Origin of the sequence: Streptomyces sp. WG5, assembly GCF_049974565.1 — a bacterium.
Lineage (GTDB): Bacteria > Actinomycetota > Actinomycetes > Streptomycetales > Streptomycetaceae > Streptomyces.
The window spans coordinates 1-54,839 of record NZ_JBNGGC010000014.1; the positions used below are offsets into that span (position 1 = coordinate 1).

General features: G+C 73.0%; 53 protein-coding genes and 2 pseudogenes (1 of these 55 running past the window's edge). 23 read left to right on the top strand and 32 right to left on the bottom strand.

The annotated features are described in order from the left end of the window. The coding region (locus ACP4IX_RS16725) for a hypothetical protein (RefSeq protein WP_426555968.1) at positions 1-304 on the bottom strand (304 nt) is incomplete at its 3' end. Positions 305-688: 384 nt separating this feature from the next. On the opposite strand from ACP4IX_RS16725, the gene ACP4IX_RS16730 reads away from it, so the two are divergent. Further along, positions 689-889: a hypothetical protein gene (locus ACP4IX_RS16730; protein WP_426555969.1), complete on the top strand. Its 201-nt coding sequence runs from the start codon at positions 689-691 to the stop codon at positions 887-889. Between the two features lie 459 nt (positions 890-1,348). Here ACP4IX_RS16730 and ACP4IX_RS16735 read toward each other — a convergent pair. Further along, positions 1,349-1,471: pseudogene (locus ACP4IX_RS16735) on the bottom strand (IS5 family transposase); the annotation flags it as partial. 191 nt (positions 1,472-1,662) lie between these two features. Then, the gene (locus tag ACP4IX_RS16740) at positions 1,663-2,628 is read right to left on the bottom strand and encodes a pirin family protein (RefSeq protein WP_426555970.1); all 966 of its coding nucleotides are present in this window, start codon (positions 2,626-2,628) and stop codon (positions 1,663-1,665) included. A gap of 148 nt (positions 2,629-2,776) precedes the next feature. On the opposite strand from ACP4IX_RS16740, the gene ACP4IX_RS16745 reads away from it, so the two are divergent. Continuing rightward, positions 2,777-3,124 carry a tetratricopeptide repeat protein gene (locus tag ACP4IX_RS16745; RefSeq protein WP_426523260.1) on the top strand — a complete coding sequence of 116 codons (348 nt, stop codon included), beginning with the start codon at positions 2,777-2,779 and terminating at the stop codon, positions 3,122-3,124. A 103-nt stretch (positions 3,125-3,227) separates the two neighbouring features. Here ACP4IX_RS16745 and ACP4IX_RS16750 read toward each other — a convergent pair whose 3' ends face one another. Continuing rightward, a complete protein-coding gene (locus ACP4IX_RS16750) occupies positions 3,228-4,658 on the bottom strand; it encodes a PepSY-associated TM helix domain-containing protein (RefSeq protein ID WP_426555971.1) in 1,431 nt (476 codons plus the stop codon). Positions 4,659-4,799: 141 nt separating this feature from the next. Here ACP4IX_RS16750 and ACP4IX_RS16755 point away from each other — a divergent pair, with 141 nt between their 5' ends. Further along, the gene (locus tag ACP4IX_RS16755) at positions 4,800-5,456 is read left to right on the top strand and encodes a peptide deformylase (RefSeq protein ID WP_426523262.1); all 657 of its coding nucleotides are present in this window, start codon (positions 4,800-4,802) and stop codon (positions 5,454-5,456) included. 174 nt (positions 5,457-5,630) lie between these two features. Here ACP4IX_RS16755 and ACP4IX_RS16760 read toward each other — a convergent pair whose 3' ends face one another. Then, entirely contained in the window at positions 5,631-7,067 is a 1,437-nt protein-coding gene (locus ACP4IX_RS16760) for a dihydrolipoyl dehydrogenase family protein (protein ID WP_426555972.1), read from the bottom strand. 36 nt (positions 7,068-7,103) lie between these two features. On the opposite strand from ACP4IX_RS16760, the gene trxA reads away from it, so the two are divergent. Beyond that, positions 7,104-7,586, top strand: coding sequence for a thioredoxin (trxA, locus tag ACP4IX_RS16765; protein WP_426523264.1), 483 nt, complete (start codon positions 7,104-7,106; stop codon positions 7,584-7,586). Between the two features lie 65 nt (positions 7,587-7,651). Here the strand turns inward: trxA and ACP4IX_RS16770 are convergent, their stop codons facing one another. Together ACP4IX_RS16770 and ACP4IX_RS16775 are read right to left on the bottom strand one after the other, a co-directional pair. Continuing rightward, on the bottom strand, positions 7,652-8,686 hold the full coding sequence (locus ACP4IX_RS16770; protein ID WP_426555973.1) for a LacI family DNA-binding transcriptional regulator: 1,035 nt from the start codon (positions 8,684-8,686) through the stop codon (positions 7,652-7,654). Between the two features lie 82 nt (positions 8,687-8,768). Then, on the bottom strand, positions 8,769-9,464 hold the full coding sequence (locus ACP4IX_RS16775; RefSeq protein WP_426523266.1) for a TetR/AcrR family transcriptional regulator: 696 nt from the start codon (positions 9,462-9,464) through the stop codon (positions 8,769-8,771). 146 nt (positions 9,465-9,610) lie between these two features. On the opposite strand from ACP4IX_RS16775, the gene ACP4IX_RS16780 reads away from it, so the two are divergent. Together ACP4IX_RS16780 and ACP4IX_RS16785 are read left to right on the top strand one after the other, a co-directional pair. Further along, a complete protein-coding gene (locus ACP4IX_RS16780; RefSeq protein WP_426523267.1) occupies positions 9,611-10,174 on the top strand; it encodes an NAD(P)H-dependent oxidoreductase in 564 nt (187 codons plus the stop codon). Between the two features lie 347 nt (positions 10,175-10,521). Next, entirely contained in the window at positions 10,522-10,899 is a 378-nt protein-coding gene (locus tag ACP4IX_RS16785; RefSeq protein WP_426555974.1) for a hypothetical protein, read from the top strand. 7 nt (positions 10,900-10,906) lie between these two features. Here the strand turns inward: ACP4IX_RS16785 and ACP4IX_RS16790 are convergent, their stop codons facing one another. Further along, positions 10,907-11,884, bottom strand: a complete 978-nt coding sequence (locus ACP4IX_RS16790) for a TerC family protein (RefSeq protein WP_426523269.1) — start codon at positions 11,882-11,884, stop codon at positions 10,907-10,909. Between the two features lie 151 nt (positions 11,885-12,035). On the opposite strand from ACP4IX_RS16790, the gene ACP4IX_RS16795 reads away from it, so the two are divergent. Next, positions 12,036-13,277 (top strand): polysaccharide pyruvyl transferase family protein, encoded by a 1,242-nt coding sequence (locus tag ACP4IX_RS16795; protein ID WP_426523270.1) that lies wholly within the window; start codon positions 12,036-12,038, stop codon positions 13,275-13,277. A 29-nt stretch (positions 13,278-13,306) separates the two neighbouring features. Then, a complete protein-coding gene (locus tag ACP4IX_RS16800; RefSeq protein WP_426523271.1) occupies positions 13,307-14,755 on the top strand; it encodes an FAD-dependent oxidoreductase in 1,449 nt (482 codons plus the stop codon). Between the two features lie 165 nt (positions 14,756-14,920). Here the strand turns inward: ACP4IX_RS16800 and ACP4IX_RS16805 are convergent, their stop codons facing one another. The 5 genes from ACP4IX_RS16805 to ACP4IX_RS16825 all read right to left on the bottom strand — a co-directional run bounded on the left by ACP4IX_RS16805 (position 14,921) and on the right by ACP4IX_RS16825 (position 19,500). Then, entirely contained in the window at positions 14,921-15,940 is a 1,020-nt protein-coding gene (locus ACP4IX_RS16805) for a sigma-70 family RNA polymerase sigma factor (protein WP_426523272.1), read from the bottom strand. Positions 15,941-15,976: 36 nt separating this feature from the next. Further along, a complete protein-coding gene (locus ACP4IX_RS16810; protein ID WP_426555975.1) occupies positions 15,977-16,321 on the bottom strand; it encodes a DUF6343 family protein in 345 nt (114 codons plus the stop codon). Positions 16,322-16,349: 28 nt separating this feature from the next. Further along, a complete protein-coding gene (locus ACP4IX_RS16815; RefSeq protein ID WP_426555976.1) occupies positions 16,350-16,775 on the bottom strand; it encodes a CBS domain-containing protein in 426 nt (141 codons plus the stop codon). An 86-nt stretch (positions 16,776-16,861) separates the two neighbouring features. After that, positions 16,862-17,296 carry a PPC domain-containing DNA-binding protein gene (locus ACP4IX_RS16820; protein ID WP_426523275.1) on the bottom strand — a complete coding sequence of 145 codons (435 nt, stop codon included), beginning with the start codon at positions 17,294-17,296 and terminating at the stop codon, positions 16,862-16,864. A gap of 233 nt (positions 17,297-17,529) precedes the next feature. Beyond that, positions 17,530-19,500, bottom strand: a complete 1,971-nt coding sequence (locus ACP4IX_RS16825) for a BTAD domain-containing putative transcriptional regulator (RefSeq protein WP_426555977.1) — start codon at positions 19,498-19,500, stop codon at positions 17,530-17,532. Between the two features lie 205 nt (positions 19,501-19,705). Between ACP4IX_RS16825 and ACP4IX_RS16830 the strand changes: the two genes are divergently transcribed. Next, entirely contained in the window at positions 19,706-20,584 is an 879-nt protein-coding gene (locus ACP4IX_RS16830) for an alpha/beta fold hydrolase (protein ID WP_426555978.1), read from the top strand. Positions 20,585-20,728: 144 nt separating this feature from the next. On the opposite strand, the gene ACP4IX_RS16835 is transcribed toward ACP4IX_RS16830, so the two are convergent. The 5 genes from ACP4IX_RS16835 to ACP4IX_RS16855 all read right to left on the bottom strand — a co-directional run bounded on the left by ACP4IX_RS16835 (position 20,729) and on the right by ACP4IX_RS16855 (position 25,058). Beyond that, positions 20,729-21,871, bottom strand: a complete 1,143-nt coding sequence (locus tag ACP4IX_RS16835) for a hypothetical protein (RefSeq protein ID WP_426555979.1) — start codon at positions 21,869-21,871, stop codon at positions 20,729-20,731. A gap of 61 nt (positions 21,872-21,932) precedes the next feature. After that, positions 21,933-22,361, bottom strand: coding sequence for a VOC family protein (locus ACP4IX_RS16840; RefSeq protein ID WP_426523279.1), 429 nt, complete (start codon positions 22,359-22,361; stop codon positions 21,933-21,935). A gap of 296 nt (positions 22,362-22,657) precedes the next feature. Continuing rightward, positions 22,658-23,083, bottom strand: a complete 426-nt coding sequence (locus ACP4IX_RS16845; RefSeq protein WP_426555980.1) for a PPOX class F420-dependent oxidoreductase — start codon at positions 23,081-23,083, stop codon at positions 22,658-22,660. A gap of 78 nt (positions 23,084-23,161) precedes the next feature. Next, entirely contained in the window at positions 23,162-24,052 is an 891-nt protein-coding gene (locus tag ACP4IX_RS16850; protein ID WP_426555981.1) for an NAD(P)-dependent oxidoreductase, read from the bottom strand. A 166-nt stretch (positions 24,053-24,218) separates the two neighbouring features. Continuing rightward, a complete protein-coding gene (locus ACP4IX_RS16855; RefSeq protein WP_426555982.1) occupies positions 24,219-25,058 on the bottom strand; it encodes a TIGR02452 family protein in 840 nt (279 codons plus the stop codon). Positions 25,059-25,345: 287 nt separating this feature from the next. On the opposite strand from ACP4IX_RS16855, the gene egtA reads away from it, so the two are divergent. From egtA to egtD, 4 genes are read left to right on the top strand one after another with little or no spacing between them, the layout of a single operon-like run. Further along, positions 25,346-26,647, top strand: a complete 1,302-nt coding sequence (gene egtA, locus ACP4IX_RS16860) for an ergothioneine biosynthesis glutamate--cysteine ligase EgtA (protein WP_426555983.1) — start codon at positions 25,346-25,348, stop codon at positions 26,645-26,647. 11 nt (positions 26,648-26,658) lie between these two features. Continuing rightward, complete coding sequence (egtB, locus tag ACP4IX_RS16865) at positions 26,659-28,011, top strand: ergothioneine biosynthesis protein EgtB (protein WP_426556043.1); 1,353 nt, start codon at positions 26,659-26,661, stop codon at positions 28,009-28,011. After that, positions 28,011-28,811: an ergothioneine biosynthesis protein EgtC gene (gene egtC / locus ACP4IX_RS16870; protein WP_426523285.1), complete on the top strand. Its 801-nt coding sequence runs from the start codon at positions 28,011-28,013 to the stop codon at positions 28,809-28,811. Before egtB ends, egtC begins: the two co-directional genes overlap by 1 nt. Further along, the gene (gene egtD, locus ACP4IX_RS16875; RefSeq protein WP_426555984.1) at positions 28,808-29,770 is read left to right on the top strand and encodes an L-histidine N(alpha)-methyltransferase; all 963 of its coding nucleotides are present in this window, start codon (positions 28,808-28,810) and stop codon (positions 29,768-29,770) included. The genes egtC and egtD overlap by 4 nt, the downstream gene beginning before the upstream one ends. Before the next feature lie 71 nt (positions 29,771-29,841). On the opposite strand, the gene ACP4IX_RS16880 is transcribed toward egtD, so the two are convergent. Then, positions 29,842-31,104, bottom strand: a complete 1,263-nt coding sequence (locus ACP4IX_RS16880) for an extracellular solute-binding protein (RefSeq protein WP_426523287.1) — start codon at positions 31,102-31,104, stop codon at positions 29,842-29,844. 270 nt (positions 31,105-31,374) lie between these two features. On the opposite strand from ACP4IX_RS16880, the gene ACP4IX_RS16885 reads away from it, so the two are divergent. Then, positions 31,375-31,590: a dodecin gene (locus tag ACP4IX_RS16885; RefSeq protein ID WP_426555985.1), complete on the top strand. Its 216-nt coding sequence runs from the start codon at positions 31,375-31,377 to the stop codon at positions 31,588-31,590. 59 nt (positions 31,591-31,649) lie between these two features. On the opposite strand, the gene ACP4IX_RS16890 is transcribed toward ACP4IX_RS16885, so the two are convergent. Further along, a complete protein-coding gene (locus ACP4IX_RS16890) occupies positions 31,650-32,141 on the bottom strand; it encodes an LNS2 domain-containing protein (RefSeq protein WP_426523289.1) in 492 nt (163 codons plus the stop codon). 59 nt (positions 32,142-32,200) lie between these two features. Here ACP4IX_RS16890 and ACP4IX_RS16895 point away from each other — a divergent pair, with 59 nt between their 5' ends. Next, a complete protein-coding gene (locus ACP4IX_RS16895; RefSeq protein ID WP_426523290.1) occupies positions 32,201-33,220 on the top strand; it encodes an LLM class flavin-dependent oxidoreductase in 1,020 nt (339 codons plus the stop codon). A 120-nt stretch (positions 33,221-33,340) separates the two neighbouring features. Next, complete coding sequence (locus tag ACP4IX_RS16900) at positions 33,341-35,686, top strand: ATP-binding cassette domain-containing protein (protein ID WP_426555986.1); 2,346 nt, start codon at positions 33,341-33,343, stop codon at positions 35,684-35,686. 50 nt (positions 35,687-35,736) lie between these two features. Here ACP4IX_RS16900 and ACP4IX_RS16905 read toward each other — a convergent pair whose 3' ends face one another. From ACP4IX_RS16905 to ACP4IX_RS16930, 6 genes are all read right to left on the bottom strand, one after another. Continuing rightward, on the bottom strand, positions 35,737-36,579 hold the full coding sequence (locus ACP4IX_RS16905; RefSeq protein WP_426555987.1) for a DUF2382 domain-containing protein: 843 nt from the start codon (positions 36,577-36,579) through the stop codon (positions 35,737-35,739). Positions 36,580-36,651: 72 nt separating this feature from the next. Then, complete coding sequence (locus ACP4IX_RS16910; protein WP_426523293.1) at positions 36,652-37,473, bottom strand: lysophospholipid acyltransferase family protein; 822 nt, start codon at positions 37,471-37,473, stop codon at positions 36,652-36,654. Next, positions 37,473-38,243, bottom strand: a complete 771-nt coding sequence (locus ACP4IX_RS16915; protein ID WP_426523294.1) for a GNAT family N-acetyltransferase — start codon at positions 38,241-38,243, stop codon at positions 37,473-37,475. The genes ACP4IX_RS16910 and ACP4IX_RS16915 overlap by 1 nt, the downstream gene beginning before the upstream one ends. A gap of 321 nt (positions 38,244-38,564) precedes the next feature. Further along, positions 38,565-39,317, bottom strand: coding sequence for a succinate dehydrogenase/fumarate reductase iron-sulfur subunit (locus tag ACP4IX_RS16920; RefSeq protein WP_426523295.1), 753 nt, complete (start codon positions 39,315-39,317; stop codon positions 38,565-38,567). Then, complete coding sequence (locus ACP4IX_RS16925) at positions 39,314-41,263, bottom strand: fumarate reductase/succinate dehydrogenase flavoprotein subunit (protein WP_426555988.1); 1,950 nt, start codon at positions 41,261-41,263, stop codon at positions 39,314-39,316. Before ACP4IX_RS16925 ends, ACP4IX_RS16920 begins: the two co-directional genes overlap by 4 nt. Before the next feature lies 1 nt (position 41,264). Next, a complete protein-coding gene (locus ACP4IX_RS16930) occupies positions 41,265-41,936 on the bottom strand; it encodes a succinate dehydrogenase (protein ID WP_426523329.1) in 672 nt (223 codons plus the stop codon). Between the two features lie 131 nt (positions 41,937-42,067). On the opposite strand from ACP4IX_RS16930, the gene ACP4IX_RS16935 reads away from it, so the two are divergent. Then, positions 42,068-42,952 carry a LysR family transcriptional regulator gene (locus tag ACP4IX_RS16935; protein WP_426523297.1) on the top strand — a complete coding sequence of 295 codons (885 nt, stop codon included), beginning with the start codon at positions 42,068-42,070 and terminating at the stop codon, positions 42,950-42,952. A 213-nt stretch (positions 42,953-43,165) separates the two neighbouring features. Here ACP4IX_RS16935 and rmdA read toward each other — a convergent pair whose 3' ends face one another. From rmdA to ACP4IX_RS16950, 3 genes and pseudogenes are all read right to left on the bottom strand, one after another. Continuing rightward, a complete protein-coding gene (rmdA, locus tag ACP4IX_RS16940) occupies positions 43,166-45,310 on the bottom strand; it encodes a cyclic Di-GMP phosphodiesterase RmdA (protein ID WP_426523298.1) in 2,145 nt (714 codons plus the stop codon). Beyond that, positions 45,307-46,119 carry an SAM-dependent methyltransferase gene (locus tag ACP4IX_RS16945; RefSeq protein WP_426523299.1) on the bottom strand — a complete coding sequence of 271 codons (813 nt, stop codon included), beginning with the start codon at positions 46,117-46,119 and terminating at the stop codon, positions 45,307-45,309. Before ACP4IX_RS16945 ends, rmdA begins: the two co-directional genes overlap by 4 nt. A 266-nt stretch (positions 46,120-46,385) precedes the next feature. Next, positions 46,386-47,332, bottom strand: a pseudogene (locus ACP4IX_RS16950) (SCO0930 family lipoprotein). Positions 47,333-48,094: 762 nt separating this feature from the next. On the opposite strand from ACP4IX_RS16950, the gene ACP4IX_RS16955 reads away from it, so the two are divergent. From ACP4IX_RS16955 to ACP4IX_RS16965, 3 genes are all read left to right on the top strand, one after another. Further along, entirely contained in the window at positions 48,095-48,226 is a 132-nt protein-coding gene (locus tag ACP4IX_RS16955) for a hypothetical protein (RefSeq protein ID WP_345590120.1), read from the top strand. Positions 48,227-48,241: 15 nt separating this feature from the next. Next, positions 48,242-49,006: a DUF4239 domain-containing protein gene (locus ACP4IX_RS16960; protein WP_426523300.1), complete on the top strand. Its 765-nt coding sequence runs from the start codon at positions 48,242-48,244 to the stop codon at positions 49,004-49,006. Between the two features lie 234 nt (positions 49,007-49,240). Next, on the top strand, positions 49,241-49,765 hold the full coding sequence (locus ACP4IX_RS16965; protein WP_426523301.1) for a hypothetical protein: 525 nt from the start codon (positions 49,241-49,243) through the stop codon (positions 49,763-49,765). A gap of 191 nt (positions 49,766-49,956) precedes the next feature. Here ACP4IX_RS16965 and ACP4IX_RS16970 read toward each other — a convergent pair whose 3' ends face one another. Further along, complete coding sequence (locus ACP4IX_RS16970) at positions 49,957-50,451, bottom strand: hypothetical protein (protein ID WP_426523302.1); 495 nt, start codon at positions 50,449-50,451, stop codon at positions 49,957-49,959. A gap of 331 nt (positions 50,452-50,782) precedes the next feature. Between ACP4IX_RS16970 and ACP4IX_RS16975 the strand changes: the two genes are divergently transcribed. Then, complete coding sequence (locus tag ACP4IX_RS16975; RefSeq protein WP_426523303.1) at positions 50,783-51,448, top strand: class F sortase; 666 nt, start codon at positions 50,783-50,785, stop codon at positions 51,446-51,448. Between the two features lie 31 nt (positions 51,449-51,479). On the opposite strand, the gene ACP4IX_RS16980 is transcribed toward ACP4IX_RS16975, so the two are convergent. Continuing rightward, positions 51,480-52,316, bottom strand: coding sequence for a polysaccharide deacetylase family protein (locus ACP4IX_RS16980; protein WP_426555989.1), 837 nt, complete (start codon positions 52,314-52,316; stop codon positions 51,480-51,482). A gap of 109 nt (positions 52,317-52,425) precedes the next feature. Here ACP4IX_RS16980 and ACP4IX_RS16985 point away from each other — a divergent pair, with 109 nt between their 5' ends. Together ACP4IX_RS16985 and ACP4IX_RS16990 are read left to right on the top strand one after the other, a co-directional pair. Next, a complete protein-coding gene (locus ACP4IX_RS16985; RefSeq protein ID WP_426523305.1) occupies positions 52,426-52,887 on the top strand; it encodes a universal stress protein in 462 nt (153 codons plus the stop codon). 101 nt (positions 52,888-52,988) lie between these two features. Continuing rightward, positions 52,989-54,401, top strand: coding sequence for an amino acid permease (locus ACP4IX_RS16990; RefSeq protein ID WP_426523306.1), 1,413 nt, complete (start codon positions 52,989-52,991; stop codon positions 54,399-54,401). Here ACP4IX_RS16990 and ACP4IX_RS16995 read toward each other — a convergent pair. Further along, a protein-coding gene (locus ACP4IX_RS16995) for an alpha/beta fold hydrolase (protein ID WP_426555990.1) crosses the window boundary here: on the bottom strand, positions 54,398-54,839 show its 3' portion. The gene runs 374 nt beyond the window's last position; the window shows 442 of its 816 coding nt (coding positions 375-816); its start codon lies beyond the right edge, outside the window; it ends in the stop codon at positions 54,398-54,400. The genes ACP4IX_RS16990 and ACP4IX_RS16995 overlap by 4 nt on opposite strands.

Here is a 54,839-nt window from a genome sequence, read left to right on the forward strand (position 1 = left end):
GCATCGTCGCACCAGCACTGAAGATGCAGTCCGCCGGGGCACCTTCACTTCGATCCACCAAACGAGATGATCCCTTACTGGCGGCCGAGACCTCGCCGCTGGCGATCTTGGTCATCTCGGTCCGCTCGGCAGCCGAAAGGCTGACCGCGAACGGGCTCGCCAGCAGGGCGCGCGCAGCTTGCTGGGCCTCGGCCTGCTGCGTGACCGACACAGCCTGAGGTGCGGCCGCCGGTGCCTGGGATGCTTGCGCCAGGCTGGCAGCCCCGCCAAGGGCTATGGCAGTGGCGTCCGAAACGGCTGCCATGCGCAGAGTATTACGGTTCATTCGCGTTACCCCTCACGTTGCCGCAAGGGGGAGCAAGCCCACAGGAAGACCCGAACGGGCGTGGAACCGAAAGCCCCCTGGCTTCTTTCCCCCAATTACATGAAGCTTGTCGATCCCACTGGTCAAAGAAGGAACCAACGTGTTGACGTCTCAACTTTCGAGCACCCAACAACATGCACGCTATCCCCCTGTCGATCACTCGACCATGGCGTAGTTGGCCAGTGAGTGGCGAATATCAGTCACATTCCTCTATGACCTGCGTCTTTATAGGTCGAAGTGCGCCGACTTGGCTTGAACCTACATCTTCGCTGTCGCACCGGAAGTCTTTTCTCCCCTCTTCCTGCGGGGAGCCGTAGGGGGTGCATGAGCGGTAACCAGCTCACGATCAAGCTGGCGAGTGACGAGGCACTGGTTCTGTCGCACTGGCTGGAGAATCTCCAGATGACGGACCTCAGCCGTGTTGTGGACGATCCGGCGGTCTGCGCGCCGATCCATCGGATCGCCGGAACGCCGGACAAGGCGCTTCCTGAAAGAGCGTTTTATCCCGTCCGGGGTGTTTGGTGAGTCGCCCAAAGTCAGCGGATTGGGGTCGCGTCCGGAGGCGTGTGAGGGATCCGCTTGTGGAGTGCGATGTGTGTGGACGGGTGATGTGGCGGTGGCCGACGCTGCCGACTGTGCGGGACGAGGAGATCTGGTCCTGTTCTTGGTGCCACGCTTCCACCCATGCGGGTGGCGATTGGTTCGAGGTCGCGCGGCCGCCGTATTTGCCCGTGGAGATGCGCCGGGAGAGGGCCGTCGCGAATGCACTGCCCCTCGATGTCTCCCACTTCGGCATTTTCGACAGGACGCTGTGCGGAATCCAGCAAGCCGGCATGTCGCCATCCGAATACGGGCGAATACGGGTGGGTGCCGCAGCGAGGGAACGCCTGTGCGGCTTGCCAGAAAGCGGCCGGTGTCATCGATGACCGGTGGCCGCAGGCCTTGAGGGGCGAGGACGTGCGGGTCAGTGTGGCCCGGAGGCCATGAGTCCTTCCAGTTCGGAGTCGACTCCTGCGTGAGCCTGCGGCTCATCAGGTCGATCATCGCGATGCTGAACGCCATCGCGGTAGACGTATGCATCGAGCTTCGCCATAACCTGATGACGCGTCAGTAGAGTTAGCAAAGGGGCAAGTGTCCTGCCACAGCCACCCACAGATGGACACATCCTCGCCGGGCACGGCACAGCACTTCGAGCTTGCCGCACACCCAGCCACACTGCACCCGCGAGAACCCCTTCAGGGAGGACATAGGACGGCCGCCCGGCTGGCCGTCACCAGCCTGTCAGCCGTTCTCGCAGGTCAACGTGCCCTTCCGCGAGGCTTCAGCGGGACCGCCGGCAGCTTGGGGGCTGGCAACGGGGCGCCGTCGTAGCCCTGGACCTCACCGAACCGGGACCCTTCCATCCAGTCCCGGCGAGCCTGTGCGATCTCCTCCTGCGACCGTCCGATCCAGTTCCAGAACATGATCAGCTCCTCCTCGAACGGCTCGCCGCCCAGGAGCATCAGACTCGCGTCGGTGCCGGCGCGCAAGGGGAGTTCGTCGCGGCCGCAGCCGAGGTAGAGCATCGAACCCGGCACCAGCGGCACGCCGTCGACGTGGGCCTCGCCGGCCATGGACAGGACGGCGTACTCGAAGTCCCGTTCCAGCGGGAGGCGTACGTCCGTGCCGCCCGTGAGAGTCAGATCCGCGCCGACGAGGGGGGTGTACGTCGTGCCCGGTGAGGTGGTGCCGTCGAGGGTGCCGAGGAGCAGGGTGGCCGTCAGGCCGGGGGCCGTGACGAGGGGCAGGTCGGCGTGGAACTCGAAGTGCGGGTCGGTGTGGCGGTGGGCGTCCGGGAGGGCCACCCACAGTTGCGCGCCGTGCAGATGACGGGCGTGCGAGCGCGGGCTCTCCTCGGAGTGGCTGATCGCCCGGCCGGAGGTCATCAGGCCCAGCTGGCGCGGGCGGATGGTCTGCAGGCTGCCGGTGGAGTCGCGGTGCAGTACCTCGCCCTCGTGCAGCCAGCTGACCGTCTGCAGGCCCATGTGCGGATGCGGCGGCACCTGCATGCCGGGCTCGTCGGCGATGTCGTCGGGACCGTAGTGATCGACGAAACACCAGGCTCCGACCATGCGCCGGCCCAGGTTGGGCAGCAGCCGGCGGACCTCGGTGGACTCGCCGAGCCTGACGTGGCGAGGGCTGAGGAGTTCCCGCACGGGCTCCGCCACCACGAAGCCGCGGCCGCCGCACAGGCTGGGAACCGCCTCACGATCAAGATTGCTCATGCTGTCCAACCTAGCCCCGGACGGCCCCGCCGCGTCAGACCGTCCTCCGGCCGTCACCGTGGCCGGACCGCACGCCGTCGTCCAGGTTACGCGCGGTTGTGGAATGCTCCACCCTGTCGCGCGGTTGAGTACGCCGAAGGAGGTCCCAGTGGACACGACGTACTACGACCACGGATCACCGACGGAGCGCTGGGAGCGCGCGCGGCTGTTCTTCGACGCCAAGGACTACGCGGCCGCGGCACGTGTCCTGAGCGGGCTGGTCGGGGAGGTGCCCGAGCAGACCGGACCCCGGCTGCTGCTGGCGCGCGCCTACTACCACTCGGCCCAACTGCGGCGTGCGGAGGCGGAGCTGCGGGTCGTCGTCGAGCGCGATCCCGTCGAGCAGTACGCCCGGCTGATGCTGGGACGCACGCTCGAACGGCAGGGGCGGCAGGAGGAGGCCGACGCGCAGCTGCGGATCGCCGCTGCCCTGGCGGGGGACTTCGCCGGCCGCTGAGCGGCGGTGCCCACGGCGGAGCGGTGAGTGCGGTGCCGTACTCACCGCTCCGCCGTCAGGGCTCACCGCTGCGCCGTTACGACTCGGCACTCGGCGCAGCCGCTCACCGTTTCGGCGTCGCACCGCTCGCGTACGTCCGACGGCCCCGGCGGTGAGCGATCTCGCCGAGCATGACGTCGAGCGCGACGAACGCGGCCAGCGGTATGCCCAGCAGTGGCACGAAGTAGCCGAGGACGGCGACCGCCGCCAGCAGGGGGACGAGGAGCAGGGGCGGCACCTGCTGCCACGCGCCGCGCGGGATCGGGCGGCCGAACGCGGAACCCCTGCCTCGCTGCCACCACATGCGGTAGCCCCAGAGGATGAGCAGGATCAGTGAGGCCGCCAGCAGCATCAGGGCGATCTGGTTGGGCAGGCCGAACAGGCTGCCGGTGTGCAGGTCGATGCCCCAGCGGCTGAGCTTGGCGAGCACCGGGTAGTCGGCGAAGCGGAGCACGTCGGTCACTTCTCCCGTCGCCGGGTCCACGGCGACCGAGTCCTGCTTCTCGGGCCAGCTCCGCTGCACCTGCTTGACGACGTAGGCGGAGGACGCGTCCGCGGGCGGGACGATCTCCACGGGGTCGCCCAGGCCCTCGGCGCGCGCGGCGGCCAGGACCTTGTCGAGGCCGACCCCGTGACCGGCGTCCCCGCCGGCGCCCGCCGCCGCGCCGTGGCCCGCGTGCTCGCCGCCCGACGCGCCCGACGCCGAGGCCGAGACGGACGGGGTGGTCTGGCCGAGCGAGACACGCAGGTCCTCGATGTTCGCTCCGGCGTACGTCGACCAGGTCAGGCCGGTGGCCGAGAGGAACACGAACCCGGCCGCGGCCCAGGCACCGACCGTGCCGTGCAGGCCCAGGGTGCGGCGCCGGCCGCTGGTGCCGCGCAGTTTGCGCCTCGCCCTGCGGCGGGAGAACCACAGCACCAGGCCGCCGCCCGCGATCACCCACAGCCAGCTGGCGGCGAACTCGCTGTACAGGCGGCCCGGTTCGCCGAGGTGCAGGTCGCGGTGGAACTCGTCGATCCAGGTGCGCAGCGGCAGCGCGCCGGTCGAGCCGTACTGTTCGAGGGCGCCGCGCACCTTCGCGGTGTACGGGTCGACGAAGACCGCCAGGGTGTGGTCCGCGTCGACGCCCTCGACACCGGACAGCAGCACCCTGGTGGTGGCGTCCGCCTCGGGCGAGGGGCGTACGGCCGACACCGTCCCCTCGGGGTGGGCCTGCCGGGCGGCGGCGACCTGCTCGGAGACCGGCAGCTTGCTCTCGCCCACGTCGGGGACGGTCAGTTCGTGCGCGTAGACCATCTTCTCGGCCTGGAAGGAGGCGGCGTAGAGGAAGCCGGTGGCCGCCGCGATCAGCAGGAAGGGGGCCACGAACAGCCCGGCGTAGAAGTGCAGGCGCAGGACGAGCGGGCGCAGCGTGGACCATCTGCCGGGTGGGGGCGGTGGCGGGGCCGCCGGTCCTGGGGGCTCGTGCGTGGGGGTCGCGGAGGTGGTGGTCATCGGTGGGCGCTCCGGGGACGTCGTGGGGGCGGGGTGCTCCCAGTGGTCGGGGCCGGAACGCCCCGGGTTCCCCGACCTTTTGGTGGCGTACGTCACATCGGAGGTCTCGGTGGTCGCCGTACGCCGTGGCATCCTGGCGCGATGGGAACTCCGAGTGATCGTGCGTCCTGTGCCGAGCGGGTCGGGGAACTGCTCGCCGTCGGCGGCCCGTTGCCGATCGTCGCGGCCGGCGATCCGGTGCTGCGGCGCGTGGCCGAGCCCTTCGACGGGCAGTTGGAGCCGTCGCTGCTGGCACGGTTCGTCGAGGCGCTGCGCCTCACCATGCACGCGGCGCCGGGCGTCGGCCTGGCCGCGCCGCAGGTGGGTGTCGGGCTCCGGATCGCGGTCATCGAGGACCCGGCGCCGGTACCTGACGAGGTACGGGTGGTCCGGGGACGGGTGCCGCAGCCGTTCCGGGTGCTGGTGAATCCGTCGTACGAGCCCGTCGGCGCCGCGCGCGCCGCGTTCTTCGAGGGCTGTCTGAGCGTGCCGGGCTGGCAGGCGGTGGTGGCTCGGCACGCCGAGGTGCGGCTGCTGGCGCGGGACGAGCACGGGCGTGCGGTGGACGAGGTGTTCTCGGGCTGGCCGGCCCGGATCGTGCAGCACGAGACGGATCATCTCGACGGCACGCTGTATCTGGACCGGGCCGAGCCGCGGTCGCTGTCGTCGGACCGGGCGATGGCCGAGCGGTGGGGGCAGGCGACGCCGGAACGGGCGGCGGCGGAGTTGGGGTTCGGGCTGCCCGGCCCGGCGGTCTGACCGGCCGCCGGTGCGGCACGGGCGGGCGGTGCGCACCCGCGGTCGCGGGGTGCCGCTGCACCCGCCCGTGCCGCACCGGGAGTGCCTGCCGGGGGTGTGCGGGCACCGAGGGGCGAGACACGACTGCCCCTCGGCCGGCGCGCCGGGGCGGCTGCCCTCAGCCGTGCGAGGGGGTCACTGGTCCCGGTACGCCTCCAGCAGCCGCAGCCACACCTCGCTGATCGTCGGGTAGGACGGGACCGCGTGCCACAGGCGGCTGAGCGGAACCCGGCCGACGACGGCGACGGTCGCGGAGTGGATCATCTCGCCGACGCCGGGGCCGACGAAGGTGACGCCGCGGAGGATCTCGTCCTCCAGGTCGACGACCATGCGGGCGCGCCCCTTGTAGCCGTCGCCGTACAGGCTCGCGCCGGCCACCGTGGCGAGGTCCACGTCGACGGCGCGGACGCGGTGGCCCGCCTGCTCGGCCTCGGCAAGGGTCAGGCCGACGGACGCCGCCTCGGGGTCGGTGAACACCACCTGGGGGACGGCGTCGTGGTCGGCGGTCGCGGCGTGCGCGCCCCACGGGCCGCAGTCCAGGTCCGCTGCGCCGAAGACGCGGGCGGCGATGGCGGCGCCCGCGATGCGGGCCTGGTACTTCCCCTGGTGGGTGAGCAGGGCGCGGTGGTTGACGTCGCCGACGGCGTAGAGCCAGTCGTGGCCCGCCACCCGGAGGCTGTCGTCGACCCGGAGCCAGGAGCCCGGCTCCAGTCCCACGGTCTCCAGACCGATGTCGTCGGTGCGCGGGACGCGGCCGGTGGCGAAGAGGATCTCGTCGGCCTCGACGCGGTCGCCGGTGTCGGTGACCACGACGACGGTGCCGCCCTCCCGGGTGACGGACTCGACGGACGTGCCGGTGCGGATGTCGGCGCCGGCCTCGGTGAGCGCCTCGGCGACCAGTTCGCCGGCGAACGGCTCCATGCGGGCGAGGAGGCCGCCGTCGCCGCGCACCAGGAGCGTCACCCGGGAGCCGAGGGCCTGCCAGGCGGTGGCCATCTCCACGGCGACGACTCCGCCGCCGACCACGATCAGCCGGCCGGGCACACTCTCGGCGCTGGTGGCCTCGCGGCTGGTCCAGGGGCGTACCTCGGCGAGCCCGGGCAGGGCGGGCAGGGCGGCGGCGCTGCCGGTGCAGACGGCGACGGCGTGCCGGGCGGTCAGTACCCGGCGCGTGCCGTCGGGGGCGGTCACCTCGACCGTGCGCGGACCGGCGAGGCGTCCCTGTCCGCGGTGGAGGTCGGCGCCGATGCCCTTCACCCACTGGACCTGGCCGTCGTCCTTCCAGTGGGAGGTGTACTCGTCCCGGCGGGCGAGGACCGCCGCCGCGTCGAGGGGGTCCCGCACCGACCGGCTCAGGCCCGGCAGGCGGCGGGCGTCCGCGCGGGCGAGGACCGGGCGCAGCAGGGCCTTGCTGGGCATGCACGCCCAGTAGGAGCATTCGCCGCCGACCAGTTCGCTCTCCACGATCGCGGTGGACAGCCCGGCCGCGCGGGTACGGTCGGCGACGTTCTCCCCCACGGGGCCCGCGCCGATCACGACGACGTCGTACGCGATGGAATCCGTTTGCGTCATGGGGCCAGTCTGGTGGGTGGTGTGCGGCGTGGCCACATGGGTACGTGCGCGGAATACGCAGCAGGTCGGCAGTGTTGTGCCGACGGCTCACGCCCCCGAACCCAGGAAGAGGGATCACGCATGACCAGCACCGTGGAGCTCACCAAGGAGAACTTCGACCAGACGGTCACGGACAACGAGTTCGTCCTGATCGATTTCTGGGCGTCGTGGTGCGGTCCGTGCCGTCAGTTCGCCCCGGTCTACGAGAAGGCGGCCGAGGCCAACCCCGACCTCGTGTTCGGCAAGGTGGACACCGAGGCGCAGCCCGAGCTGGCCCAGGCCTTCGGCATCCAGTCGATTCCGACGCTGATGATCGTCCGGGACCAGGTGGCCGTGTTCGCGCAGCCGGGCGCGCTGCCCGAGGAGGCGCTGACGGACGTCATCGGGCAGGCCCGGAGGCTGGACATGGACGAGGTTCGCAAGTCGGTCGCCGAGCAGCAGGCGCAGGCCGGGGGCCAGGCTGCGCAGGACGGCCAGTAGGCACCGCGCAGGACGGCCAGTAGGCGGTGGCCAGTAGGCGGTCCTGCCTCCGGCCGACCCGACCGTCAGCTCGACTCCCGGTGCACCACCGCCGCGCCCAGCACCTTGTGCCGCTCGGGCGCGGCGCCGGGGTCGCGGACCGCTCGGTCGACCAGGGCGGCCAGGTCGCGGCCGGCGGGCAGTTCCAGGTGGACGGTGCTGAGCCGGGGCCGCAGCAGGCGTCCCAGCATCAGGTCGTCGGCGCCGATCACCGCGGCGTCGCCGGGGATGCCGAGACCCTCGTCCTGCAGCGCCCGCATCAGCAGCATCGCGTACTCGTCGTTGTACGCGTACACGGCGTCGAGACCGAGGGCTTCCCAGCGGGCGGCCAGCCGGGCGGCGTCCTGCTCCTGGTAGGCGAGGCGGAGTTCGGTGACGGTGGCGTCGGTGTCGCGCACGGCGCGGCGGGCGCCGGTCAGACGCGGCGCGGAGAAGACCTCGAGCCCGTCCTCCGCGGGCACGACGACGCCGATACCGCGGCGTCCGCGTTCGTAGAGGTGACGGACCGCGCGGTGACCGACGATCTCGTGGTCCATGAGCAGTGCGTGCGCTCCCTCGACGGCCTCGGGGCCGAGGGTGACGACCGCCCGGGCGCCCGAACGCTTGAGGACCTCCACGCCACGCGGGCCGAGACCCGGTCCGGGAACGAGGACGGCGACCGGGCGTAACTCGGCCCAGGCGCGGGCGGCCTCGTCGTCGTACGGGCCGACGGTGCCGTACTGGACGACGGTGTAGTCGAGGCGGCCGAGGGCCTGCTGGAGTTCGTCGAGGAACCGGCGGTAGAGCGGGCCGGCGGGGAAGGACGGCGCGGGCATCAGGACCGTACGGCTGTGCCCGGCGCGCAGGGAGCGGGCCGCCGCGTGCGGGACGTATCCGAGCTCCCTGGCGGCCTCGTGGACACGGCGGCGGGTGGGCTCGCTGATCCGGACGGCACTGGTGTTGTTGAGGACGTAGGAGACGGTCGCGCGCGAGACGCCGGCCAGGCGGGCCACATCGGCGCTCGTGGGAACGGAGCGCGGTGCGAGGGACTCGGGGGCGGGCGGTTTCGGTATCTGCACCATGACGTACGGCATCCTGGCAGAAGGCCGGCGGGGGGCGGCGGGCGGGGGAACGTCGTCCGGACCGGACGAGAACGACGAGAACTCAGCCCGTGGGCACGGTGGTCGCGGGCTCGGCCGGGGTGTCGGTGCGGGTCACCCGTGCGACCAGGTCCAGCCAGCCCGCCTGGAGCCGCGCCGGGGGCACTCCGCACTGTTCGGTGAGGTGGTGGACCAGGGCGGCGTCGAGATACGCCAGCAGCGTGTGGGAGAGGAGTTCGCTGTCACCGTCCGGGACCGCCTGCCGCAGCAGCAGGGCGACGTGGCCGCGCAGGAAGCGGCGCGGCGCGGAGGTGTACCGGCGTTCCGCGCTCGGTTCGGCGGCCAGTTGCAGCTCCAGTTCGTCGATGGAGCGGCGCAGCATCGCGCAGCCGAAGGCGCGCAGCCGCTCGACGGGCGGCGCCCCCGGGCCCAGGGGCGGCGGGCCGCCGAGGAGCGCGGCCTGGAACTTCTTCTCGGAGTGGTCGAGGAGCGCCATGAGCAGGCCGGTGCGGTCGCCGAAGCGGCGGAAGACCGTGCCCTTGCCCACCGAGGCCGCCGCGGCCACCGCCTCCATCGTGACGCCGGCCGCGCCGTGCTCGGCGACCAGCCGGGCGGCGGCCTCCAGCAGCCGGGCCCGGTTGCGCGCGGCGTCGGCGCGCAGGCACGGCTCGTCCTCCTCGGTCCCCGTGCCGAGCTGCAGCAGTTCGGCTGGACCGGCGGTCTCCTGGGGCTTCGGGAAGGGGGGCAGGGCGGCGGACATGAAGCCAGCGTAAGGCATCGGGAAGAAAACTGGACCGCGGTCCGTTTGGGATGTTAGAAATTAAACGGACCTCGGTCCGGATCCTTTACGGCAGTGTTTCAGCAGCGTCTGTCCCGTCAGCGTCTGCTCCGTCCTTGGGAGTACTCATGTCTGTCCGCATCCTTGCGCTCGTCGGCAGCCTTCGCGCCGGTTCGCACAACCGCCAGCTGGCCGAGGCCGCCGCCAAGTACGCGCCGGAGGGCGCCGAGGTGCAGCTGTTCGAAGGGCTGGCCGAGATTCCCTTCTACAACGAGGACATCGACGTCGAGGGCAGCGTCCCGGCCGCCGCCGTGAAGCTGCGCGAGGCCGCGCAGGCCTCCGACGCCTTCCTGTTCTTCTCGCCGGAGTACAACGGCACCATGCCGGCCGTCCTCAAGAACGCCATCGACTGGCTGTCCCGTCCGTTCGGCGCGGGCGCCTTCGCCGGCAAGCCGGCCGCCGTGGTGGGCACCGCCTTCGGCCAGTACGGCGGCGTGTGGGCGCAGGACGACACCCGCAAGGCCGTCGGCATCGCCGGCGGCAAGGTGATCGAGGACCTCAAGCTGTCCATCCCCGGTTCGGTGACTCGTTTCGCCGAGACCCACCCGGCCGACGACGCCGAGGTCGCCGCCCAGCTGACCGAGGTCGTCGCCCGGCTGCACGGCCACGCCGACGAGGCCGTCGCCGCCTGACGCCCGCCTGCGCCGCGTACGGGACCGGAGCTCCGCCGAGCTCCGGTCCCGTACGTGTGTCGCTGCACGCGGCCGGCGTGAGCCGGGGCCCGCGGTCCCGCGGCTCAGAGGCTGTGCGGCTCCGCGGCTCTGAGGGCAGGCCGTCGGAGGGACGGCGGGTCGCCGGAGGGGCGCCGGGCCCGCCGCCTCGAGACGGCACCCCCCGGGCGCCGGCGCCCGGGTCTCGCGGTGCCGTGCGGACCTCGACGCCCCCGGACAGACCCTCACACCTGTGAGGTTCACGGGGGAGCCGTCGTGCCCTTGACTGGTCGCGCAACCGGAAGACGCACGACCTCACGGGGGTACGTATGAAGCGCGGGAAGAACGTCGTCATGGCCGGGATGGCCGCCACGGTCTCGGTGCTGGCCCTCACGGCGGCCGGCTCCGCCGTTCCGGCGCAGGCCACGCCGCCCGGCACGGCCGCCGCCACGGCAGCGACAGTGGCAGCGGCAGCCGGTGTCGACTGCGAGGGCTGGGTGCACAACAACAACCCGGACCACGGCATCGTCGGCTGCAGCAACCACACCGACCGCACCGTCACCTTCCGCGCCGAGATCGTCTGCGGCCGGGCACCCGACGTCTCGGGCCAGTGGGTGACGCTGGCCCCCGGGCGGTACGGCGAGTCCTCGGGCGTCTGCGCGATCTACAGCTCGGGGGTCGGCAGCGTGGGCTGGACCATCCAGTAGGCCTCCGTCAGGCGTCGCGATCCCGCTCCTCCTCCTGTTCCCGCTCCGGTCTCCTCGCGGCCCACAGGCTCGTCGCCGTGGTGACCGCGAGGACGAGCACGATGAAGCCGAGCGAGAAGGGGATACCGATCTCGGGGACGTGGACCCCGGACTCGTGCAGGGCGTGCAGGATCAGTTTGACGCCGATGAAGCCCAGGATGACCGACAGGCCGTAGGAGAGGTGCACCAGCTTCTTCAGCAGGCCACCGATGAGGAAGTACAGCTGGCGCAGACCCATCAGGGCGAACGCGTTGGCCGTGAACACGATGTACGGGTCCTGGGTCAGGCCGTAGATGGCCGGGATGGAGTCGAGGGCGAACAGGACGTCGGTGGAGCCGATCGCGAGCATCACGACCAGCATCGGCGTCATGACCCGCTTGCCGTTCTCCTCGATCCACAACGTCGTGCCGTGGTAGCGGTCGGCCACCCCGAAGCGGCGTTCGACCGTCCTCAGCAGCTTGTTCTCCTCGTACTCCTCGTCGTGCCCGCCCTTGCGGGCGTCCTGGATGAGCTTCCAGGCGGTCCAGATCAAGAAGGCGCCGAAGAGGTAGAACACCCAGGAGAAGGCGGAGATGATCGCCGCGCCGGCCGCGATGAACGCGGCGCGCAGCACCAGGGCCACGATGACGCCGACCATCAGTACCCGCTGCTGGTACTGCGAGGGCACCGCGAACTTCGCCATGATCAGGACGAACACGAACAGGTTGTCGACGCTCAGCGACTTCTCGGTGATGTAGCCGGCGAAGAACTCGCCGGCGGGCCCGCCCCCGGCGAACACCGCCAGCCCCACACCGAACAAGCAGGCCAGAACCACCCAGACGGCCGTCCAGATCCCGGCTTCCCTGATCGACACGTCGTGCGGCTTCCGGCCGATGAAGAAGTCGGCGGCCACGAGGACGCACAGGCCCGCGACGGACAGCAGCCAGACCGTGAGTGAGACGTCCACTGGTGCTCCTGATACGGGTGAGGGGGCGGCCCGCGTACGGGTTTCCCGGCCAGCGTGTTTCCGTAATGCGGTGCAGGCAACCCGGCACCGTGCGCGGTCTGCGCACCGAGGCCGGCGGGCCGGCCGACCCCGACGTGACGGGAGCCCCTGCATGACCACTGCCCCCTTGCTTCCGCCCCCCGCCCGGCCGCGCCCGCGCATCGGCGTGCTCGGTTCCTACGGCGGCTTCAACATCGGCGACGAGGCGATCCTGACCTGCGTCCTGAGCTGTCTGCGCGCCCAGCGGCCCGACGCGCACCTGATCGTCCTGAGCCGGAACGCGGAGCACACCCGCACCCATCACCCCGACGCCGACGAAGTGGTGCCCTGGGAGGGCGTCAGCCGCAACCACGTCCTCGACGTACTGCCCGGCCTGGACCTCCTGGTGCTGGGCGGCGGCGGCATCCTCTACGACGGTGAGGCGCGGCGCTATCTGCGACTGGTGCGCGCCGCGCAGACCCGCGACGTGCCGACCTTCGCCTACGCCGTCGGTGCGGGGCCGCTGACGGACGCCGAGGACCGGGACGCGGTGCGCACCGTGCTGGCGGACATGGACGACGTCGTGGTGCGGGACGAGGAGTCCCGGCTGGTCCTGGAGGAGGTCGGTCTGGAACGCGAGGTCGCGGTCACCGCCGACCCGGCCCTGCTGCTGGGACCCGAGCCCTTCACCGAGGCCATGATGCGCGACGAGGGCATCCCCTCCGGTGCCCGGCTGGTGGGCATGTCGGTGCGCGAACCGGGCCGGGCCGCCGAGAAACTCGACGAGGGCGACTACCACGCGCTGCTCGCCGACGTCGCGGACTTCCTCGTGCGGCGGCTGGACGCGCACGTGGTGTTCCTGCCGATGGAGCGGCACGACGTACGGCACGCGCACGCCGTGCTGTCCCACATGACCGCGCCGGACAAGGGCCGGATCCTGCACGGCGACTACAGCCCGGGGCAGGTCCTCGGCTTCATGCGCCATCTGGACGTGGCCGTCGGCATGCGACTGCACTTCGTGATCTTCGCGGCGCTCACCGGCGTGCCGGTGCTGCCGCTGCCCTACTCCGGCAAGGTCTTCGACTTCGCCCGCCGGCTGGGCGCCCCGGCCCTGGTGGGCGTGGCACGGGAGCAGGCCGGCCTGCTGCTGGCGGAGGTCGACCGGATGTGGGACGAGTACCCGCGGCGCCGGGAGGACCTCCGGTCCCGGATGCGGGAGCTGTCCGCCGCGGCCCGGGAGACCTGCGTGCGCTGCGGCTCGCTGCTCGACGCGATCGGCGAGGTGAACGCGGCCGGCGAGGCGGGCGACGGGGCGCAGGCGGCGGGGCCGGGCCCGGAGCCGTGCGTCTCCGAGCCCCGCCCGTTGCACGCGTGACGGCCGACGCCTGACCTCCGAGGAGAGCGATGCCGATCCTGGAAGAACCCCGCGAACCCCGCACGGTCACCCTGCCCCCGCGGCCCGCCCGGCACGGGGGCCGGTGCGACGTGCTGGTGGTGGGCGGCGGTCCCGCCGGGTTCGCCGCCGCCGTGGGCGCGGCCGACGCCGGGGCCGACGTCGTCCTGGTGGAGCGGTACGGATTCCTCGGTGGCAACGCGACCGTGGCGCTGGTGATGCCGCTGATGTCGTTCCACAACGAGCACAAGCAGGCCGCGTTCACCGAGTCCGGGGACACCTCGCGGCTGCTGCCCACCGACCACGGCGAGGGCGAGCCGGTGGTCGCGGGCGTGCTCTGGCAGCTGCTCGACCGGCTCATGGGGCGCGGCGGCTGTCTGCCGCCCTCCCCGAAGACCGGGTACACGGTCCCCTTCGACCCGGAGCTGTTCAAGCTCTCCCTGCTCGAGATGATGGACGAGTCGGGGGTGCGGATGCTGTTCCACTCCTTCGCCTCCGGCGCGCTGCCCCTCGACGACGGCTCCGGGTGGCGGGTGGTGTTCGAGACGAAGTCGGGACCCGTGGTCATCGACGCCGGGGTGGTCGTGGACGGCACGGGCGACGGCGACGTGGCGACGTCCTGCGGGGCACCGTACGAGATCGGCCGGCCCGAGGACGGGCTGGTGCAGCCCATGACGCTGATGTTCCGCGTCGCGGACTTCGCGCGGCCGGACTTCGCCGACTACGTACGCGCGCACCCCGACCAGTGGCGTGGCGTACACGGGCTGTGGGACCTCATCGAGGAGGCCAGGGCGAACGGCGAGCTCCGGCTGCCGCGCGAGGACATCCTCTTCTTCGCGACCCCGCACCCGCGCGAGATCGCCGTCAACAGCACCCGGGTCAACCGCGTGCTCGGCACCAGCGTGTGGGACCTGACCCGCGCCGAGTACACGGCCCGCCGCCAGCTCTCCCAGATCGACCGCTTCCTGCGCACCCGCGTGCCCGGTTTCGAGGAGTCGTACGTCGTGCAGAGCGGCACGCACATCGGCGTACGGGAGAGCCGGCGCGTACTCGGCGACTACCAGCTGACCGGCCACGACATCCTGGCCGCACGCACCTTCCCGGACGTGGTCGCGCACGGCGCCTACCCGGTCGACATCCACAACCCGCGCGGCTCCGGCACCGTCCTCAAACGGGTGCCGCGGGGCAGCTTCTACGACATCCCGCTGCGCTGCCTGGTGCCACGGGGCACCGAGCGGCTGCTGGTGGCCGGACGCTGCATCTCCGGGACGCATGTGGCGCACTCGTCGTACCGGGTGATGCCCATCGCCATGGCGACCGGCCAGGCGGCCGGGGTGTGCGCGGCGCTCACGGTCCGGCACGGGCGCGGTCCGCGCGGCCTGCCCTACCGGCTGGTCCAGCACGAGCTGTTGCGGCAGGGGGCCCGGCTGCGGACCGGCCCCACGGCTGCGGACGGGTGACACCCCTGCGGGACGGATGAGTCCTGACGGGATGGGCTGGTGCCCCCTGCTGGACGGGACGGACAGGTGAGGCCCGCGACCCTTGCGGGACAGGCCGGAGACCGGGCGTACGTACGAGTGGGGCCCGCGACCCTTGCGGGACGGACGAGCCCCGGGGTCAGCCGGTCAGCTCGCCCAGTCCAGCAGGCGGTCCCGGGTCTCGGGGGCGCGCAGGTGGTCGAGGGAGGCCTTCTCCAGCTGGCGGACGCGTTCCCGGGTCAGGCCCACGTGCTGGGCCACCTGCTGCAGGGTGCGGGCGCGGCCGTCGTGCAGACCGTAGCGCAGGCTGAGGATCAGGGCCTCCCGGGGCGCGAGGGTGCCGACGGCCTCCCGCAGCTCCGCCGCGAGAGCCTGGAACTCGGCGACCTCGGGGGCCTGGAGCACCTCGGTGTCGGGGATGAGGTCGCCGACGACGGTCTCACCCGCCTCGTCCACCGGGGTGTCCAGGCTGACGGCGTCCCGTCCGACGCGGCGCAGCCAGACGACCTTGTCGCCGTCAATGCCGCTCTCGGCGGCCACCTCCTCGGCGGTCGGCTCGCGGTCGAGGCTCCCGCGAAGCCGCCGCTCGACCTTGGCGAGCTTCTGCAACTGCTCCACGACGTGCACCGGCAGCCGAACCGTGCGCGCGTGGGTCGCCAGGCCTCGCTCGATGGCCTGGCGGATCCACCAGGTGGCGTACGTGGAGAACTTGAAGCCCTTGGTGTGGTCGAACTTCTCCACGGCCCGGATGAGTCCGAGGTTGCCCTCCTGGATCACGTCCAGGAGGGGCAGCCCGCGGTGGGCGTGCCGCTTGGCCATCGACACCACGAGCCGCAGGTTGGCCCGCACCATGTGGTCCTTGGCCGCCTGGCCGTCGTGGACGGCCTCCTCCAGCGCACGGCGCCTGTCGGGCGTCGGCGCGGGCTCGCCGGTGTCGGCCGACTCGAGCTCCTCCATGGCCCGGACCCCGGCCTCGATGCGCCGGGCCAGGCTCACCTCGTCCTCGGCCGTCAGCAGCGGGGTGGCGCCGATCTGGGCCAGGTACTGGCCGAGCAGGTCGGGTTCCTCGTCGGGTTCGGGTATCCGGTTGCGCAGCCGCGCGGTGCGGGTGGCGGCGCGCCGGTCCTCCCGGGCGCCTGCCGCCGTGGTCCGTGCCGGGGGAGCCATGTCGCTTCCTCCGTCCCCTTCTTCGGGTTCTCGGGGTCAGTGCGGTACGGGGGTCCCGCGTCCGCGCCGCAACCGGCCGGTCACGACCACCAGGCCGGCCGCCGCCAGCAGTGCGAACGCCGCGCACACGACGGCGAGGACCACCAGGCTGCCCCGTCCGGGGCTGTCGCCGGAGCCGGTGTCCGCGGCCCACACGCCGAAGAACGCGGCTCCGGCGACGAACAGCGGCAGGAAGAGGGCCGACAACAGCAGCCGCAGCCGCAGCGGGCTCTGTGCGGTGACCGGTTCGGTGCCGGTGCGCGGGAAGCGGCGGCCGGTCGCGCCGGGCCGCGCGCGAGGGTCGGGTTCCGCGGCCCTTCGGGGCCGGCGTCGGTCGCTCATGCCGTTCCCTCCGTGCGGGTTCGGGGCGTCAGTGGTCGGGTGGGGCCTCGCTGATGTCCGCCAGGGCCGAGTGCGGGTCGTCGGTGGCGGCCAGGTCACCGAGGGTGACCACGCCGACCGGGACGCCGCCGTGCTCGACGACCGGCAGCCGCCGCACGGCGTGGCGTCGCATCAGCTCGGCCGCGTAGTCGGTGGTGTCGTCCGGTTCGAGGGTGACGACGGGCGGGGGCGTGCAGACCGAACCGACCGTGGTGTCGTCGGGGTCGCGGCCGTCGGCGACGCCGCGGAGCACGATGTCGCGGTCGGTGAGTACACCGAACAGGTCCCGGTCGTAGGTCACCAGGACGTCGCCGATGTCCTCCTCGCGCATCAGCCGGGCCGCCCGCGCCACCGTGGTCATGGGCTCGACGGCCACCACGGCGGGTGACATCACGTCTCGGATGCGCCGTGTCATGGTCGCGCCTCCCGGGGTGGGTGCGGAGTTCCGTGCGGGCCGCGTAGCCCGCGGCCGGGCCGGCAAACCGCTCCGCTGCGGCCGGCTCAGCCCAGGTCGATCAGGGCCAGGCCGATGTCGGGGCGGTGGGTCTTGGCCAGTTCGGCCGGGCTGTCCCGCACGACGACCTCCAGTGTCGGCCAGACCCGCCCGGACAGCAGGTGGCCACCGCGGGTCGAGCCGTCGGACAGTCCCAGTACGGCGTGCAGGTGCGGGGCCGGTCCGTCGTCGGCGACGGCGATGTCCCCGATCAGGGACAGCACCTCGCACTGCTCCCCCACCGGAATGCGCCGGTAGTCCCCGGCCTGCCGGTCGAACCAGCCGACGACCGCCTCCGAGAAGGCGCCCACGGCCGTCACCTGGGACGCCCCGAGCGACCGGTCGCGGGCGAAGGCGGTGACCTCGGCGAGCGCGTCCTCGCCGGGGTCGAGGACCACCACGTACACCGCGGACGGCCCGTCCTGCACCTGTCGCCACTTCATGCCCGGTCGGGTACCCGGCGCGGGTCGGGGCAACCCTCGCTCCGCACGCGCGCGGAGCTGGAGGCGGTGCCGCCGGGCGGCCCCGCCCGGCGGATGCGGGCGGCGGATGCGGGCGGGGCGGGCATCGGCGCCTCCACCCGCCGTCCGACCGGTCCGCGGCGGGTGGAGGCGCACGGGAGCACTCCCGAGGACCCGCGGGGGCGGCCGGCGGTGCCCTTCACGGTCCGGGCGCCTCACGGACCGAGTGCCCGCCGGATCGCCGCGAGCCAGTCGTCGACGGGTCCGAAGGTGAGCAGCCCGCTGCCCGCGCCCGCGAGTTCCCCGGCCGCGGGCAGCAGCCGTTCGTACGTCCGCCGCAGGGCCGTGCGGTCGCCGAGTCCGAGGGCGAGCGCGGCTTCGGCACAGCACAGCGCCTCGTACAGGAGGTCGGGCGGCGGCTCCGGGAGGGCGCTCAGCGCCGTCCGGGCCTCGGCGTCACGGCCGTCGGCCAGCAGGGCGAAGGGTTCGGCCCAGGGCCGGTACGGCCCCCAGTCCACGCCCGGTTCCACGTCCGCCGGCCGGCCGTGGGCCAGGCGCAGGCCCAGCAGGGCCAGGGGCAGCAGCCCGCGTCGCAGGCCCGGCATCCCCGCGTCGTCGAGCCGTGCCGCGGCGGACCGGTAGGCGGCCGCGGCACGGTCGTACGGACCGCCGGTGGCGGCCAGGCGCAGGGCCCGGTACCACTCGGTGAAGACGGCCACCAGCGGCCGTTCGTGCCGTTCGGCCAGACGGTCCGCGGCGGTGGCGTGCTCGTCGGCGGCGGTGAAGTCGGCGAGGGCCGAGCGGGCCTGGATGCGGATCAGGTGGCCTGCGATCGCGTGGCTCACCAGGCCGTGCCGGGCCGCGAGCGCGACGAGTTCGGCGCCGATCGCGTCCCGGCCGGGGGCCAGTCCCGCGGTGGTGCAGGACTGCATGAAGGCTCCGTTGAGGGCGAAGGCGAGCAGCGCGGGGTCGTCCAGGCGGCGGGCGATCCGCAGGGCCTCGTCCGCCGCCCGGGGACCGCGCGGGGACCGGACCCCCCGGGACTCCAGGGCGACGGTGGCCAGCAGCCGGCAGCGGGCCGCGTCGGCGGTGGTGTCGTCCGGCAGGGCGGCAAGGGTGCGTTCGGCCGCCGCGACGATCCGCCGGGCCAGTTCGGGGTCGTCGCTGCGGGTCCAGTTGGCGGGGACGTCGTAGGCGCCGATCACCCGGGCCGTCAGTTCCGCGTCACCCGTCTCCTCCGCCGCCGCGACCGCGGTCATACGGTGCTCCCGGGCCGCCCGGAGACCGCCGCCGCCGGTGACCGCGAGGTTGCTCAGCAGGCCGACGGCCGACTCCAGGCGTGCGTGGGCACCGGCGGCGACCGTGCGGTCGTACGCCTCGGTCGCCCGGTTCCAGAGCCGGGCCGCCGCCTCGGCGGGTTCGGCGGGCGGGTCCAGGTCCGGGTCCTGGGCGAGGATGCCGGCCTCCAGGCGGCGCAGTCGGGGCCCCGGGTCGACGCCCAGGTGCCCGGCCAGCAGGGTGCGGGCCCGGCGCAGCACCGCGAGGGCGTCCGCCTGGCGTCCCGTCCGGTACAGGGCCAGGGCGAGCAGGCGCCAGGCCTCCTCGCGCCAAGGGTGCTCGGTCAGGTGTGCGTCCAGGTCGGGGACGGCCTCCGCGGCCCGGCCCAGGTCCACGAGGAGTTCCGCCCGGCGTTCGACCGCGCGCAGCCGCAGTTCGGTGAGCCGGGAGCGCTCGCCGCGGGCCCAGTGCGCCTCGCTGAATTCGGCGTAGGCGGGACCCCGCCACTCCCCCAGCGCCGCCCGGAGCCGGTCCGGGGCCTGGGCGGCCGGCAGTCGGCCGGCCGCTGCGACGGCCGCCTCGAAGCGCCAGGCGTCCACGGCGTCCGGTGCCGCGCGCAGGACGTACCCGGGGCCCTCGGTGACCAGCAGCCGGGCCGGGGCCCGCGGCGGGCGGTCGGGTTCCAGGGCGCGGCGCAGATCGCCGACGAAGGTGCGCACCGCACCCACGGCCCGCGGCGGCGGTGCGTCCCACAGGTCGTCGACCAGTCGGGCGAGCGGGACGACCCGCCGCCGGGCCAGGACCAGCCGGGCCAGCACGGCGCGGTGCCGGGGCCCCCGGAGGGCGAGCACGTCGCCGTCGCGCCCGGCCGTGACCGTTCCGAGCACACCGAACGTGACCGCTTCCATGTTCCGTCCGCTCCGATCCGCACCACTGCTCGCCGATCACCACGGTACGCGTGCTGATCGGTTGCTGATTCGCGCGCGGGAGGCTCGGAGCCGTCACCAGCACGACGTCGGACACGACGCGAACCGAGACGACGCGGACCGCGACGACGTGCACGGACACGGCGTGGAACAGCCACGACGTGGATCAGAGAGGCGCAGACCTGCCATGGCACCTACCATCCCCGGCTTCACCCACGACCGCGTCACGGTCGCCGACGGTGTCGCCCTGCACGTGGCCGTCGGCGGCTCCGGCAGTCCGGTCGTGCTGCTGCACGGCTTCCCGCAGACCCATCTGATGTGGCGGCACGTGGCCGCCGACCTCGCGGCCGACCACACGGTGATCTGCCCCGACCTGCGCGGCTACGGCGACAGCGACAAGCCGGCCGATCCGGACGGCACCGCCTACGCCAAGCGCACCATGGCCGCCGACGTCGTCGCCCTCGCCCGGGCGCTCGGGCACGAGCGGTTCGCGCTGGCCGGGCACGACCGGGGCGCGCTCGTCGCGGTGCGGGCCGGGCTCGACCATCCCGACGCGGTGACGCACCTGGCCGCGCTGGACGTGCTGCCGACCCTGGACATGTGGGACGTCCTGCACGGCACCTCGGCGGCCGTGGGCTTCCACCTGTACCTGATGGCGCAGCCGCCCGGGCTGCCGGAGCGGTTGATCGGCGCCGCGCCGGACGCGTTCTTCGGTCACTTCCTCGACATCTGGACGCGGGACCCGGAGGCCCTGCCCGCCGACGTCCGCGCCGCCTATCTGAAGGCGTCCCACGAGGCGGTGCCGTCCATCGTGGCCGACTACCGGGCTTCGGCCGGCATCGACGTCGTCCACGACCGGGCCGACCGCGCCAGCGGCAACCGGCTGGGGATGCCGGTGTCCGTCCTCCAGCAGGACTGGGGCGCCGCACTCGGTTACGATGCCGCCGCGCTGTGGCGGGCCTGGGCCCCGGACCTGCGGCACGACACCGTCGGCTGCGGCCACTTCATCGCGGAGGAGGCGCCCGGCGAGGTCGCCGGGGCGCTGCGGAACCTGCTGACGCGGTAGGGCGTCCGCCCGCCGTCCGCCCCTCGTGCACCGGTGTGCACCGGCCGGTGCGCACCGGTGCACGACGGCCGGTTGTGCGTGGTCCACGGCCGGTTGCCCGGTCCTGGCGACCCCGCTGCTGCCCCGGCACGACCATGCGCCGGTCTAGGACGGCGGTGTCCCCGGGCCCAGCGTGGGGAACCGGCGGCGGGCCTGCGCGAACAGGGCGGGATAGTCGGTGCCGTAGGTGACCGCGGCGGCGAAGAGGGCGTCGAGGGCGGCGCACAACGGGTCCGGTCCGGCCGCGGCGGGCAGTGCGGGCATGGCCATCGCCTGTTGCAGCAGGTTGTCGCGGCATCCGTCCGCCGAGTCCGTCTCGGTGTGGGTCAGACGGTCGTCGGCGAAGAACCGGTCCCAGGCCCGCTGGGGGTCGTCGAACGGCGCCGGCAGGGGCTCTCCGCGGTCCAGTGCCGCCAGCGCGGGCGCGATCCAGTCGACGTCGCCCAGCCCGGCCGCGGCGAAGGCCCGGTGGGCGGCCCACCGGGCCAGGCTACGCTGCGTCGCCGGGCAGGCCGCGTCGACGGCGTCGAGCAGGTCGCGGTCCAGCGGCACGAGTCCCCGTGCGTTGCCGCCGGCCTCGCGCAGGCGGCGGCTGGGCAGCCGGCCGCCCCAGGACAGGGCTTCCGCACGCTCCTGCGCGGCCGGCTCCGCCGCGGCCCGCTCCTCCCGCAGGCGGCGCTCGGCCGCGGCCCGCTCCTCGGGTGCGGGGGGCGGCGGCAGGCTGCGGGCGTGCCGGCGTGCGGCGCTGCGCGAGGTCTGCCGGACGACGAGGCCCGCGGCGGGCGGGGCGGGCCAGAACTGGAGCAGGTAGTGGTCGACCGGCGCGCCGCCGTCGAGCACGGCGAGCTCCTCCTCCCGGCCCCGGTCCATGCCGCGCCCGCAGTAGCGCACCCGGTGGTCGGTCGGGAGCAGGTCCAGCGTGCACAGGGGGCCGTCGCCCCACGGCAGGACGACCGTCCTGGCGGAAACCGGCCGGAAGGGCGCCTCCACCACGTCCTCCCAGCCGTCGTCGAGCGGCGGTGCCGCCCCGTGCACCTCGACGGTCAGACCGACGCGGCCGGTGTGCAGGCCCGTGACGAGGAAGAGGCGCCCGGGGACGGCCGCCCCGCACAGTCCGTCCGTCTGTCCGGCGCAGGCCGGCGACGGACCCGTGTCCTCCCCGTCAAGTCGGCTGTCCACGTAGAACTGCCCGTAGCTGACGTGTAGTTCACCGCTGTACACCGTCCGCACGGCCGCCCCCCTCCTCATGTCCGGCTCCCTGAGGCCACCAGTATGCGGAGGGGGTACGACAACGGTCGCCGACGACCGGTCAGCGTGCCCCGGGGACGTCCTGGGTGACGCCGTTCAACGGCGAGGACGGGTCGCTTCCGTAAGGGCGGGTGAAAGCCTCCATGCCGTGCCCGGACGGGTCGCCGAAGTACACGCCCCGTCCGCCGTCGTTGCGGTTGATCCGGCGCGGGTGCCGGCCGTGCGGGTCGGCCTGGACGGGGACCCCGTCCTCGACGAGCCGGGCGAGGATCCCGTCGAACTCGTCCTCGGAGACGAGGAACGCGTAGTGCTGCGCCGGGATGTCGATGTCGACGGTGGCGAAATCGAGGGTGACGCCGTTGGCGGTCGTCACGGGCAGGAACATTCCGGCCGGCTCACCGACCTCCAGCCCCAGGATTCGGGCGAGGAAGTGGGCGGACTTCTCCCGGTCCCGGGAGAGAACGATGGTGTGGTTGAACTCGACTGACACGGGTGAATGCCTCCACGGGCATCTCCGCGGCGCCTCCATGCCTCACCCGGACGGTGACCGACACGCGATGCCGCGCCGTGGATCTTAGACGAGGCGGCCGGTGCTGTCGATACCCGGCGACATCCCCTGGCACGGGGTGCCGGCCCCGTGCTTGCACGGGGCCACCGTGCGCCCGGCCGTCTGCTCGCCTCCGCGGCGTCGTCGTTCCTGCTGACCGCGGCCCCCGGCCCCCGTGGCGCCGACCGGACGCACGGACTGGGGTCCCGCGGTCCGGACGCGGAGATCGCGGCCGTTTCTCAGCTGGACGCCTGGTCGCTGTCCTTCATGGCGCCCCAGCCGTGCCAGCGCTCGACCTCGACCCAGGCGCTGACCCTGGCCCGGACCCGGTCGGGGTACGGGTCCCCCGTGTAGTGCCTGGAGAGGCGGTCGATGCCGGTGAGGTCCTCGTCGTCGCGGGTCTCGGTGACGCGGCCGATGAGGGTGACGTGCGTGTACCAGTCGTCGCCCGCGAGGACGGTGAGGGTCACGCGCGGGTCCCGGCGCACGTGCCCCAGGCGTACCCGGCCCTCGTCGAAGTTGATCAGGACCCGGCCGTCGTCCTCCCACAGGTACCAGGTGGGCGTGGAGACGGGCGCGCCGTCCGAGCGGAGGGTGGCCATGACGCACGGGTTGGGGCGGCGCAGCAGGTCGACGGCCTCGGGCGGCAGGGGCGGCTTGGACATGCGGACTCCTTCGGTCTTGGTGTGCCGAGACTATGCCGGTGTTCCGGTCGTACCGCTCGTCCGGTACCCCGGGTGGACTCAGTCGGTCGCTTTTTCCTCGAAACTGGCGAAATAGGCCGCCGCCATGTCCTCGTCGCCGTGGCCCTGCTCGGCGGCGCGCGCCAGGCGTTCCGCGCCGGCGGCGGCCACGTCCAGGCGGACGCCGTTCGCCTCGCCGGCCTCGACGATCAGCTGGGCGTCCTTCGCGGCGGTGGTGACCGCGAACTGGGCCGGGGTCAGCGCGCCGTCGCGGATCAGGGCGGCCTTGGCGCGCAGGTAGCCCATGTCGAGCGGGCCGCCCGCGATGGCGTCGAAGAAACCGTCCGGGTCCACACCCAGTGCCTTGGCGAGCGCCAGGACCTCGCCGGCCGCGTTGGTGGCGGCGAGGACCCAGCTGTTGGCCACCAGCTTCAGCCGGGTGGCGCTGCCGGCCGCGCCGTCCTCGCCGGTCCAGACCGTGCGGGAGCCCACGGCGTCGAGGACGGGCGCCACCCTGTCCCGTGCGTCGGACGGGCCGGCGGCCAGGACCAGGAGCTGACCGGCCTCGGCGGGCCCGCGGGTGCCGAGGACGGGAGCGTCGAAGAAGACGAGGCCATGTTCGTCGGCGAAGGCGGCCAGGTCGGCGACCGCGTCGACGCCGGCGGTGGTCGACTGCACCCACGCGGTGCCGGGGCGCAGACCGGCGGTGGCCTGCCGCATGACGTCGAGAGCGGCCGGACCGTCGTACAGCATGGTGACGACGACGTCGGCGTCCCGCACCGCCTCCTCGGGGCGTGCGGCGATGTGCACGCCGTCGGCGGCCAGGGGCTCGGCCTTGTCCCGGGTGCGGTTCCAGACGCGGACGGTGTGTCCGGCCCGGGCGAGGTTGCGGGCCATCGCGGCACCCATGATGCCGGTGCCCAGGACGCTCACGGTGAGCTGGTCGGTCATGACGTCGGCTTTCTCCGCTCGTACGGTCGGGGCCGGGCGGGGCCCGGGTGACCGGCAGGTCGTGCCGGGGCGGTGCGGGCCCCGGTGACCGGCCGGTCGGTGCCGGGGCGGTGCGGGCCCCGGTGATCAGCCTGCCATCCGATCGCGGGCGCCGCAGATCCGAGCGCTACGGCTGGAGCCGACCGGGACGGCCCGCCCCTTCCGGGAAGACGCGCGCGAAGGCGGCCCGGACCCTGCCGCCGGGCGTGCGGTCCAGGATGCCGAACGTCACCCGCTCGAAGGCTTCCGCGAACCGTCCACCGGGCCCGAGCTGCGTACGGAAGGCGCCCGCCACCTCGGCCGGGTCGTTGCGGAACACTCCGCAGCCCCAGGCACCGAGCACCAGCCGGCGGTACCCGTGGGCGGCGGCCGTCTCCAGCACCCGCCCGGCGCGTGCGGTCAGGGCCGCGGGCAGCTCGGCGGCGCGCTCCGGGGCCGTGCGCAGCACCACGCCCGCGTTGGGTGCGGCGGACGTGAGGAAGCCTGCGGTGTACGGCTCGTCCAGCAGCCTGCCGCGGTCGTCGCGGAAGACGGGCACGCCGGGCGAGTGGATGACGCGGTCGGTGTAGAACGGGTCGCGGTGGGCGCGGTGATGGTCGTAGAACCCGCGTGCCCGCAGCAGGCAGGTGTACAGCGCGGAGGCCCGGCACAGGGCCTCCTCCTGGGCCTGGGCGCCGTTGAGGTAGCCGCCGCCCGGATTGCGGGCGGAGGCGAAGTTCAGCACGGCGACCTCGCCGCCGAGGCGGCGGGCGGCCTCGAGGCTGCTCTCGCCGGTGACCTCGAAGACCGTTCGCACCGGAACGGGCGAAGCCGGTTCCACGGGCGACGGGCCGAACACGCGTGTGCGCTCCCGAGCCTTCTCGACCGCCGCGGCGATGGGTACCTCGCGCCCGTCGGACGCGCGGTAGCAACCCGCCATCACGATCTGCTCGGTCTGCTGTGCGATGCCCCGCAGGCGCGCGCTCACGGCGCCACCCCCGTGGACGCCGTGACCGCGCGCCGCGCGGTGTCCCCCGTCGTGCTCATGCAGGAATCCTGGGTGATGCTGGTGATGCGGTGCAACGCAGTTTCCGGGCCCGGGAACGACGGGGAAAGCCCCCGGAAACGGACGGGGCACGGAGATGTCCGAGCCGGTACGTCCCGTTATGCACCCTTGTGCGGGGCCGCATGAGGGTCTTGGGTGGGACGAGTGTGCCGACCAGGCCCACCGCTGAAGGGTCGGCGGCATGGATGGAATCTCAGGAGGATCCCGACATGTCCGATGCGGTAAGTGGCTGCACGCGGCCACGTACCTCTGTCACCGAAGCCGAGGTCGAGGCGCTGGTCCACGGCATCTGCTTCAAGACCGGCCCGCCGAGGCTGCTCGGTGTCGAAGTGGAATGGCTCGTCCACGAACTGCGCGCGCCCCGGCTCCCCGTGTCACCCGAACGACTGCGAGCCATGTACGCCGTACTGCGGACCGTGCCCCTCAGGTCGGCGCTGACCGTCGAACCCGGCGGCCAGCTGGAGTTGAGTTCGCTCCCCGCCACCTCCCTGATGGAGTGCATCGGTACCGTCTCCGCCGATCTCGACGCCGTCCGCGCGGTCCTGCGCGACGACGGCCTCGCCCTCGTGGGCCTCGGTCACGACCCCTGGCACTCCCCCCGCCGCTATCTGAGGCAGCCGCGCTACGACGCCATGGAGGCCTGTCTCGACCGCACCGGACCCGCCGGGCGCTCCATGATGTGCGCCTCCGCGTCCGTGCAGGTGTGCGTGGACGCCGGGCACGAGGAACCCGGCCCGCTCGGTCACGTACGCCGCTGGTGGCTGGCCCACCACCTGGGCGCGGTCCTGGCGGCCGCGTTCGCCAACTCCCCGCTGGCCGACGGCCGGCCCACCGGCTGGCGGTCCACCCGGCAGCTGCGGTGGACGCAGATCGGCAGCGGCCGGGCCGGTGGCCCCCCGCTGGACTCCGACCCGCGCGGCGCGTGGACCCGGCACGTCCTCGATGCGCCGGTGATGTGCGTACGCCGGGAGGAAGGACCGTGGGACGTGCCGGAGGGTCTGACCTTCCGGGAGTGGACCCGGAGCGGGGCGTCGAGAGCGCCGACCCGGGAGGACCTCGACTACCACCTCACCACACTCTTCCCGCCGGTCCGGCCGCGCGGACATCTGGAGCTGCGCATGATCGACGCCCAGCCGGGCGACGACGGCTGGATGGTGCCGCTCGCCGTGACGGCGGCCCTGTTCGACGACCAGGAGGCCACCGAGACCGCCTACCGGGCCGTGAAGCCGCTCGCCGAGCGCACGCTCGGTCTCCCCGCCCCGCACAACCCGCTGTACCGGGACGCCGCCCGCGACGGCCTCACCGATCCGGAGCTGCGCGAGGCGGCCACCGTGTGCTTCACGGCGGCGCTCGCCGCCCTGCCCCGGCTGGGAGCCACCGCACCGGTGACGGACGCCGTCGCGGCGCACCTGGAGCGCTACGTCCTCAGGGGCCGCTGCCCCGCCGACGACCTGCTGGACACGCCGGACGGCGCGAGCCGTGGCCCGCACGGGAGGGAGACCCGCCCATGACCGACCCCGCCATGGACACCGCCACCGACACCCCCATCGACCCCCCTGGTGGAACGGCCGTCGACGTCGGGTCCCTGCGCGAAAGGGCCCTGGCCACGCTCGTCACGGCCCGCGACCGGACCACGCTGCTGACCAGCTGTGTGGACGGCCCCGAGCTGACGTCCCAGGTGTCGCCGCTGATGTCCCCGCTGGTGTGGGACCTGGCGCACATCGGCAACCAGGAAGAGCAGTGGCTGCTGCGCGCCGTCGCCGGGCAAGAGGCGATACGGCCCGAGATCGACAGTCTCTACGACGCCTTCGAGCATCCGCGTTCCGAGCGGCCCGAGCTACCGCTGCTGTCGCCCGCCGAGGCCCGGCGGTACGCGGCCGACGTGCGCGGACGGGCCCTGGACGTTCTGGAGAGCACCGCGTTCCACGGGACGCGGCTGACGGAGGCGGGTTTCGCCTTCGGGATGATCGCCCAGCACGAACAGCAGCACGACGAGACCATGCTGATCACCCATCAGCTCCGCAGGGGCCCCCGGGTCCTGTCCGCCCCGGACCCGGACCCCGTGCCGCTGTACACGGGCCCGGCGGAGGTCCTGGTGCCCGGTGGCCCGTTCACGATGGGCACGTCGACCGAGCCGTGGGCCCTGGACAACGAACGCCCCGCGCACCGGCGCGAGGTGGCGCCGTTCTTCATCGACACCACGCCGGTGACCAACGGCGCGTACCAGGCGTTCATCGACGACGGCGGCTACGACGACCCGCGCTGGTGGACCCCCCAGGGCTGGGACCACATCCGCCGGCACTCCGTGACCGCCCCGCTGTTCTGGCGCCGGGACGGCGCACAGTGGCTGCGTCGGCGCTTCGGGGTCATCGAGGTGGTGCCGGCCGACGAGCCGGTGGTGCACGTCTGCTGGTACGAGGCGGACGCCTGGGCCCGCTGGGCCGGACGGCGGCTGCCCACCGAGGCCGAGTGGGAGAAGGCCGCCCGGTACGACCCGGCCGGTGACCGCTCGGCCCGCTATCCGTGGGGGGACGCGGACCCGGGGCCGGACCACGCCAACCTCGGCCAGCGGCATCTGCGCCCGGCGCCGGCGGGCAGCTACCCGGCCGGTGAGTCGCCGCTCGGGGTGCGGCAGTTGATCGGCGACGTCTGGGAGTGGACGTCGAGCGACTTCACCCCGTACCCGGGCTTCAGGGCGTTCCCGTACAAGGAGTACTCGGAGGTGTTCTTCGGGCCCGAGTACAAGGTGCTGCGCGGCGGTTCGTTCGCCGTGGACGCGGTGGCCTGCCGGGGAACCTTCCGCAACTGGGACTACCCGATACGGCGGCAGATCTTCTCCGGCTTCCGCACCGCCCGGACCGCGGAGGCCTCCTGATGTGCCGGCACCTCGCCTACGTGGGACCCGAGGAGCCGCTCGGCCGGCTCCTCGTGGCGCCGCCGCACGGCCTGTACCGCCAGTCCTGGGCACCCAGGCGCCAGCGCCACGGCACGGTCAACGCCGACGGTTTCGGCGTCGGCTGGTACGCCGAGGGCGATCCGGTGCCGGCGCGGTACCGGCGGGCCGGGCCGATCTGGGCGGACCGGTCCCTGGCCGACCTGGCGCGGGTGGTGCGGACCGGCGCGCTGCTGGCCGCCGTGCGGGACGCGACGCTCTCCGGGGCCGACGCGGAGGCCGCGGCGGCCCCGTTCGCGGCCGGGACCTGGCTGTTCAGCCACAACGGCGCCGTGGCCGGCTGGCCGGGATCGCTGGCCGGGGTGGCGTCGTCGCTGCCGCCCGAGGACCTGCTGGCGCTGGAGGCCCGTAACGACTCGGCGCTCGTGTGGGCGCTGGTGCTGGCCCGGCTGCGCGCCGGGGACGACGCGGGCCGGGCGCTCGCCGAGACGGTGGCGGAGGTCGCCGACGCGGCCCCGGCCTCCCGGCTCAACCTGCTGCTGACCGACGGCGCCACCGTCACGGCCACCACCTGGGGCGACACCCTGTGGTATCTGACGCGGCCCGGCGGCGGCACGGTCGTCGCCTCGGAACCGTACGACGACGACCCGCACTGGCAGGAGGTCCCCGACCGCACCCTGCTCGCGGCGAGCCGCACGGACGTGCTGCTCACCCCGCTCAAGGACCCGGGCGGCACCGCACTCGCAGACGCTTTCGTCTCTCCGAAGGAGCCCCGTACGTGAGCCCGTTCCGCCTCACCCGCACGCTGCCCGAGGACGCCACGGACGCCGCCCTGCGCGCCGACGTCCTGGCGGGCCTGACGAGCACGCCCAAGTGGCTGCCGCCCAAGTGGTTCTACGACGCGCGGGGCAGCGAGCTGTTCGAGGAGATCACCGCGCTGCCCGAGTACTACCCGACCCGGGCCGAACGGGAGATCCTCGTCGACCGGGCCGGTGAGATCGCCGCGGCGACCGGTGCCCGCACCCTCGTGGAGCTGGGTTCCGGTTCCTCGGAGAAGACGCGGTTCCTGCTCGACGCGCTGACCGGTCTGCGCGGCTACGTGCCGGTCGACGTCAGCGGGAGCGCCCTCACCCAGGCAGGTCAGGCGCTCGTCGCCGAGCGGCCGGACCTCCAGGTGCACGCGCTGATCGCCGACTTCACCGCAGGGCTGGCGCTGCCCGGGACGCCGGGTCCCCGGCTGGTGGCGTTCCTCGGCGGCACCATCGGCAACCTGCTGCCCGGCGAGCGCGCCGCGTTCCTGGCCTCCGTCCGCTCCCTGCTCTCCCCCGGCGACTCCCTGCTGCTGGGCACGGACCTGGTCAAGGACGAACAGGTACTGGTCCGGGCGTACGACGACGCGGCCGGGGTGACGGCCGCGTTCAACAAGAACGTACTGTCCGTCATCAACAGGGAGCTGGACGCCGACTTCGCGCCCGCGGCCTTCGAGCACGTGGCGCTGTGGAACGCCGGACGCGAGTGGATCGAGATGCGACTGCGCTCCCGTACCGCGCAGACGGTCAAGGTCCAGGCGCTCGACCTGGCCGTGGACTTCGCGGACGGGGAGGAGCTGCGTACCGAGGTGTCCGCGAAGTTCCGGCAGGAGGGCGTGCGGGCCGAACTGGCCGCGGCGGGACTTGAGCTGGCCCATTGGTGGACGGACGGCGAGGACCGTTTCGCGCTGTCGCTCAGCGTGGCCCGCTGAGGACGGCTCGCCGAGGACGGTTCGCGGCACGTGCGCGTGCCGAGCGCGGCCGGCCGACGCGGCGGCGCGCCTCAGCGCGCGTCGAGGTCCAGCAGTTCGGTGACGCGGTCGGAGGCCTTGCGGGCCTCCGACTCCGCGTCGCCCCCGGTGAGCACCTTCGTCATGTACGTCTTGATCGGATTGTCCGCCTCGACCGCGCCCCACCGGGGCGTGCCGGGGGTCGCCCGGCCCTGCGCGGCGCCGGCCGCCATGGCGGCCACCCCCTCCTCGCCCGCGACGGCCGCGGCGAGCGACTTCTTGTTCGGGACGTAGTTCATGGTCCGGGCCAGGTCGGTGTTCCACTTGGTGCCGACGAGCGCCTCGACCACGGCGAGGGCGCCGTCGTGTTCGTCGGTGTTCTTCGGTACGACGAGGTCGGAGCCGCCGGTGAAGACGGCGCCGGGCTTGCCGGCGCTCTTGCCGGGCACGGGGAAGAAGCCGAGCTTGCCCTCGAGTCCGGGGTTCTCGCGCACGATGGACCGGGCGAGTCCCGGCACCGCGACGATCTGCGCGACCCGCTCCCGGGCGAACACGCCGGCCTGCGGGGGGTGTTCCTCGTCGGCGTCCAGCGGCCCGTCGCCAAGGGCCTGCAGTTCGCGGTAGAAGTCCATGCCGCGCAGGGCGGCCTCGGAGTCCAGGGCGCCCGACCAGACACCACCCGCCTCCGTGGCCAGCTCGCCGCCCTCGTCCCAGATGAAGCCGGAGAGCGTGTACCAGTCCTGTCCGGCCAGGTAGATGCCCTGGTCACCGCCGGAGTCGAGCTTCTCGGTGGCGGTGAGCCACTCCTCGCGGGTGCGGGGCGGCTCGGTGATGCCGGCCTGCTCGAACAGGTCCTTGCGGTAGATGACCACGCGGTTGGCGGCGTACCAGGGAATGCCGTACTGCTGGGACATCCACTGCCCGGGTTCGGCGAGACCCGGCAGCCAGTCCCGGATGCCCCAGTCCCGCATCGACTCGAGCGTCAGATCCATCAGCCGGCCGCCCTCGGCGTACTGCGGGACCTGGGTGTTGCCGACCTCGATGACGTCGGGCCCGTCCGCGCCGTCGGCCTTCAGCGCGGTCTGCACCTTGTCACCGATCCCGGTCCACGTCTGGATCCTGATGTCGAGGCGGAGGCCGGGATTCTCCCGTTCGAACTCCTCGGTGAACCGCTGCAGGAAGTCCTGTGAGGCGCTGTCCTTCATCAGCCACACGGTGACGGTGCGCCGCTCACCCCCGCCGTCCTGCGACATCAGGCCGCAGCCGCTGAGCAGGGAGGCGGACACACAGACAAGGGCGAGCAGGCGACGTCTCACGAGGGGTCCTTCTGTCTGACGGACAGGGGGCGGTGGCGGACAGGGGTGTCCTGCGCACGCGAAGGGAGACCCGACGTGGGGGACGAGCCCGAGGCTCGAACGGGTGTCTGGGATTTTGGTATGGACCAATGCGGAGGTCAAGGGGCGGCCCCGCCGGACCCCCGACGCCTCGCGCTCCGCCGCGGCTTGGGGCACGGTGGAGTGACGCACGACACACGACGTACGGCACGTGCCACAGGCCACCGCCGCCCCGCGGAAGGGAGCACCCGCATGTCGAACCACACCTACCGGGTCACGGAGATCGTCGGTACCTCGCCCGACGGCGCCGACCAGGCGATCCGCAACGGCATCACCCGCGCCTCGCGGACCCTGCGCCATCTGGACTGGTTCGAGGTGACCCAGGTGCGCGGCCAGATCGAGGAAGGGGAGGTCGCCCACTGGCAGGTCGGCCTGAAGCTCGGCTTCCGCCTGGAGGACTCGGACTGACGGCCCCGGGCGTACTCCGCTCCCGGTTCACCGCGGCGGCCCCTGCCCGACCGGAACGGTCAGGTGCGGCCCTCGCGCTCCTGCGCCACCCGCAGCTCGGCCGACCGGGCCGCCCAGCGTGCCCGGACGACGGTGAATCCGGCCCGTTCGGCGTCGTCGCACACCAGCTCGTCGTCGTCCACGAGGACCCGGACCTCGCGGGTGCGGGCGAGCCGCCGAAGGATCTCCAGCTTGGTGCGCCGGGCGGGCCTGCGGTCGGCGTTGCCCCGCATGTGCACGGACCCCTCGGGCAGGCCGTGCGCGGCCAGCCAGTCGAGCGTGTCGCGCCGGCAGCGCTCGGGCCGCCCCGTCAGATACACGATCTCGCACTCCCCGGCGCTCGCCCGCAGCAGCGCGATGCCCTCCGCGAGCGGCGGATCGTGCGGCGCGGCGGCGAAGAAGGCGTCCCAGTCGCGCGGCCGTCGCTCCAGGAACCGCTGCCGGTGCGCGGTGTCGGCGAGGGTGTTGTCCAGGTCGAACACGGCCACCGGGGGCTTCCTGCTGTCGGTCACCCGCCCACCCTAGAGCGCCGTACCGGGAATCCTGGCGCCGCCCGGGCGTTGTACAGCGTGTGAGCTCAGTGATCGCGGCCACCCGCTTCTCCCTCCTCGACCGCTCCCGCATCCGCGAGGGCCACACCGGCGCACAGGCGTTGCGCGACACCGTGGAACTGGCGCAGGAGGCCGAGCGGCTCGGCTACCACCGGTTCTGGGTGGCCGAGCACCACGGTGTCCCCGGGGTGGCGGGATCGGCGCCGACCGTGCTGGCCGCCGCCGTCGCCGGGGCCACGCGGAGCATCCGGGTCGGCACCGGCGGTGTGATGTTGCCCAACCACCGGCCGCTGGTCGTCGCCGAGCAGTTCGGCGTGCTGGAGTCGCTCTTCCCCGGCCGGATCGACATGGGACTCGGCCGCTCGGTGGGCTTCACCGACGGCGTGCGGAAGGCGCTGGGCCGGGACAAGGACGACGCCGACGACTTCGACGCCCAGCTGGCCGAGCTGCTCGGCTGGTTCCGCGGCACGTCGCCCACGGGCGTGCGCGCCCGCCCCGCGGAGGGGCTGACCGTGCCGCCGTTCGTGCTGGCCATGGGCGAGGGCGCGGCCGTCGCCGCCCGAGCGGGCCTGCCGATGGTCATCGGGGACCTGCGCGACCGCGACCGGATGCGCCGCGGCATCGACCGCTACCGCGCCGGGTTCCGCCCCTCCGCGTGGACGGCGGAGCCGTACGTCGTCGTCTCGGGCACGATCGCCGTGGCCGGCACCCCGGAGGAGGCCCGGCGGCTCCTGGTCCCGGAGGCCTGGTCGATGGCCCACGCCCGCACCCGCGGCTCGTTCCCTCCCCTGTCCCCGGCCGAGGACGTGGAGTCCCGGACGATGACCGCCAAGGAGCGCGACCTGTACGACGCCGGCCTGGCCGGCCACATCGCCGGCACCGAGGAACAGGTCGCCGACGCGTTGGAGTCGCTCCTCGAGGACACGGGCGCGCAGGAGGTCCTGGTGACCACGAGCACGTACGACCGCGAGGCGCTGCGGGACTCCTACCGGCGGCTCGCCCGTGTCACCGGCGCGGGCACGTGCGCTGCACAGGCGTAGAATCGCGGGGTTTGTCCCACCGGCCCCACCGGCCCCACCCGCCCTCACCGGCTCCCGCCGGCTCCCGCCGGATCCCGGTCGCCGCCGGCCGCCACCGAAGACCGTACGGAGTTCCCCGCGATGCACAGCCCCCACGACCCGTACGTCCGGGTGCGCGACGCCCGTGAGCACAACCTCAAGGGCGTGGACGTGGACGTCCCCCGGGACGTGGTGGCGGTGTTCACCGGCGTGTCGGGGTCGGGGAAGTCGTCGCTCGCGTTCGGGACGCTCTACGCGGAGGCGCAGCGGCGTTACTTCGAGTCGGTCGCGCCCTACGCCCGCCGGCTGATCCACCAGGTCGGTGCCCCGAAGGTCGGCGGGATCACCGGGCTGCCGCCCGCCGTGTCGCTGCAGCAGCGCCGCGCGGCGCCCACGTCCCGTTCCTCGGTGGGCACGGTCACCAACCTGTCCAACTCCCTGCGGATGCTGTTCTCCCGGGCCGGTGACTACCCGCCGGGCGCCCCGCGGCTCGACTCCGACGCCTTCTCGCCCAACACGGCGGCGGGGGCGTGTCCGGAGTGCCACGGGCTCGGCCGGGTGCACCGTACGACCGAGGAGCTGCTGGTTCCCGACCCGTCGCTCTCCGTCCGGGACGGCGCGATCGCCGCGTGGCCGGGCGCCTGGCAGGGCAAGAACCTGCGGGACGTCCTCGACGCGCTCGGGTACGACGTGGACCGGCCGTGGCGCGAGCTGCCCGCCGGGCAGCGGGAGTGGATCCTGTTCACGGACGAGCAGCCGGTGGTCACGGTGCACCCGGTGCGGGACGCCGGCCGCATCCAGCGGCCGTACCAGGGCACCTACATGAGCGCCCGCCGGTATGTGATGAAGACGTTCTCGGACTCGAGGAGCGCCACGCTGCGGGCGAAGGCCGAGCGCTTCCTCACCAGTGCGCCCTGCCCGGTCTGCGGCGGCGGCAGGCTGCGGCCCGAGGCCCTGGCGGTGACCGTCGGCGGCCGTACCATCGCCGAGCTGGCCGCGCTGCCGCTCACGGAACTCGCGGAGGCCCTGCCGACGGGCGACGAGACGGCCCGGGTGCTGGCCGGGGACCTCACCTCCCGGATCGCCCCCGTCGTCGAGCTGGGGCTCGGGTATCTGAGTCTCGACCGTGCGACGCCCACCCTGTCGGCGGGCGAGCTGCAGCGGCTGCGGCTGGCGACGCAGCTGCGGTCCGGGCTGTTCGGGGTCGTGTACGTCCTGGACGAGCCGTCCGCGGGACTGCACCCGGCGGACACCGAGGCGCTGCTGACGGTGCTGGAGCGGCTGAAGGCGGCCGGCAACTCGGTGTTCGTGGTGGAGCACCACCTCGGCGTGGTGCGCGGCGCCGACTGGATCGTGGACGTCGGTCCGCGGGCGGGCGAGCACGGCGGGCGGGTGCTGTACAGCGGCCCGGTCGCCGGGCTGGCCGGTGTCGGGGAGTCCGCGACCGCCCGCCACCTCTTCGACCGCTCCCCCGCGCCCGTCCGCGCGGTCCGGACCCCGCGGGGCACGGTGACGGTCGGCCCGGTCACCCGGCACAACCTGCGCGGGGTGACCGCCGGGTTCCCGCTCGGCGTCCTCACGGCGGTGACGGGCGTGTCCGGTTCCGGGAAGTCGACGCTCATCGGCGAGATCACCCAGGACCTGCCGGGGGTGGGCCGGCTGGTCTGCGTCGACCAGCGGCCGATCGGACGCACCCCGCGCTCCAACCTGGCCACGTACACGGGCCTGTTCGACGTGGTGCGCAAGGTCTTCGCGGCCACCGGCGAGGCGCGGGAGAGGGGTTACGGTGTCGGCCGCTTCTCCTTCAACGTGCCGGGGGGCCGTTGCGAGACCTGCCAGGGCGAGGGGTTCGTCGGCGTCGAGCTGCTGTTCCTGCCGAGTACGTACGCGCCGTGCCCGGACTGCGGCGGGGCGCGCTACAACCCCGGAACGCTCGAAGTGGCGTACCGGGGGCGGAACATCGCCGACGTGCTGGACCTGACGGTGGAGGGCGCCGCGGAGTTCTTCGCGGACACGCCGGCCGTGGCGCGCAGCCTGGCCGCGCTCCTCGACGTCGGACTGGGCTACCTGCGGCTCGGCCAGCCGGCGACCGAGCTGTCCGGTGGCGAGGCGCAGCGCATCAAGCTGGCGAACGAGCTGCAGCGGGGGCGTCGCGGCCACACGCTGTATCTCCTCGACGAACCGACGACGGGTCTGCATCCGGCCGATGTCGAGGTGCTGATGCGCCAGTTGCACGGTCTCGTCGACGCCGGGCACACGGTGGTCGTGGTCGAGCACGACATGGCCGTGGTGGCGGGCGCCGACCGGGTGATCGACCTCGGGCCGGGCGGCGGCGAGTCGGGGGGCCGGATCGTCGCCGAGGGGACGCCCGCCGAAGTGGCGCGCGCGGGCGCGAGTGCCACCGCCCCCTATCTCACCGAGGCACTGCACGGGGGAACGCGCCGGTGAAAGGAAGGCACTTCACCGGCGCACGCCCTCGCCGTGCCCGGCAGGGACGCTTACGTGCGGCCCCGTCGGGTGTCGTCGTCGGTGGTGGCCTCGGCCTCGGCCTCGATCCGCTCCTTGCGGACCTGGCCGCGTACCGTCTCGTTCTCGGTGCGCTCCTCCGTGGTCATCCGGACACGCTCCACCGGCACCGTCTCCGTGTCGACGACGGGGCGTTCCTCGTGCAGCGTGACCTCGTGCTCGTCCTCGCTGATCTCCGGGCCGGAGAGCGCCGCGTCACGGTTGGCGTCCGTGATCGGCTCGCGCTCCACGCGCACTTCCTCGTGGCTCACCGGGACGGTCTGCTGGACCTCTTCCGTGACCACGTACTTGCGCAGCCTGGCCCGGCCGGACTCACGCCGTTCGACGCCTACGTGCATCTGCTCCTCGGAGCGGGTCATGGCGTCGTCGCGCATGCCCGTCCGCTCCGGGGCGTCCTGGTAGCCGGCCGTACCGGCGGCGCCCGCGGCTCCCGCGGTACCCGTGCCCGCGGCCCACCTGCCGTCGTCGGTCCGCTCGGCCTCGGAGAGCACGCTGTCCCAGTTGATGCCGTAGTAGTCGTAGAGCCGGTGCTCCTCGGTCTCGGACAGATGGCCGCCCGCGTCGACGTCGACGTTGGGCGCGTCCTTGACCTGGTCCTTGCGGTAGGGGACCTCGAGGTGGTCCTGCACCAGCGAGGCGTCACGGATGGGTACGAAGGACTCGTTGGAGCCGAACATGCCCGTCTTGACGCTCACCCATTCGGGACGCCCGGTCATGTCGTCGAAGAAGACGTGCTTGGCGTCGCCGATCTTGTTGCCGTCACCGTCGTAGACCGGATGATCCAGGACGTTGGCGATCTCTTCACGGGTGATCATCTGGCATCACCCTCCTTCCGGAGTGCCTGCCTTCCGATTGTCCGTATCAGCAGTACAGAAACGGCGCATACCTCACAAAGTGCACATACTTTTCGAAGGTGCTTTCCCCTGGGCGGCGCGGGCCAGCGACCGCCGGTCGGGGTGCCGGCCCGCCCCGATGACCGGCCCCACCTCCACCTCGGCGGTCAGCCCGCGCGCCGAGGCCACCCGCCACAGGGAGGCGATCAGGGTGTCCTCCCCGACGAACGCGGGCGCCGTGCTCACCGCCCGCCCCGCGCTCCGGTACCGGATGCGGACCGGCTGGACCGGCACCGCGGCGTCCAGGGCGGCCTGGAAGACGGCCCGGTGGAAGCGTCCCTGGGCCCGGCCGCACCACGTGCTGCCCTCGGGGAAGGCGGCGACCGCGGCGCCCGCGCGCAGGGCCCCCGCGATCGCGGCGACCGTGTCCGGCAGGGCCCGCAGCCGGTCCCGTTCGATGAACAGCACGCCCGCGCGCGCGGCGAGCGGGCCCGCCACCGGCCAGCGCCGGATGTCGCTCTTGGCCAGCATCCTGGCAGGGCGCACGGCGGCCAGCAGGGGGATGTCGAGCCAGGAGACGTGGTTGGCGACGAGGAGCAGCCCGCCCTCGGGCGGGGCGGCCCCCGTGACGCGGACACGGACGCCGGCGGCCCGCACGAGCCACCGGCACCAATGCCGCACCACGACGGCCGGGATCCTCCGCCGCGAGCGGGGGCTCCCCCGGCCGAGCGGTGTCAGCACGACCACGATCGCGGTGAGGAGCAGCACGGCGAGCACGGTGAGCCGCAGTACGGCGAGCGGTACGGCCGCCGCGGCCCGGGACGGCTCCACGCACGCCCCGGGGGTACAGGGCGCGGCGGGCAGCCAGGCGCTCATCAGGCCGGGACGAGCGAGAGGAAGTGCCGCAGATAGCGCGGGTCGACCCGGCTCATCGGCAGCAGCACGTACAGGTCGGCGACGCCGAAGTCCACGTCGTGCGCGGGTTCCCCGCAGACCCAGGCGCCGAGGCGGAGGTAGCCGCGCAGCAGGGCCGGCAGTTCGGTACGGGCCGCCGGCCCCGCCGCGCGCGGGATCCACGGGAGCAGCGGCCGTACCCGGTACTCCTCGGGCGCCAGGTGCTTGGCCCGCACCCGGTCCCAGGTGCCGGCGGCGAGGGCGCCGCCGTCGGCGAGCGGGATCGAGCAGCAGCCTGCCAGCCACTCGTGGCCCTGGTCGGTCATGTAGCGGGCTATGCCGGCCCAGATGAGTCCGATGACGGCGCCGTCCCGGTGGTCGGGGTGCACGCAGGAACGGCCGACCTCGACAAGACCGGGCCGGATCGCGTCCAGCGCCGCGAGGTCGAACTCGCTCTCCGCGTACAGCCGCCCGGCGACCGCCGCACGCTCCGGCGGCAGCAGCCGATAGGTGCCGACGACCTGCCCGGTCGTCTCCTCCCGCACCAGCAGGTGGTCGCAGTACGCGTCGAAGGGATCGACGTCGTACCCGGGCTGCGGGCCGGCGAGCAGCGCGCCCATCTCCCCGGCGAAGACATCGTGCCGCAGCCGCTGCGCGGCCCGGACGTCCTCCTCGTCACGGGCGAGGGCAACGGTGTAGCGGCGGGGTGCGGCAGGCTTCGGGGGACGGTCTGCGGTCAGTACGCCGGGCATGGCACTCTCCTGGTCACGGGCCGGGGCGGCGACGGCGGACCGACGGTGTACGGTCCGCCGCCCCTGTTCTTCCGCTGCCGGTTGGCCGGTGCATGACCTGGGCCGGGAGAGTGGATGTGGGCCTGTTGAATGCCAGGGGCGGGAAGCGGGACGGGGCCGGGAGGAGCACCTCTCCCGGCCCCGTCCGTCCGCACCGTCCGGCGGACGTCCGGTCGGGCCCGGGCTACGGAGGTGTCGTGGTGTCGTCACGCGGTGACGGTTCGTGATCCCTGCGGTAGGCAGGGATCACGAACCGTCACGACCCTGCGACGCCACGACACCTCATTGACGCCTGGCCACCTTGCGCGTGGCCCGCAGCCACTCCTTGTTCATGCTGGTGATGGAGACCAGGGGGATCCCCTTGGGGCACGCCGTGGCGCATTCGCCGGCGAGGGTGCAGCCGCCGAAGCCCTCGTCGTCCATCTGCGCCACCATGTCCAGCACCCGGGTCTCTCGCTCGGGCGCCCCCTGCGGCAGGACGTTCAGGTGGTTGACCTTCGCCGAGGTGAACAGCATCGCCGCCCCGTTCGGGCAGGCCGCGACGCACGCGCCGCAGCCGATGCACTCGGCGTGTTCGAAGGCGAGCTCGGCGTCCGGCTTCGGCACCGGGGTCGCGTGGGCCTCCGGCGCGGCGCCCGTGGGCGCGGTGATGTAGCCGCCGGCCTGGATGATGCGGTCGAAGGCCGAACGGTCGACGACCAGGTCCTTCACCACGGGGAAGGCGGATGCCCGCCACGGCTCGACGTCGATGGTGTCGCCGTCCTGGAAGGACCGCATGTGCAGCTGGCAAGTGGTGGTGCGCTCGGGGCCGTGGGCGTCGCCGTTGATGACCAGCGAGCAGGCGCCGCAGATGCCCTCGCGGCAGTCGTGGTCGAAGGCGACCGGGTCCTCGCCCTTGAGGATGAGCTCCTCGTTGAGGGTGTCGAGCATCTCCAGGAAGGACATGTCGCGGGAGATGCCGTCCACCTCGTACGTGGACATGGCGCCGTCGGCGTCGGCGTTCTTCTGCCGCCAGACGCGCAGGGTGAGCTTCATGCGTAGCTCCGCTGAGTGGGGTGGACGTACTCGAAGACCAGGTCTTCCTTGTGCAGGGCCGGGGCCTCGCCCGTGCCCGTGAACTCCCAGGCGGCGGCGTACCCGAACTCGTCGTCCCTGCGGGCCGCCTCGCCGTCGGGGGTCTGGGACTCCTCGCGGAAGTGACCGCCGCAGGACTCGGCCCGGTGCAGCGCGTCGAGGCACATCAGCTCGGCGAGTTCCAGGTAGTCGACGATGCGGTTGGCCTTCTCCAGGGACTGGTTGAACTCCTCGCCGGTGCCGGGGACCTTGATGCGCCGCCAGAACTCCTCGCGGATCTGCGGGATGCGCTCCAGGGCCTTGCGCAGGCCGGAGTCGGTGCGGGCCATGCCGCAGAACTCCCACATCAGTTCGCCCAGTTCGCGGTGGAAGGAGTCCGGCGTGCGGTCCCCGTCCACGGAGAGGAGCAGGTTGAGCCGGTCCTCGGTCTCGGCGAGCACCTCCTGCACCGCCGGGTGGCCGTCGTCGACCTCGTCCTTGTGGGGGTTGCGGGCGAGGTAGTCGTTGATGGTGGCCGGCAGGACGAAGTAGCCGTCGGCGAGGCCCTGCATCAGCGCGGAGGCGCCGAGCCGGTTGGCGCCGTGGTCGGAGAAGTTGGCCTCCCCGATGGCGAACAGGCCCGGGACGGTGGTCTGGAGGTCGTAGTCGACCCACAGTCCGCCCATCGTGTAGTGCACGGCGGGGTAGATCCGCATCGGCACCTCGTACGGGTCCTCGTCGGTGATCCGCTGGTACATGTCGAAGAGGTTGCCGTACTTGGCCTCGACCGCCCCCCGGCCCATGCGCTTGATCGCGTCGGCGAAGTCCAGGTACACGCCCTGGCCGCCGGGCCCCACTCCCCTGCCCTCGTCGCAGACGTTCTTGGCGGCACGGGAGGCGATGTCGCGGGGGACGAGGTTGCCGAAGGACGGGTAGACGCGCTCCAGGTAGTAGTCGCGCTCGTCCTCGGGGATCTTGTTCGGCGGGCGGTCGTCGCCCTTGGCCTTCGGCACCCAGATCCGGCCGTCGTTGCGCAGCGACTCGCTCATCAGCGTCAGCTTGGACTGGTGGTCGCCGGTGCGCGGGATGCAGGTGGGGTGGATCTGCGTGAAGCAGGGGTTGGCGAAGTACGCGCCGCGCCGGTGCGCCCGCCACACGGCGGTCGCGTTGGAGTTCATGGCGTTGGTCGACAGGTAGAAGACGTTGCCGTAACCGCCGCTGGCCAGGACCACCGCGTCGGCGAAGTACGTGTCAATCTTCCCGGTGATCAGGTCCCGGGCGACGATGCCGCGCGCCCGCCCGTCGACGACGATCAGGTCGAGCATCTCGGTGCGCGGGTGCATCTCGATGTTGCCGGCCGCGATCTGCCTGCTGAGGGCCTGGTAGGCGCCGAGCAGCAGCTGCTGCCCCGTCTGGCCGCGGGCGTAGAACGTACGGGAGACCTGGACGCCGCCGAACGAGCGGGTGTCCAGGAGGCCGCCGTACTCGCGGGCGAAGGGCACGCCCTGCGCCACGCACTGGTCGATGATCTCGACCGAGATCTGGGCGAGCCGGTGCACGTTGGACTCGCGGGAGCGGAAGTCCCCGCCCTTGACCGTGTCGTAGAACAGGCGGTGGACGGAGTCGCCGTCGTTGCGGTAGTTCTTCGCGGCGTTGATGCCGCCCTGCGCGGCGATGGAGTGGGCCCGGCGGGGCGAGTCCTGGTAGCAGAACTGGACGACGCGGTAGCCCTGTTCGGCGAGGGTCGCGCCCGCGGAGCCGCCCGCGAGGCCGGTACCGACGACGATGACGGTCTGCTTGCGCCGGTTGGCGGGGTTGACCAGCTTCGCCTCGAAACGGCGCGTGTCCCAGCGCTCGTTGACCGGCCCGGCGGGGGCCTTGGTGTCGGCGACCGGCTCACCGGTCGTGTAGTCGGCGTAGGTTGTCATGTCAGCTCACCACTCCGGTCATGACGCCCACGGGTACGGCGACGAAGCCGGCCGTGAGCAGCAGCGCGAGGACGTTCGCGATGGTCTTCAGGGCGCGGTCGCGGGTGCGGCTGCCGGCGCCGAGGGTCTGGGCGGCGCTCCAGAAGCCGTGCCGGACGTGCATGCCGACGGCGAGCACCGCGACGATGTAGATGACGTTGCCGTACCAGGTGGAGAAGGTGTCCACGACGTTCTGGTAGGGCTTGCCCGTCTCGAAACCGCCGGAGTGCACGGTGCCCGTGGTCAGGTCGAGGATGTGCCAGACGATGAACAGCGCCAGGATGATCCCGCCCCACCGCATGGTGCGCGTCGCGTAACTGGAGCGCGGCTTCTTGTGCACGTACTTGCTGGGCCGCGCCTTGATGTCGCGGCGGCTGAGCTGGTACGCGGAGACGGCGTGGGCGACGACGGCGACGACCAGCACGACGCGGACCAGCCAGAGCGTCCACTCGTAGTGCATGAACGGTTCGCCGACCGTGCGCAGCCAGTGGGCGTAGTGGTTGAACTCGCTCGCCCCGAAGAAGATCTTCAGGTTCCCGATCATGTGGGCGACCAGGTAGAGCAGCATGACGAGACCGCTGACCGCCATCACTGTCTTCTTGCCGACGGTCGAGTCCCACACGGTGCGCGCCATGGACGGCCGTCGGTCCGTCCGCGTTGCCAGAGCCATGGCACAGGACGCTACGGGTCCCAGACCCCATCGGTCCAAGACATGGAACGCCTTGTTTCCATAGCTGATTCCTATCAGCGCCGTATGCTTGCCGTATGCAGCTGCAACAGCTCCAGTACTTCGTGGCGGTCGCCGAGACCCGGCACTTCACCCGGGCCGCGGAGACGGTGCACGTGGCCCAGCCGTCCCTGTCCCAGCAGATCAAGGCGCTGGAGCGGGAGCTGGGCGCCGACCTGTTCCTGCGCGCCCGGGGCAACATCACGCTCACCGACGCCGGCGAGGCACTGCTGCCGCTGGCCCGGCGCATCCTGGCCGACGCGGACACCGCCCGCCACGAGGTCCTGGAGCTGGTGCAGCTGCGCCGCGGCCGGGTCCGGCTGGGCGCCACCCCGAGCCTGTGCACGGGTCTCCTGCCGGACGTGCTGCGCGCGTTCCACGACCGGTATCCCGGTATCCGGCTGCTGATCGAGGAGGGCGGTTCGCACGACCTCGTACGCGAGCTGGCGCGCGGCGCACTCGACCTCGCGCTGGTCGTGCTTCCCCTGCCCACCGCGTCGCCGGCGCTGACCACGGTGGAGCTGCTGCGGGAGGACCTGGTGGTGGTGTCGTCCCCGGAGTCGCCCCGGCCGGGCGGCGGACGGCGCGCGGTGCGCATCGCCGACCTGGAGGGCGAACGGCTGGTGATGTTCCGGCACGGATACGACCTGCGGGAACTGACCGTGGCCGCGTGCCGTGCCGAGGGCTTCGAACCGGACTTCGCGGTGGAGGGCGGGGAGATGGACGCGGTGCTGGGGTTCGTGCGGGCGGGGCTGGGGATGGCCGTGGTTCCGCGCATGGTGGCGGCGCGGTCGGGGCGGGGGCTGCGGGTCACGCCGCTGGCCCGGCCCGGGCTGCACCGGACGATCGCGCTCGCCCACCGCAGCGACGTGGCTCCGCCCCGGGCGGCTCGGGAGTTGCAGCGGATGCTGCTGGAGCGGTGACGGTTCGACGACCATGGGCGCCCCCGCGCGGGCGGCGGGGTACGCCTCCGCAGCCCCTCGCGGGCAGGCCCCGGGGGCGCCCCTGTCGTCCGGCGCCCCGGGGACCCCGGTTCGTCGTGGCTGGTCGCGCCGTCGCTGCGGAGCCGCACCGTGTCACCGCCCCGCGCCCCTCGCGGGGCGCTCCCCGACGCCCGCGACCGGGTGCCCCGGGCGTCAGGCCGTCGCGTCCACCAGTGCCAGCTCGTGGAGGCGTTCCGGCGGGCCCGGGCGGGCGTAGTACCAGCCCTGGGCCGTGTCGCAGCCGAGTATGCGGAGCTGCTCGGCCTGGGCACCGGTCTCCACGCCCTCCACCGTGACCGTGAGGTCCAGGCTGTGGGCCAGGGCGACGATGCCCTCGACGATCTTGAGATCGACCGGGTCCGCCGGGAACCGCTGCATGCTCTGGGTGAAGGAGCGGTCCAGCTTGAGGACGCTCACCGGCAGCCGGCGCAGGTTGGCGAGGTTCGAATAGCCGGTGCCGAAGTCGTCCAGGGCGATGTCGACGCCCATCTCGGCGAGCCGGCGCAGCGGCTTCAGCAGGTCGTCGTCCGCGCCGATCAGCGCCGATTCCGTCACCTCCAGGCACAACGCGTCGGGCGCGACGCCGGTCCGCTCCAGGATGTCGACGGTGTCCTGGACCAGGCCGGGATGGTTGAGCTGGCAGGGCGAGAGGTTGACGTTGATCCGCAGCGGGCCCGCGGCGGTCGTCCCGCCGTACCGCTCCCGCCAGGCGCGGGCCTGCCGCACGGACTGCTCCAGCACCCAGCGGCCCAGCGGCACGATCAGCCCCGTGTGCTCCGCGAGCGGGATGAACCGGTCCGGGCCGAGCACACCGTGCTGCGGGTGCAGCCAGCGCACCAGTGCCTCGGCGCCGTGCACGCTGCCGTCACCGAGGTGCACCAGCGGCTGGTACTCGATGAAGAACTCACCCCGTTCCAGGGCCGCCGGCAGCGCGGTGGTCAGGCCGTGCCGGGTGATGACGCGGGCGTCGGCCTCCGGGTCGGCGAGCTCGAAACGGTTGCCGCCCGCCGACTTGGCCCGGTACATGGTGATGTCGGCGCTGCGCAGCACCTCCGCGGGGCTGTGCTCGCCCGCCGGGCCCTCCACGACGCCGATGCTGCCGCGCACGGTCAGTTCGCGACCGTCGATGCTGATGGGGGCGAGCAGCGCGTTCATGATGCGCCCGGCCAGCTCGTCGGCCTCGTGCCGGGTGTCCGTACCGGTGGTCAGAGCGACGAACTCGTCGCCGCCGAGCCGGGCCACCATCTCGCCGGGCGCGGTGGCGCAGGCCTGCAGGCGGTCGGCGACCTCCACGAGCAGCCGGTCACCGGCCGCGTGACCGAGGCTGTCGTTGACGGTCTTGAAGCCGTCGAGGTCGAGATAGCACAGGCCGAAGCGCCGGCCGGGCCCCGCGCTCAGGGCCTTCTCCAGGCGTTCGAAGAAGAAGCTGCGGTTGGGCAGGCCCGTGAGCGCGTCGTGCGTGGCCTCGTAGCGCAGCCGCAGATTGAGCAGCCGGCGCTCGGTGGTGTCCTCCATCAGCGCGAGCTGGTACTGCGGGGTGCCGTCGGCGTCGCGCAGCAGGGAGACGGTCAGATTGGTCCACAGGACCGTTCCGTCGGGGCGGTAGAAGGCCTTCTCCACGTGGTAGTGCTCGCGCTCGCCGCGCACCAGCTCGTCGTAGAGCCGCCAGGTCTGCGGCGCGTCGTCGGGGTGCGTCCACTCCACGGCCCTGCGGCCGCCCAGGGTCGGGTCGGCGATGCCGAACATACGCATCAACGCGTCGTTGACCTGGAGGATGTTGCCCTCCAGGTCGGCGATGCCGATGCCTATGGCGGCGCCCTCGAAGACCGCGCGGAAGCGGGCCTCACTGGCGTGCAGGGCCTCGGCCACCACGCCCTGTGCCTTCAGGGCGGCCTGCGCGATGGCCTCCTGTTCGGCCAGGGTCCGGGCGCGCAGCGCCCCGGCGAAACCGGCCGCCATGGCGTGCTGGAGCCGCGCCGAACGGGCCCGCAGGTCCTCGGGGTCGCCGCCCTCCCCGCAGTAGAGCACGAGGTAGGCGTCGACGCAGTCCAGGGTCCGGGCGAGCGCCTCGGGGTCGGTGCAGTGCGAGTCGACGAGCGCCGCGCCGACCGCCCTGGCCTCCTCGGCGTCGAGGCTCCGCGCCCGCAGCACCTCGCTCAGCCGGCGGGCCAGCGGCAGCAGTTCCTCCTCGAACTCGGGCCGGGTCGACGACGTCGAGGTCACCGGGAACACCGCTCGGCTCCAGATCGTCGCGAACCGGCGCAGTCTGTCCTCCGGCCCGTCCGGTTCCGCGTTCACGCCGTACGCCCCACGCCGGCGAACCCCGAGAACGCATACGGGTCCTCGTCCTCCGGCACTCCTTCGGGCCGCCAGCGCGGCATCGGAACCAGTCCGGGTTCCACCATGTCGTACCCCTCGAAGAACCGCGCGATCTCCTCGCGCGAACGCATGATCAGCGGATGGCGGATGCCCTTGTACACGTCCACCGCGCCCCCGGCCCGCTCGGCGGGCAGGGGGATTCCCTCGTACGAGGCGTGCGTGAGGACCAGCAGGCTGCCGGGCGCGAGCGCGTCGCTCAGCTCGGCCACCGCCGCGTACGGGTCGTCCGCGTCTTCCACGAAGTGCAGTATGGCAACCAACAGCAGGGCCACCGGCCGATTCAGGTCGATCAGACGCTCCACCTGCGGGCTGGAGAGGATCTCCCCCGGCTTCAGGAGGTCGGCGGCCACGACGTCCGCGTCGTCGTGGCCCGCCAGAACGGCCTCGCTGTGCGCGACCGCCACCGGGTCGTGGTCGACGTACACGACACGGGCACCGGGGCGGTTGCGCCCGGCCACCTCGTGGACGTTGTCGAAGGTGGGGATGCCGGAGCCGATGTCGAGGAACTGGTCGATGCCCTCGGCGGCCGCGAAGCGCACGGCGCGGCGCATGAACGCCCGGTTCGCCTGCATGATCTTGGGGAGTCCCGGGAGGAACTCCATGGCCTCGCGGGCCGCTTGCCGATCGACCTCGAAGTTGTGCGAACCGCCCAGGTAGAAGTCGTAGATCCGGGACACGCTGGGCACCGAGATGTCGATGCTGCGGGGGGCCCAGGCGGGACGCTCCATCTAGCTCTCCAAGGCATAGGCGATCCGGTGTTCGAGGTGAGGCTACTGATCGTCCGGCAAAGGGGCGAGCCCAAACGGAAATTGACAGTCCGTTCCCGGTCACTGCCCGGGGCACGTGCCGCGCGTCAAGACACACCAAAGCACGCGAACGGGGCCGCTCCCTCCGCCTTGGTACGGAGGGGCGGCCCGCTGTCCGCGCTGAGGGGCGTCTCCGTCACCCACGGGTCGATCCAGTGACCGCCCGCGGCGCCGGCCGACGCCAGGCCCTACTTCTCCGGCGCGCCGACCGGCTTCCCGTCGGGCGCGACGGCGTACCAGGTGCCGCCGACGCCCTGGCCGTCGGTGTCGCCGGCCTTCTCGTCACCGGCGAAGGTGTAGACCGGCCAGCAGTCCACCGTCTGCTGCTCGGCGCCGTCGGGCCTGGTGAACGTCATCAGGTCCTTCTTCACGACACCCTCGGTGTCATCGGGCTCCACGGGCGCCACGACCGGCCACTTCTCCAGGCAGGCGCCGGTGCACGCCGAGACCGGCTCCGGCCAGGCCTCGTCCTTCATGAAGCGGTAGACGGTCATGCCGTTCCCGTCGACGACGATCTCGCCGAGCTCCGGATCGTCGCGGGTGGACAGTCCGGGCCGGGCGGCCGCCTCGGCCTTCCCGCCGTCGGCGGCGAGGGCGTACCACGTGCCGCCCACGCCCTGGCCCTTGACGTCCCCGGCAGCGGCGTCCTCGGCGTAGCGGTACGCCGGCCAGCCGCCGATGGTCAGCTGCTTGGTGCCGTCGGGCCGGGTGACCTCGCCGAGCAGCGCCTTGTCGATGCCCTCACCGGCGACGGCGTCGTCCGCGGCCACGGGGGGCCATGCGGTGGCGCAGTCGTTCTCGCACGTGGTCCTGGGCGGCTTGGCGGTGTCCTCGTCGAAGCGGTAGAGGGTGCGGCCCGCTCCGTCGGTCACCAGCTCGCCGATCTCGGCGTTCGTGGAGACGGACAGCTTGCCCGCGGGCCGCGGCGGGCTCGCCGGCGTCTGCGCACCGTCCGCGCCGGTCCCGAGTCCGGCGCCGGCGCCGGCGCCGATGGTGCCGACATCGCCGGGCGCGGCCGTGGCACCCACGTTCCGGCTGCCGGTGGCGCTGCCGCCGTCCTGGCCGCACGCCGTCGTCAGCGCCAGCACCACCGCGGCGCTCGCCCGAGTGAGGCGCTCCGCCAGGAGGTCTTCATCGTCAATCCCCGATCGTCACGAAGGTGTTGGGACGGCCGCTGTGCCGTCGCACGCCACTGGGTACGCACGGGAGAGCGGGTCGTGTTCAACGGGGCGCGGTTTTCTTTCCGGGGCCTGCCGGGCCCGGTACGCCCGCTCGTACGCGGGTGCGAGACGCGGCGCGAGCGGGTGTGCGCCGGTCAAACCGCCGGGTGGCCCATGTACCTCCTTCGGGGCAATCATCCGGTAATCGGGCGTGGCCCCGCGCGTCAGGCTTGATGATCTGCGTCGTGCATGGACTCGAACCGACCCGACCCGCCCCTGCCGGACGGGTGTTGGCCCTGGTGACACTGACGTTCACGCTCGTCGGTGCCCCCATCGGCCCGGCGCAGGCCGACGCCTGCGCGTACGTGTCGACCGGACCGGGCGGCATCGACGTGGTGGCGGTCGCCGGGAGCGGCTCCTGGCCCACCTTCCCGCCGTGCCCCGAGCCCTCCCCGCCACCCCCGCCCACCCCGACTCCGACTCCGACGCCCACGCCCACGCCCCCACCACCAACGCCTCCCCCTCCGTCTCCACCGAAGCCCACGCCCCCGCCCCCGCCGAAGCCCGAACCCCCGGCGCCGCCCGCCCCGAAGCCCGAGCCCCCGCCCGCCCCTCGGCCCGTTCCGGCCCGGCCGACGCCGCCCCCGACGCCCAGCCCCACCCCGACGCCGGTCCGTCCCGCGGCTCCCGCGCCCGCCCCGTCGGCCACGCCCACGCCCCGGCCTTCGCTCAGCCCGGTGCACTACCCGCGCTACCGCGCCGCCCGCCAGCAACAGCGACCCTCACGCGGGGCCACGTCGCCGCTCGTCTTCGTCCTGCTCATCACGGTGCCCGCCGTGGTCGCCGTCGCCGCGCTCCGTGCGCGCTGATCCCTGGAGGCCCTCGTGCCGGAATGGCTTGTTCTCACCCTCGCGATGCTGTCCGCCTGCGTCGTGGTCGTCATCATCACCGTCGTACGGCACCGCAGGGCGTCCGACGACGAGGACATCACCGAGACTCCGGACGTCATCGAGTACATGACGATGTGGATCGGCGTGGTGTACGCCATCGTCCTGGGTCTGGCCATCGCCGGGGTCTGGGAGGCACGCAGCGCCGCACAGGACCACGTACAGGCGGAGGCGGTCGCCCTGCACGAGATCTCGGAACGTGTCCGGGTCTATCCGCCCGACGTCCGTGACCGCATCCGGGAGGATGTCAACGCCTATGTCGGACACGTCGTCACCACCGAGTGGAAGGCCATGGCCGATCGCGGCGAGGTGACCGAACGCGGCACCGAGCTCCTCGACCGCGTCCGCGCGGACGTCACCGACTACGAGCCGAGGTCGGACTTCGAGGCCCAGGCGTACCAGCCGCTCGTCGACCAGGTGACCGCCGCGGACCAGGCCCGCATCGCCCGGTCCGAGTCGACCGGGGCGACCATGCCGGGTGTGGTGTGGTTCGGGCTCGTGACGGGAGGCGTCGTCACGGTCGGCATGGTCTTCGCCCTGCAGATCCGGCGTACGACGCGCGAACTGGTGCTCGCCGGGCTGTTCTCGGCGCTGATCGCCTTCCTGCTCTTCCTGATCTGGGATTTCGACGCACCGTTCAGTCGCGGCGTCGCGGCGTCCACGGATCCGTTCCTGAGCCTCTTCCCCGGGGCCGAGGGATGACGCACCCACCCGTGCGTCCCCCGGCGGTCCCTGGACCGGGAAGCCGCCGAGGGACGCCCGACACGCCGTCACGGTCCCCCGAGCGGCCCACGCGTTCGCCCCCCATGTGCCCCATTCGCGCGACTGCGATCGCGCCCACGCGCACGACTTCCTAGCGTTTCGGGCATCGAGGTGCATTTCTGGCGCGAGCGGAACAGGTCCGCCGCCGCTCCTCGGGGACCCGGAGGATTCACCATGCGCGCGATACCCGTCGCCTCGGTCGCACTGCTGGGCACCGCCGCCCTCGCCGGCTGCGTACCCGCCGGGGCGGCCACAGGCGGCAGTCCGACGTTCGGCTTCCTCGTCCACCCCGCCACCGTCGCGCCGGGAGGCGAGGTCACGCTGGGGGTGGGCCGCGGTGCCGACGGCTGCCGGGGACGCGTGACGGTCTCGTCGCCGGTGTTCGACACGGTCACCATCCCGCGGCACGAGTCGTCGGCGACGACGCGGGTCGACCGGGACGCCAGACGCGGTACGGTCCACCAGGTGAGGTTCGCCTGCGACACGCGGACCGGGACCGTGAACCTGACCATCGCGGGCGGCCACTCGCACCGCCCGCCCGCCGAATCCGGCCACCCCAAGGGCGTGCACGCCGGCGAGGGCGGCAGCATCGCCGGGTTCGACGTACGGGAGACCGGGCTCGGCGCCCTGCTCATCGCGGGCTCGGTCGGGGCGGCGTACCACCTCTCGCGCCGGCGCTCCGGCGAGGACGGCGCCTGATCCCCGCCCGCCCGCCGGCACGGCTTCGCCCCGGATCCTCGACGGGTCCGGGGCGAAGCCGTGCCGGCGCGTGGGGCGCGGCGCCGCGGGTGCGCGATCCGCAGGGGGCCGGACGGGCCCGCCCCCGAAGGCAGAGCCCGTACGGTGACTGACGGAAGACGGCAGGGGAACCGGGGGCGGCGGGGAACGGGTCAGATCCTCCGCTCGGCCCGGCGGCGCATCCAGAACAGTCCGCCACCGGCGACGGCCGCGGCGACGAGCCCGCCGCCGATCGCGACGTCGGCCGGGGTCGCCCCGCTGGAGCTGCTGCCGCCGAGGCCACCGCGGACACCGCCGATGACGGTGAAGGCGGCCGGACGCGTCAGTCGCCTGCCGGAGCAGTTGACGGTGATGTCGTACGAACCCGGCCGGGCGTCCTCCTTGATGGTGGCGGTGCCCTTGGACGTCTCGTTGGCACCCCTGACCGGGGTCAGGTGGGTCGTCCGGAACGCGTCCGAGGTCATCGTGCCACCCTGCGGGCAGCCGTCGACCGTGACGGTCATCTGCCCACCGCGGGCGATCACGCTGGGCAGCGCGACGATGTTGGACGGCTGGTTGTGGTCGCCGCCGGCCGTGGCCGTGGGGGCGGCCAGCCCGAGGACAGCGACCGCGGCGCCGGCTGCCGCGAGGGCACGAGTGTTACGCATGTGATCCTCCGCGGAAGACGCCCCGGGTCCCGTCCCCGGTCGATCGGCGAGAAAGCGTCTCCCAGAAAGACCCTCAGTTGCCCTGCGCGGCACCGCACTTCGGGAATGGTCCGTCCTGGTGAGGGGTGTGCCGGGCGGGTAGCGCACGAGTGGATATCGCCGCAGGTCACGGACCGTCAGACAGGTCCTTCCGGGGAAATCCCGGATGGCTCACGGAAGGGCGTCCGCGCCACCCGTTCGCCGCCGCCCCGTCGCCGGTGGGGCGCACGGCGCTTAGCGTGCTCGTATGCGCACAAGACACGGCGACGGCCGGGTCGAGAGGGGATGACGAATGGATGCGTCCGAGTTGGCCGAAGAAGAGGAGCGGCAGAGGAAGCGCGCTCCCTGGGGCGTGATAGCGCTTGTTCTGCTGACCGGACTCGCGCTCATCCGGAACGGTTCGGGGGAGTTCGACGCGGGCCCGCCGCAGCCGGCGTCGGCCGCCGCCTCGAACACCCGCGTCGCCGGTGAGAACAGCGCCGCCGCGGACATCGCGCCGCTGCCGCACGCCGTACCCGACCGGGTCTCCGTCCCCGCCATCCAGGTCGACGCGCCGGTCATACCGGTCGGTCTCGACGCGGACGGCTGGATCGACGCGCCGCCGCCCGAGGACCCGAATCTGGCCGGCTGGTTCACCGGCGCCGTCTCCCCCGGGGAAAAGGGCACCGCGGTCGTCGTCGGCCACGTGGACAACCAGCAGGGGCCTGCTGTTTTCTACGGGCTCGGCGCCCTGGAAAAGGGAAACAAGGTGGAAGTGCACCGCCAGGACGGAAAGACGGCGGTCTTCGAGATCTACGGCATCGAAGTGTTCGAGAAGGACAATTTCCCCGGCGACCGGGTCTACGCGTCCAAAGGCAGCCCCGAACTGCGAGTGATCACCTGCGGCGGCGGTTTCTCCGAGCGGGACGGATACGAGGGCAACGTCGTCGCCTTCGCCCGCATGACCGGGACCCGCTGAGCGCGTCCCGGCCCGGCGGGCGTACCGGGCGTCAGACGGGGCGTCGCCGGGGGACGGTCAGGTGGTAACCGGAGTCCAGCAGCTCGGGCAGATAGACCCGCAGGGCGCGGACGCTCTGCGAGCGGTCGCCCCCGGCGTCGTGCGAGAGCACCACGACGCCGGGGGCGGCGCCGTCCTCGACCCGGTCGACGATGGTGCCGGTGCCGGGGGTGGTCCAGTCGAGGGTGTCCACCGTCCAGGCGAGCGGTTCCATGCCGAGTTCGGCACCGAGCTGGAAGGCGGCGCGGTTCCACGCTCCGTACGGGGCCCGGAACCAGCGGGGCGGCTCACCGTAGGCCTGCTCGACGACCTCGCTGGTCCGTTCCATCTCGGAGCGGATGCGGCGTCGGCCGAGGCGGGTCAGCAGCGGGTGGGACCAGGTGTGGTTGCCGACGACGTGCCCCTCGTCGGCCATCCGGGACAGCAGGTCCCTGTGGTAGTCAGCCATCTCGCCGCACACGAAGAACGTCGCGCGCACGCCGTACCTCGCCAGCGTGTCCAGGATGTCCGGGGTGTAGCGGGGGTCGGGTCCGTCGTCGAAGGTGAGCATCATGGTGCGTCCGCGGCCCGACATGCGCAGGATCGGCTCACTGCGCACCGGGGGCCGCGGGGGTGCGGCACGGGGCGCGCCGTATCCGGTCAAGGGCTGAAGACGGTAGGCGGAGGGTCCCAGCGGCCGGTGCACCGGAGGGCCCGGGGCGGGGGTGACCGGCCGGGCCGGACCGCCCCCCGAGGTCACCGCGAGCGCACCGGCGGTGCCGGCCGCTCCCACGGCGGCGGCGCCGGCGAGCAGTGCGCGGCGTCGGCTGAGCAACTGATCCTTCTTCATGACCCATCAGTCGCCCGGCCGCGGTCCGGCGCACCTGAGCAACACCGGTGCGGAGGCACGGAACCACCCGCACGGCTCAGGGTCGGGACGGACCGGATAGCCTCGCCGCGTGACGGAACAGCACTCCCAGCAGTTCGAACGGGGCACGGACGGGCCGAAGGTCATCGTCGCCGGGGTCGACGGCTCCGGCTCCTCGCTCCGGGCCGCGGCCTACGCCGGCGGTCTGGCGCGGCGCCAGCACGCGCTGCTCGCCGTGGTGTACGTGCAGCCGGTACTGGCGGCGGGGGCGGCGCTCGGGGCGCCGGTGGCGGAGACGACGGACGAGATCGCCGAGGACCTGGTGGCCCAGATCAGGGAGGCGACCGAGCGCACCAGGGGGATATTCGACGTGCGCTGGGAGTTCCACACCTTCCGCGGTGACCCCTACAACGGGCTCGTCGAGGCGGCCGACCAGCTGAAGGCGGACGCCGTGGTCGTGGGCGCCTCGGAGCAGGCCGGGCACCGGTTCGTCGGCTCCGTCGCGGTGCGGCTGGTGAAGGCGGGGCGCTGGCCCGTGACAGTGGTGCCGTAGCGCCCTTCGGGTGGCGTGTGCGTCGTGGCTTCCGGCGCGGCCGGGTGTGAGTCGTCATGATCCACCGTCAGTCGTTTGCCGTGCACGAAGAGGTGAGGCGCGTGGCCGGGTTCCGCGTGGGCGAAGGCGTTCTCCGCCGCAAACCCATCGAGCGCATCGAGGACACCGAGGGCGGTGAGGACACCGGCCTGGTGCGGTCCCTCGGGCTGTGGCAGCTCACCGCGATCGGTGTGGGCGGCATCATCGGGGCGGGCATCTTCACCCTGGCCGGCACGGTCGCGGGCGGCACCGCGGGGCCGGCGGTCCTCGTCTCCTTCCTCGTCGCGGGCGTCGCGAGCGCGGCGGCCGCGCTGTCGTACGCCGAGTTCGCCGGACTGATCCCGAAGGCGGGCTCCGCCTACACCTACGGCTACGCCGTCCTCGGTGAGCTGGTGGGGTGGTTCATCGGCTGGGACCTGCTGCTGGAGTACACGGCGATCGTGGCGGTGGTCGCGATCGGCATCTCCGGCTACTTCAGCTTCCTGGTCGGTGAGATGGGCGCCGACCTGCCCAACTGGATGCTGGGCGCGCCCGGCACCGGCGACGGCCACCGGGTCGACCTCTTCGCGGCGGTGCTGTGCCTGCTGATCGCGTACCTGCTGACTCTCGGCATCAGGAACGCGGCCCGATTCGAGATGGTCGTGGTCGTGCTGAAGGTGCTGGTGGTGCTGCTGGTGATCGGGGTCGGCGTCTTCCACATCGACGCCTCGAACTACCACCCGTTCTTCCCGTACGGGGTCGGTGGGGCGTTCACCGGCGCGGCGACGGTGTTCTTCGCGGTCTTCGGCTACGACGCCATGTCGACGGCGGCCGAGGAGTCGAAGGACGCCCAGCGGCACATGCCGAAGGCGATCGTCTACTCGCTGATCATCTCGATGGTGCTGTACGTGGCGGCCTGTCTGGTGCTGACCGGCATGCAGGACTACGAGGACATCGACCCGGAGAGCGGCTTCTCGACGGCGTTCAAGTCGGTGGGGCTGGGCTCGCTCGCCGACGTCATCGCGGTGGGCGCCATCATCGGCATCCTCACGGTGATGTTCACGTTCATGCTGGGCGTCACCCGGGTGTGGTTCAGCATGAGCCGGGACGGGCTGCTGCCCAAGTGGTTCGCCAAGACCCACCCGACGCGGCACGTGCCGACCCGGGTCACCTGGATCGTCGGGTTCGCCTCGGCCGCGATCGCCGGGTTCCTGCCGATCGGCGAGGCGGCCGAGCTGACCAACATCGGCATCCTGCTGGCGTTCGTGGTGGTGTGCGCGGCGGTGATCGTGCTGCGTTACCGGCAGCCGGACCTGCCGCGCACCTTCCGTACGCCCTTCATGCCGGTCGTGCCGGCGCTGGGGATCGCCTTCTCGATCTGGCTGATCACGTTCCTGCAGTGGCAGACGTGGGCGCGGTTCGCCGTGTGGTTCGCGGTCGGCCTGGTGATCTACTTCGCGTACTCCTACCGCAAGTCGGAGCTGGCGCGCCGTTAGAGGCCGCGGAGGAAGTCGTCGACGATCTCGCCGAAGACCTCGGGCTTCTCCATGTTCGGGTAGTGCGCGGTGCCTTCGACGGTGACGGAACGGCCGTCCGGGACCGTACGGGCGAGCCGTTCCGCCTCGGCGATCAGGTCGGGGGCGTCCAGGTCGCCGTTGACGGTGAGGACCGGAACGTCGATCTTCGGAACCCGGGCCCAGGTGTCGGTCAGGGGCACGTGGTGGTTCTCCTCGTCCGGGGTGTGCTTGGAGAGGGTGCCGAAGGCCATCTCCCGCAGCCGGCGCGGGATATCCGGGTCGATGTCGCCGAGGGTGCGGGACTCCCCGGCCACGAAGCGCAGGAACGCGGTGAGCCAGCCCTCGACGTCGCCCGCGGCCAGCGCGCCGGCCTGTTCGGCCTGCACCCGGCGCACCCACGGGTCGGTGTACTCGAAC

Excerpts from the sequence above, each read along its gene's own strand:
- ACP4IX_RS16780 (WP_426523267.1), top strand. The coding sequence starts at position 9,611 with ATGTCTGTCCGCATCCTTGCGCTCGTCGGCAGCCTTCGCGCCGGTTCG.
- ACP4IX_RS16850 (WP_426555981.1), bottom strand. The coding sequence starts at position 24,052 with ATGACCGACCAGCTCACCGTGAGCGTCCTGGGCACCGGCATCATGGGT.
- ACP4IX_RS16965 (WP_426523301.1), top strand. The coding sequence starts at position 49,241 with ATGCGCGCGATACCCGTCGCCTCGGTCGCACTGCTGGGCACCGCCGCC.
- ACP4IX_RS16760 (WP_426555972.1), bottom strand. The coding sequence starts at position 7,067 with ATGACGCAAACGGATTCCATCGCGTACGACGTCGTCGTGATCGGCGCG.
- ACP4IX_RS16740 (WP_426555970.1), bottom strand. The coding sequence starts at position 2,628 with ATGAGCAATCTTGATCGTGAGGCGGTTCCCAGCCTGTGCGGCGGCCGC.
- ACP4IX_RS16910 (WP_426523293.1), bottom strand. The coding sequence starts at position 37,473 with ATGAGCGCCTGGCTGCCCGCCGCGCCCTGTACCCCCGGGGCGTGCGTG.
- ACP4IX_RS16775 (WP_426523266.1), bottom strand. The coding sequence starts at position 9,464 with ATGTCCGCCGCCCTGCCCCCCTTCCCGAAGCCCCAGGAGACCGCCGGT.
- ACP4IX_RS16975 (WP_426523303.1), top strand. The coding sequence starts at position 50,783 with ATGGATGCGTCCGAGTTGGCCGAAGAAGAGGAGCGGCAGAGGAAGCGC.
- ACP4IX_RS16845 (WP_426555980.1), bottom strand. The coding sequence starts at position 23,083 with ATGTCCAAGCCGCCCCTGCCGCCCGAGGCCGTCGACCTGCTGCGCCGC.
- ACP4IX_RS16730 (WP_426555969.1), top strand. The coding sequence starts at position 689 with ATGAGCGGTAACCAGCTCACGATCAAGCTGGCGAGTGACGAGGCACTG.
- ACP4IX_RS16915 (WP_426523294.1), bottom strand. The coding sequence starts at position 38,243 with ATGCCCGGCGTACTGACCGCAGACCGTCCCCCGAAGCCTGCCGCACCC.
- ACP4IX_RS16925 (WP_426555988.1), bottom strand. The coding sequence starts at position 41,263 with ATGACAACCTACGCCGACTACACGACCGGTGAGCCGGTCGCCGACACC.
- egtC (WP_426523285.1), top strand. The coding sequence starts at position 28,011 with ATGTGCCGGCACCTCGCCTACGTGGGACCCGAGGAGCCGCTCGGCCGG.
- ACP4IX_RS16905 (WP_426555987.1), bottom strand. The coding sequence starts at position 36,579 with ATGATCACCCGTGAAGAGATCGCCAACGTCCTGGATCATCCGGTCTAC.
- ACP4IX_RS16750 (WP_426555971.1), bottom strand. The coding sequence starts at position 4,658 with ATGACCACCACCTCCGCGACCCCCACGCACGAGCCCCCAGGACCGGCG.
- ACP4IX_RS16935 (WP_426523297.1), top strand. The coding sequence starts at position 42,068 with ATGCAGCTGCAACAGCTCCAGTACTTCGTGGCGGTCGCCGAGACCCGG.
- ACP4IX_RS16930 (WP_426523329.1), bottom strand. The coding sequence starts at position 41,936 with ATGGCGCGCACCGTGTGGGACTCGACCGTCGGCAAGAAGACAGTGATG.
- ACP4IX_RS16970 (WP_426523302.1), bottom strand. The coding sequence starts at position 50,451 with ATGCGTAACACTCGTGCCCTCGCGGCAGCCGGCGCCGCGGTCGCTGTC.
- ACP4IX_RS16900 (WP_426555986.1), top strand. The coding sequence starts at position 33,341 with ATGCACAGCCCCCACGACCCGTACGTCCGGGTGCGCGACGCCCGTGAG.
- trxA (WP_426523264.1), top strand. The coding sequence starts at position 7,104 with ATGGGTACGTGCGCGGAATACGCAGCAGGTCGGCAGTGTTGTGCCGAC.
- ACP4IX_RS16830 (WP_426555978.1), top strand. The coding sequence starts at position 19,706 with ATGGCACCTACCATCCCCGGCTTCACCCACGACCGCGTCACGGTCGCC.
- ACP4IX_RS16810 (WP_426555975.1), bottom strand. The coding sequence starts at position 16,321 with ATGAGCGACCGACGCCGGCCCCGAAGGGCCGCGGAACCCGACCCTCGC.
- ACP4IX_RS16785 (WP_426555974.1), top strand. The coding sequence starts at position 10,522 with ATGAAGCGCGGGAAGAACGTCGTCATGGCCGGGATGGCCGCCACGGTC.
- ACP4IX_RS16815 (WP_426555976.1), bottom strand. The coding sequence starts at position 16,775 with ATGACACGGCGCATCCGAGACGTGATGTCACCCGCCGTGGTGGCCGTC.
- ACP4IX_RS16800 (WP_426523271.1), top strand. The coding sequence starts at position 13,307 with ATGCCGATCCTGGAAGAACCCCGCGAACCCCGCACGGTCACCCTGCCC.
- ACP4IX_RS16945 (WP_426523299.1), bottom strand. The coding sequence starts at position 46,119 with ATGGAGCGTCCCGCCTGGGCCCCCCGCAGCATCGACATCTCGGTGCCC.
- egtB (WP_426556043.1), top strand. The coding sequence starts at position 26,659 with ATGGACACCGCCACCGACACCCCCATCGACCCCCCTGGTGGAACGGCC.
- ACP4IX_RS16920 (WP_426523295.1), bottom strand. The coding sequence starts at position 39,317 with ATGAAGCTCACCCTGCGCGTCTGGCGGCAGAAGAACGCCGACGCCGAC.
- ACP4IX_RS16770 (WP_426555973.1), bottom strand. The coding sequence starts at position 8,686 with ATGGTGCAGATACCGAAACCGCCCGCCCCCGAGTCCCTCGCACCGCGC.
- ACP4IX_RS16805 (WP_426523272.1), bottom strand. The coding sequence starts at position 15,940 with ATGGCTCCCCCGGCACGGACCACGGCGGCAGGCGCCCGGGAGGACCGG.
- ACP4IX_RS16825 (WP_426555977.1), bottom strand. The coding sequence starts at position 19,500 with ATGGAAGCGGTCACGTTCGGTGTGCTCGGAACGGTCACGGCCGGGCGC.
- ACP4IX_RS16980 (WP_426555989.1), bottom strand. The coding sequence starts at position 52,316 with ATGAAGAAGGATCAGTTGCTCAGCCGACGCCGCGCACTGCTCGCCGGC.
- ACP4IX_RS16755 (WP_426523262.1), top strand. The coding sequence starts at position 4,800 with ATGGGAACTCCGAGTGATCGTGCGTCCTGTGCCGAGCGGGTCGGGGAA.
- ACP4IX_RS16820 (WP_426523275.1), bottom strand. The coding sequence starts at position 17,296 with ATGAAGTGGCGACAGGTGCAGGACGGGCCGTCCGCGGTGTACGTGGTG.
- ACP4IX_RS16885 (WP_426555985.1), top strand. The coding sequence starts at position 31,375 with ATGTCGAACCACACCTACCGGGTCACGGAGATCGTCGGTACCTCGCCC.
- ACP4IX_RS16835 (WP_426555979.1), bottom strand. The coding sequence starts at position 21,871 with ATGAGGAGGGGGGCGGCCGTGCGGACGGTGTACAGCGGTGAACTACAC.
- ACP4IX_RS16795 (WP_426523270.1), top strand. The coding sequence starts at position 12,036 with ATGACCACTGCCCCCTTGCTTCCGCCCCCCGCCCGGCCGCGCCCGCGC.
- egtA (WP_426555983.1), top strand. The coding sequence starts at position 25,346 with ATGTCCGATGCGGTAAGTGGCTGCACGCGGCCACGTACCTCTGTCACC.